We start from the raw sequence: 57,671 nt of genomic DNA on the forward strand, positions 1-57,671 counted from the left end.
CATATACCCTCCAAGAGCTTCAGGTCCCATAATCGCTCCAACAATAATTGGCGTGATAATAGTAATTGCTCCCGGTAACATCATTTCGCGTAAAGCAGCTTGTGTTGAAATGTCAACACATTTTCCGTATTCCGGCTTTCCGGTTCCTTCCATAATTCCCGGAATTTCACGGAACTGACGACGTACTTCGTTAACCATGTCCATCGCAGCTTTTCCTACGGATTGCATAGCTAAAGCCGAGAAGATTACCGGAATCATTCCTCCGATAAATAAAGCAGCTAGCACATCGGCTTTGAAAATATTAATTCCGTCGATTCCTGTAAAGGTCACATACGCCGCAAATAATGCAAGTGCCGTTAACGCTGCCGAAGCAATCGCAAACCCTTTCCCTACTGCTGCCGTTGTATTTCCAACCGAATCCAAAACATCGGTACGCTGACGAACTTCTTTTGGCAATTCACTCATTTCGGCTACACCTCCTGCGTTATCGGCAATCGGCCCAAAAGCATCGATCGCTAATTGCATTGCTGTAGTTGCCATCATTGCTGAAGCAGCAATCGCCACTCCGTAGAAACCAGCTAATTCATAAGATCCCCAAATCGCTACCGCAAAAAGGATAACCGATGAAAAAGTAGATTTCATACCTGTTGCCAAACCTGCAATAATGTTAGTTGCAGCACCCGTAGAGGAGTTCTGAACGATATTTAAAACCGGTTTCTTTCCTAAAGCGGTATAATATTCCGTGAAAGCGGAAATCAACCAGCCTACAGCCAAACCTACTAAAGTTGCGTAGAAAATATGGCGGCTTGGAATTGCTTTAACTCCTTCTCCGAAGAATTTCATGTGAATAGTTTCCGGTAACATGAAATCAATTAAAAACCAACACACTACTACCGTTAATCCTAAAGCAATGTAGTTTCCTAAATTTAAGGCACTTTGCACTTGAGCTTCTTTGGCCTCATTATTATTGATTTTTACAAAGAAAGTTCCGATGATTGATGATAAAATTCCTGTTCCCGCAATTACCAGCGGCAGCAAAATTGGCCCCATTCCATTGAACGCGTCGGTAAATTGTGCTCCAGCCGCTTCAGTCATATCTTTGATGATATAGTTTCCTAATACCATCGAAGCCAAAACTGTCGCTACGTACGAACCAAACAAATCGGCTCCCATACCGGCAACATCTCCAACGTTGTCCCCTACGTTATCGGCAATGGTTGCAGGGTTACGCGGATCGTCTTCCGGAATTCCTGCTTCAACTTTTCCAACTAAGTCGGCACCAACATCGGCTGCTTTGGTATAAATACCACCACCTACACGGGCAAATAATGCAATGGATTCAGCCCCTAAGGAGAAACCTGCCAAACATTCCAAAGCAACTGTCATTTCTTCGTAGAAATTTCCTGCTCCGGTAACAAACATATTGGTAAATAATATAAAGAAGATACTTAGTCCTAAAACCGCTAGCCCGGCTACACCAAGCCCCATAACCGTTCCGCCTGAAAAGGAAACTTTCAAAGCTTGCGGCAAACTGGTTTTGGCCGCTTGAGTAGTACGCACGTTCGCCTTAGTAGCGATGCGCATCCCAATGTTTCCGGCCAAAGCTGAAAAGAAAGCTCCGCAAACAAAAGCCACTACAATAATCCAATGGGAAGTTTCCACAAATCTGGAAACGGTAAACAATGCAACTGAGGCAATCACTACAAAGATTCCTAAAATTCGGTACTCCGCTTTTAGGAACGCCATGGCCCCTTCCTGAATACTTTTAGAAATACCCTGCATTTTCTCGTCACCTGCGTCCTGGCTCTTCACCCAAGCGGCTTTGATACCCATGAACACAAGACCTAATATGGCCAATACTATCGGCACATAAACAATCATTTTTTCCATAAATTTGGTTTGGTATTTAGTTAATTTTAGTAAATATAACGAAACCCAAACAAATAAAAAAGCAACATTCTTTACAGAACATTGCTTTTTTTATAAAATTTTAGGAAAATCTATTATTTAATGCTAAATAAGCCTTCCGGTTTGTTCTCAATTGCATTGAAACGATCCACACACTCTTTTAGAATTCGCTTTGCATCGTTTACATCTCCCCATCCTTCAACATCAACTTTCTTGTTCTCCAAATCTTTGTACACTTGGAAGAAGTGCTCAATCTCTTTGATTAAGTGCGGGTTCATGTCTGACAAATCATCTAATTTATTCCAGATAGGATCCGAAACCGGTACGCAGATAATTTTCTCATCCGGTCCTTTATCATCTGCCATGTGGAATACTCCGATTGGTTTTACTTCAATCACACATCCAGGGAACGTCGGTTTGGTAACCAACACCAATACGTCTAACGGATCACCATCCAAAGCCAAAGTTTCTGGAATGAAACCATAATCTGCAGGGTACATCATTGAAGAGAATAACATTCTGTCAAAACGCATTCTTTTTAAATCGAAATCGTATTCGTATTTGTTTCTGCTTCCGCGTGGAATCTCAACTAATACATCAAAAGTGGTTACTTTATCAGCTGTCATTTTATTGTTTATTTTAATTTTGAGGCTGCAAAAGTAGGACAAAACAAGCTGATTTACAAGAAATATCAATGCTAAAAAATCAGATTTAGCAATATATTGACTTTAGATTAATACGGATTTTTCCTTCCGCGTTTCTGTAGGTAATAATGCCATAAGAAAAACGTTGCCACCGATCGATGCGGTTTCCATTTTTCAGCATAATCCGCCATCTTTTCTTTGTCATGGATATCGAAAAGTTCTTTGATGGTATTTACCACTGCAATATCTCCCAACGGAATAATATCGGGAGACTGTAAACAAAACATCAGATAAACATCTATAGTCCAATGACCGATTCCTTTAATTTTGATCAGTTCTTCCCGAACGGTTTGCGCATCTTTTTTTGCAAGACTTTCAATGTCCAAGTGTTTTTCTACAATTGCATGAGAAAGCGCCTTTAAATAAACGGTCTTCTGCCTACTAACACCACAGGCACGAAATTCTTCCGCAGAAAATTCTAAAACAGATTCCGGAGTAAAATTCGGGATGGAGTTTTTCAGTTTTAAAAAAGTTGCCTTAGCAGAATCAATCGAAACCTGCTGCTCCAAAATAAGCAAACATAAAGTTTCAAAACCAACCGAACGAGTAACAATAGGTGGCCGTCCATACATTTTGTGAATGAATTGGAATTTTTCCTCTTTCTGCAAAAGCAAATCGATGCCCTGTTCCATTAGAAATAGAATCCGAAAGAGCCTTTAACACCAAATTTGTTGGCATCGGGCAAATTCAGATAACTTCCTCTCCAACAGAAATCCAGACGGAAACACTTGAAGATGTTCCCGATTCCCGCATGGTATTCCCAATATCCATTGGTAGGCGCACGATAGGTTAAACCGGAAGCATTAATCGCTTTATTTTCATCGGAAACCGAACCGTAAACCCCTTTTACGCCAATAATTTCACGCCAATTCAACTTTCTTAACAGCGGAACTCTTGAGAACAAACGCCCGTTAAAATGATGTTCCAAATGCAGGGAAGTATATTGATCGGACACAAATTCGTAGTAATTCATTAAGTTGTAGGTGTTCTCAATTTGAAAATAGGATTGATTTCCAGGAATTACACCCATTAATCCTAAAGGCACTTTTCCGAAGATTTTACCGGTTTCAAAGGTTGGAAACAACCTTCCAAAACCTCCAATCAAGATGGGATGACGGTAATAGAACTGCACTTTCTGATAATTAAAATCGCTATCCAAAACCCCTTTCATCCCGTGACTGTAGTTAATGAAAACCCTTGGAAAATTATAGTCCACCAATTGGCGTTCCACTCCATGCCCGATTGTTTTACGCTTCGGCGTATAATCGACCATGAAATTAACCTCGGATTGTTTTACCTGACTCTGCACTACTCCGTTTTGATCATAATAATTAAGACTGAAACGATCCCAAGCCGATTTTAACGTTCGATAAGTTAGCCCGGTTTGAAAGGTCAAGTTTTTGATCGGCTCCATCTGAAGGGAAAGCATCGATAAATTAATCGAGGAAAGTTTGTCGTTATTCCCACTGGAAAACAACGTACTGGAGGCGAAACTTCTTCCCAGAACATCGTTGGTGGAAGTTAAACTTACCCCTAATTGCTCAATATCCCTGCGGTTTCCACCCGAAAGGATCAAGCGGTTTTTCTTGTTCAACAACACTTTTCCTGACAAACCATATTTGAATTGTGTATCACGGAAACCATACGCCGTATATCCTTCCAGTCTCCAAGTATCATTCGGTCCAAAATAGGTTCTTCCTCCGGCGCGCAAACGCACGCCTTCTACATTATTAAATCCGTAGGACGAGAAAATCGGTCCGTAATCCATTTTTAATTTCGGAATCTCAATGTAACCGCTGGCCAAAATGGTCGCGATATTGTATATCCGTTTAAACTTCGGAATTGTATTCAGGGTATCCAACAACCCGTAAATGCTCTTCTCGTTTTTATTCAGGTTTTCGAAGCGGTTTTCGTTCCAGAATTCATCGGATTTATTATACACGTCACTATCATAAGCATCCACTTCCTGTTTATAAAACTTATCGTCTTTAGGAATATTGAACTGATGGTTTTTATATAATGTGGTTCTTTTTCCATAAACCCCTTTTGATTTTTCTTTTTTGGAAAAACTGAAATCGGACATCATGTGATCGCGCTTGAGCAAAAACACCGAATCGTTCAAAACCTCAAATTCCTGCTCAATATAAATTTCCTTCACCCAGTTGATATTGGCACTTTTACTGGCTTCCAAGTTGATTTTCTTGATAGCAAACGTGGAATCATTTACCCAGAAATCCCCTTTAAAAGTAAGTTCGTTTTTTCTTCTCGGATAATAAATAATGTTGAAACACCATTTGTTATCAATAAAGGCACTGTCGGCCAAAACATAGTTATACACATTGATTCCGGTGCGGGAAAGCGGGCTCACAAAATCCTTGTCAAAAAACTTAAGGTAGTTGTTGTAAATATCGTAGTCGGCATACAAATCTTTGATAAAAGTACTTACTCCATCACCTTGACCTAAGCCTGAATTTTTACTGGCCTTAGTAATTTCTTTCTTTTTCCCTTTGGCGTTATCACCGTAAACTTCGCTTATGTTTTCATTGATAAAAATCGGAAGGAATGCTTTTCCGGTAACGCGCGAGGTATCGATTCGGTCCCAAATAAATTCCATACCCTTAAAAATCTTGTTGGCCTTAAACGCGCTGTCGATGGAGTTCAAATCAAACTCGATTTTTTCGTATTTGTCGTATTGGTACTGATCGAACATATTGAGTCCGTTCTTGCGTTTTCGCTCCCAGATTTTACGAAGAATATCGATGGCCGGATTATTCTTTTTGGAAGTTTTTCCGGCGTACACTTTCACTTCCTGCAATTGATTATCGGGCTTAATAGTGATTTTAAGATCCATCATAACCGATTGTGTTATTGCCACTTCCACAGCTTTATATCCTACAAAAGAAGCTACCAAAGTTTTATACGTCTTGTCGGACTGCAGGTAAAAATGACCATTCTCGTCGGAAACTATTCCTTCGGTTGAACCTTTAAAATACACATTGGCGTAACCCATCGGCTGGTTACTCTCATCATAAATGGTTCCACCCACTTTAGTTTGTGCCAAAGCCGTAAAAACAGAAAACAAAATCGTTATAAACAGGAATAATTTCTTCATAAGGACAAAAAAAAACTTCATCAACTTTAACGCTGATGAAGTTCAAATATAAATGTTTTTTTCAGATTATTTGTACATCACTTTTTTTACTGCCTTAACAACATCGTTTGCATTAGGCAACCACTCTTTTAGTAAGGTTGGCGAATATGGAGCCGGTGTGTCTGCAGTAGTAATTCTTTGTACAGGCGCATCCAAATAATCGAAAGCTTTTTCCTGAACCATATAAGTAATTTCAGAAGCCACTGAAGCGAAAGGCCAAGCTTCTTCCAACACGACTAATCTATTAGTTTTTTTAACGGATGTTAAAATTGTATCATAATCCATAGGACGAACAGTTCTTAAGTCGATAATTTCACAAGAAATACCTTCTTTTGCCAATTCATCAGCAGCGATATAAGCTTCTTTAATGATTTTTCCGAAAGACACAATCGTCACATCTTTTCCTTCTCTTTTGATATCGGCAACACCTAAAGGAATTGTATATTCTCCATCAGGCACTTCTCCTTTATCACCATACATTTGCTCTGATTCCATGAAGATTACCGGATCGTTGTCACGGATAGCCGATTTCAACAACCCTTTTGCATCGTACGGATTTGAAGGAACAACCACTTTTAATCCCGGAGTATTGGCAAACCAGTTCTCGAACGCCTGAGAGTGCGTGGCTGCTAACTGTCCTGCAGAAGCCGTGGGCCCACGGAACACCATTGGCATAGGGAATTGTCCGGCAGACATCTGACGCATTTTAGCTGCGTTGTTGATGATTTGATCAATACCTACAAGCGAGAAATTGAAGGTCATAAATTCTACAATTGGACGGCAACCGTTCATTGCTGAACCTACTGCAATCCCTGCAAAACCTAGCTCTGCAATTGGCGTGTCGATTACTCGTTTTGGACCGAATTCATCTAACATTCCTTTTGAGGCTTTGTAAGCACCATTATATTCCGCAACTTCTTCACCCATTAAATATACTGATTCATCGCGACGCATTTCTTCGCTCATTGCCTCACAAACCGCTTCTCTAAATTGTATCGTTCTCATGTATTTTTCTTTATCCAAAAATTATTGAAAGGCAAAAATAAAAATTTTAAATCAGTTATGGCACATATATTATAGTATAACACAAATTATTTGGTATTTATGATTAATTACAAGAGGTTTTTCCTCTAACTCTTTTCAGAAAACAACCAAGATCTTGCACAAAATTTACGCAAACCTTATTTTTAACCCCTTGTTTTGCCGAACATTAAAGAAAAACCTTCGTTTATTGATAAAATCGTATTTATTATGCACGCATAGTAAATTATTGAAATTAATTCCTTAAATTCGTAGCCCGAAAAGATAATCAACATTATAATTTTATAACAATGAAAATATTAGTTTGCATCAGCCACGTGCCTGATACTACTTCAAAAATTAATTTCATTAACGGTGATACTGAGTTTGACACAAACGGTGTACAATATGTAATCAACCCTAATGACGAATTTGGTTTAACAAGAGCTATCTGGTTCAAAGAACAACAAGGGGCTAACGTTACTGTTGTAAACGTTGGTGGTGCTGATGCAGAAGCTACTTTAAGAAAAGCTTTGGCAATCGGTGCTGACGAAGCTATCCGTGTAAACGCTAACCCTACTGACGGTTTCTTCGTTGCAAAACAATTAGCCGAAGTAGTAAAACAAGGCGCTTACGATTTAGTAATCGCAGGTAAAGAATCTTTAGATTATAACGGAGGAATGGTTCCGGGAATGTTAGCTGCCTTAACAGGGGCTGATTTCGTGAACTCTTGTATCGGTTTAGATGTGAACGGTACAGCTGCAAAGGTAGTTAGGGAAATCGATGGTGGTAAAGAAACCATTTCAGCAAACTTACCATTAGTTATTGGAGGTCAAAAAGGTATCGTTGAAGAGAAAGACTTACGCATCCCTAACATGAGAGGAATCATGACTGCGAGAACAAAAGTTTTAACCGTTCTAGAACCAGTTGCAGCAGACAACAACACCAAAGCAGTAAAATTCGAGAAACCAGCGGCTAAATCTGCAGTAAAATTGGTTAGCCCGGACAACCTTGACGAATTGATCAACTTATTACATAACGAAGCTAAGGTAATCTAATTTTAAATTTTGAATTCTAAATGATGAATTATTCGAAAATCATTTAAAATTTAAAATTCAACATTCAAAATAATAGAAATTATGTCAATTTTAATATACGCGGAATCCGCAGAAGGAAAATTTAAAAAAGTAGCTTTCGAGTTGGCTTCTTATGCTAAAAAAGTTGCTGAAAAAATGGGAACAACCGTAACTGCAGTTACAGTAAACGCTGGTGATGTTTCTGGATTATCAAAATACGGAGTAGACAAAGTATTAAAAGTAACCAACGATAAATTAGGTGCTTTCAATGCTAAAGCCTATGCAGACGTAATCAAACAAGCTGCTCAGAAAGAAGGAACAAAAGTAGTTATCTTATCTTCTACTACAGATTCTTTGTACTTAGCTCCACTTGTAGCTGTAGGACTAAATGCTGGTTATGCTTCCAACGTGATCGCTTTACCGGAAAGCACCTCTCCATTTACTGTAAAAAGAAACGCTTTCTCTAATAAAGCTTTCAACATTACAGAAATCACTACTGATGTAAAAGTTTTAGGAATTGGTAAAAACTCATTCGGTTTAATCGAAGCTGACTCTTCATTAGCAGAAGAAGATTTTACGCCATCTTTAAACGATGCTGATTTCTCTGTAAAAGTAGAATCAGTAGAAAAAGTAACCGGAAAAGTTACCATTGCTGATGCAGAAATCGTAGTTTCTGGAGGTCGTGGTATGAAAGGACCGGAGAACTGGGGAATGATTGAAGAATTGGCCGCCGTACTTGGTGCTGCAACTGCCGCTTCAAAACCAGTTTCCGATTTAGGCTGGAGACCTCACAGTGAGCACGTAGGACAAACTGGAAAACCTGTAGCTGCCAACCTATACATTGCAGTAGGTATTTCCGGAGCGATCCAACACATTGCGGGAATCAACTCCTCTAAAGTGAAATTAGTAATCAATTCCGATCCGGAAGCTCCTTTCTTTAAAGTTGCCGATTACGGAGTTGTAGGAGATGCTTTTCAAGTACTTCCTGTCCTAATTGAAAAATTAAAAGCTTTCAAAGCGGCACAACATTAATATTTTTACTTAATTTGTGCCTATAAAAAGGCTGTCTGAATTGGAGATAGTTCGTATCTTTGTTTAGACAGCCTTTGTTTATTAATACAACTATGAGCTTAGTAAAACTTACTATAAAAGGAATCTCTTACAGCCAAACACAAAACGGAGCTTACGCCTTGATTTTAAATGAAGTGGATGGTGAACGAAAACTCCCAATCGTTATTGGCGCTTTCGAAGCCCAGTCCATTGCCATTGCTTTGGAAAAGGAAATTCGGCCGCCAAGACCTTTAACCCACGATTTATTTAAAAATTTCGCCGATAGGTTTGACATCGTTGTAAAGCAAGTTATCATTCACAAACTTGTAGACGGTGTTTTCTTCTCAAGCATCATTTGCGAAAGAGATCGTATCGAGGAAATTATTGACGCAAGAACTTCGGATGCGATTGCTTTGGCTTTACGTTTCAACGCTCCTATTTTTACTTATAAAAACATTTTGGACAAAGCCGGAATTTACTTAAAAGTGAATCCGGAAGAAGGAAAAAACACAGAAGAAAGCGACGATCCGCTTACCAGCCCTGAAACTTTTGGTTTGGTTGGCGAAGAAAAAGTAACCGGCGAGTCTTACACTCAATATACATTAGCTGAATTGTACGAACTTTTGGAAACAGCAGTTCAGAATGAAGACTACGAAAAGGCGGCCAAAATCCGCGACGAAATCTCAAAAAGAGAAAGCTAAAAAACTTAATATTTCAAGAGCCGTTTCCAAAAAGAAACGGTTTTTTTATGTCAATAACTTGGCTAAAAACAAATTCCGCACCCTCATTTTGTCTTGATAAATTTTATAACTTGCACTTTCTTATCTTAGCATACAAACCAGTCGTATCATGAAACAATATTTAGATTTAGTAAAGCACGTTTTAGAAAATGGCAACCAAAAAGGCGACCGCACCGGAACCGGAACCAAAAGCATTTTCGGCTACCAGATGCGTTTTGATTTAAACGAAGGGTTTCCAATGGTAACCACCAAAAAACTGCATTTAAAATCTATAATTTACGAATTGCTTTGGTTTTTGAAAGGCGACACCAACATCGCTTATTTAAAAGAAAACGGCGTTAAGATATGGGACGAATGGGCCGATGAAAATGGTGATTTAGGCCCTGTATACGGTTACCAATGGAGGAATTGGAACGGCGAAGAAATTGACCAGATCAAAGAACTCATCGAAACCCTGAAAAAAAACCCAAACAGCAGAAGAATGCTGGTTTCCGCTTGGAATCCATCAGTTTTGCCGGACGATAAAAAATCCTTTTCGGAAAACGTAGCCAACGGAAAAGCCGCTTTACCTCCTTGCCATGCTTTCTTTCAATTTTATGTAGCCAACGGAAAATTATCCTGCCAATTGTACCAAAGAAGTGCGGACATCTTTTTAGGCGTTCCTTTCAACATTGCTTCGTATGCTTTATTTACGTTGATGATTGCTCAGGTTTGTGATTTGCAACCGGGAGAGTTTATCCATACTTTTGGGGATGCCCACATCTACAACAATCACATCGAACAGCTGGAATTACAATTATCACGCGACCCGAAGCCACTCCCAAAAATGATTCTGAATTCCGAAATAAAAAATATTTTCGATTTCAAATTTGAAGATTTCACTTTGGTGGATTATGATCCGCATCCGCACATTAAAGGTCAGGTTGCAGTGTAAGTTAAAAGAAATTTCTTTATCTTTAATTCCGTAATACTTTATTTATGGAAATCAATCAGCACGAACTCTATGAGTATGCACGACTTCGTTTGAAACAAAAAAAACGATTGTACTTTCATTTTGTATTGTTTTTTGTAGGGAGTATCTTTATGATTATTGCCAACAAACTACTCAATGTGAAACCTGAAACCAACTGGTATTTATGGGGAATTACGATTTGGGGGTTTATTTTTGTATTGCATTTTATCCGGGTGTTTATTACCGACAGCTTCATGAACAAGAAATGGGAACGCGCACAAATCGACAAACTCATTTTAAAACAGGAGCGCAAACTGGAACAAATTGAAAAAGACTTCAATCAAAAAAACAACATTACTTCATAAATGATTACACTAATTGCTGCCGCAGCAGAAAATAATGCTTTAGGAAAAGACAACGACTTGATTTGGCATTTGCCCGACGACTTCAAACGCTTCAAACAACTAACGACCGGACATTACATTATTATGGGAAGGAAAACTTTTGAAAGCTTCCCAAAGCCACTTCCCAACCGCACTCATGTAATTATTTCGCGACAAAAAAACTATACCGCCACTGAAGGCTGTATCCTTGTAAATTCACTTGAAAAAGCAATAGAAGTCTGTCCTAAAAACGAAGATGTGTTCATCATCGGAGGCGGAGAAATTTACAGGCAATCAATGGAAATTGCAGAAATGATTGAGTTAACAAGGGTTCACACCTCACCCGAAGCCGATGTGTTTTTTCCTGAAATTGATACTGAAAAATGGAATTTGGTTTTTGAAGAATACCATCCGAAAGACGAAAAACACGCTTTTGACTTTACTTTTTTAACTTACAAAAAGGCCTAAATGAAAAACATCCCGATAAAAAATTACCGGGATGTTTCAACTAACAAACTAAAAATGTATCAAACTTACTATCGAATTATTCAAGGGAAAGTACCTGAAAACATAAAATAAAAATCACAACCATGAGCAACAGTCCTGAAATGAACAGTACCACGTTTGCGAATTTCTGAGAATACATCTCAAAAAAGCCCTTAATACCAAATACCACAAAAGTACTAAAGACAAAAAAAACTAAAATTTCCAAAAACAAATTTAACCCAAAGAACGTTTGCGGCACCCCTGAACCAACAGCCACCATTAATGAACTGTTGTTGACACTTTCCACAAGAACCAATGAGATTACCAGTGCCAGTAATACCCATTTAAGTTCCGATAACAAATGTTTTGACAACATATTCAGCATGTTTGTAACCAGATTGTAAAATTGCAACGAATCACAACACTAAACAATCGCCAAAATCTTGTATTTTTTCCTCACTAAATTTAGTGATACAAATAGTTTTTTCTTTTTCAGTATGTGTTAGAACTTACATCATTGTGAAATAAATTTACAATTATTTCGCAAGATGGATATGATAAAGAATGTATTATCTTTGTACAAATTAATTTTATCGATGAACGACAACATTACACCCTATAAAGCCTCAAAACTGGGTAAAAAAGAACAGGTTACACAAATGTTCGACAACATATCCGGCAATTACGACAACCTGAACAGGGTCATTTCTTTTGGCATAGATGTAAAATGGCGTAAAAATGTTTTGAAGCTCATCGAAAGCAAAAACCCAAAAAACATACTGGATATTGCAACCGGAACCGGTGATTTGGCGATCCTAATGGCTAACACAAATGCTGAAAAAATTATCGGTCTTGATATTTCTGCCGGAATGCTTGAAATCGGAAAACAAAAAGTAGCCCAAAAACATCTGGAAAGCAAAATTGAAATGGTATTGGGAGATTCTGAAAAAATCCCTTTTGAAGACAACTATTTCGATGCGATTACCGTAGCCTTTGGCGTGCGCAACTTTGAAGACCTGGAATTAGGGCTTTCCGAAATTTTGCGTGTTTTAAAACCCAACGGTCGTTTTGTAATTCTGGAAACTTCCGTTCCTACAAAATTTCCGTTTAAACAAGGGTATAATTTATACACTAAAAACATCCTTCCTTTAATTGGCAGGCTGTTTTCCAAAGATAAAGTTGCCTATTCGTATCTTTCTGAATCGGCCTCCCATTTTCCTTATGGAGAAGCGTTAAACAATATTTTGCGAAAAGTTGGGTTTATAGATGTAAAAGACCTGCCTCAAACTTTTGGAGTAGCAACAATTTATTCGGCTTCAAAAAAATAATATGAAGAAAGTATTTGTTTTAGCATTAATGCTTATTACCGTTAACAGCTTCGCGCAGAAAGGCCTTAGCATGTTTGCCAAAGACCCAATCATCAATTTGGAAAATTTTGACAAACAGCGCGTACACTGGGGGTATTTCCTAGGATTCAACTCCTACGATTTTAAATTCGACTACCATAATGTAGATAAAGACATAGAGGTACAAACCACAACAGGTTTTAACGTTGGACTGATTGGAAACTTACGTTTAATGGAATACTTGGATTTACGCTTCGAACCGGGTTTATATTACGCACAACGCAATCTTACCTACCCTAACATAACCGATGAATTCGATCGATTAAGAGAAGTGAAATCAACTTATATCCATTTGCCATTATTGCTGAAGTTCTCCTCTAAACGCATTGGCAACGTTCGTCCTTATTTAGTAGGAGGTTATTCCTATTCAATGAACTTGGGAAGTAACGCCAACGCAAAAGACGACAACTACAACGAACGCTTTCGAATGAAAAAAATGACTGCTAATTACGAAGCCGGCTTTGGAATTGACCTGTATTTTGAATACTTCAAATTCTCACCCTCCATTCGCGGGGTTTTCGGAATTGGCGACGAATTAATCCGTGACAACAACCCGAATAGCCCTTGGACCGGAAATGTAGCTTCAATGAAAACCAGAGCGATTCTCATCAACTTTGCCTTCCATTAAGAAGTTCTTCGGAATTCACTCAGAATTATAGCCGTAGCCGTAGCTACATTTAAACTTTCGGTTTGCTGTAAATTACCAAAACGGGGTATTGCAATTCTGTTTGTGGATAATTTTTCAATTTCAGAAGAAATACCGTTTGCCTCATTACCCATAACGATTAAGGCATTTTCTGGAAGTTCCGATTTATAGATGTTTTCACCATCCATAAAAGTTCCGTAAACCGGTAATTTGGTCTTTTCAAGAAATTTATTCAAATCCGTATAAACCACATTTACCCTAGTAAGGGAACCCATAGTCGCCTGTACTACTTTGGGATTAAAAACATCGACAGTTTCCAAAGAACAAACCACATGGTTAATTCCGAACCAATCGCACAAACGCAAAATAGTTCCCAAATTCCCCGGATCACGTATATCGTCTAAAGCAACAACAATCCCTTTTTGCTCAACAGGCAGTACTTCAGGAGTTTTAAATAATGCCAAACAATTGTTTGCCGTGGTAAGTGCGCTTATTTTTTTCAAATCGGAATCGGAAACCAGAGTTCGCTTTTCTTTAGGAACTTCTTCAAAAATAGTTTCGGTCACATACAAATGAAAAAGCTCAAAATTGGAGTGCAAAAGCTCTTGGATCACCTTAATTCCTTCGGCCAAAAACAGCCCGTGCAATTTTCGGTACTTTTTTTGCTGTAAACTCGTTATTAATTTTGTCTGGTTTTTACTAAGCATTTTCTAAAAAAACGTATTTTTGACCTACTTTTAGTATTCAATTTGAAAAATAATTCATCAAAAATAGCACTATTATTTCTATTAGGTGCAATTTTATACTCCTGTTCGCTTGTAAAAAAGGTTCCGGAAGGGAAGCATCTGCTAAAAAAAGCAGACATCATGGTCAATGATAAAAAGAACGACGAGGAAATTCTCGTGAATCAGTTGTATCAAAAACCCAACAGTACTCTTTTATTAGGATTCCCGCTTCGCCTGCACCTTTATAATATGGCGCGCAGAAACCCGGACTCCTCTTATCATGTTTGGCTCGATCGCAAACCCAACCGCCACAAGAATTTAGCAGGTTTTCTCTCTGAAAAACAAGTACAGCGTTTAGGAAAATCGTTTTTTGTTTCCGGCTTCAGTAATTTTCTAAAAAAAACTGGAGAAGCTCCGGTAATCATTGACGAGAATAAAAACAAAAAAACAAAAAACCGCTTTTTAGCTTATTACTTTAACAAAGGATTTTTCCATACTAAAGTAACGCACAAAATAGATACTTTACCCAACAAACGAGGTAAAGTCACTTATTTTATCAATACCGGAAAACCTTTTATTGTAGACAGTATTTCAGCATCCATAGAAACTCCTGCACTGGATTCCTTATACCAAAGCAACAAAAACCTCTCACTTATAAAGTCAGGCAAACAATACGATTCCAAAGATTTTATAGACGAGAGAAAAAGAATTTCAACCTATTTCAGAAACAATGGTGCTTATCGTTTTCAGGAAACCAACATTTCTTATGACATCGATACTTTGAGCCGTAATTACAAAGCAAATGTTGATGTAATCATTAGCAATCAAACAGTTAAAAACGGTGATTCATTAACTACGGTTCCTTTCAAACTATACAAAATCAGTGAAGTAAACATCTTTACCGACAACACTTCAAGCAGAAACAAACAGAAAATCGCCGACAGCACGACTTACAATAATTTTAATTTATACAGTTCCGATAAATTAAATTACCGTCCAAAAGCGCTTACCGATGCCGTTTTTATTACTAAAGGAAGTAAATTTAGTGATTCCAGAAGATTACTGACTTCAAAAGCAATCACTAACCTAAAGGTATTCAACTACCCTTCAATCGAATATGTTGAAGATAAGCGCGACAGCACCGGAACTTCTTTAATTACAAACATCTACCTGACCCAGCGTAAGAAATTTTTATTTAATGTTTCAGCCGATTTCATGCATTCCAACATACAGGATTTTGGTATCGCAGGAAGCATGTCGTTATCCATTCGTAATGTTTTCAGAGGAGCGGAAATCTTAGAGGTTTCCACCCGTGGAAATATTGGGTCTTCCTCAGAATTGGCCAATCCGAGTAATGTTTTCTTTAACATTTCCGAATACGGTGCCGATTTAAAACTTACTTTCCCCCGAATTTTCTTCCCACTGAAAACCGAACGTTTGATTCCTAAAATCATGTTCCCGAACACCATTGCGAGTTTCGGTATTTCCCGCCAGCAAAATATCGGTCTGGATAAAGAGAATTTTACCGGAATGCTGAGTTATAACTGGTTCCCAAAGAAAAGCAATTCGGCACGATTTGACCTTTTCAACGTACAGTATGTTCGAAACCTAAACCCAAACAATTATTTTGGCGTTTATCATTCCTCTTACAACAACCTTAACGATTTAGCCCTGATTTACAACACCAATCCTGCTTATCTGGATGCTTTAGGAAATTTAACCATTGCAGAAGGTGGTGCCAATTATTTCATCAATGATGTTCTAAGCGGCAATACGGTTTTAACCCCGGAAACCAATGAATACAAAACCATCCGAAGCATTGAAGAGCGCAGAAAACGTTTAACAGAAAACAACCTTATTTTTGCCTCGAGCTATACCTTTACCAAATCAACAAAAACAGATTTACTAGACAATACGTTCTCTATTTTCAAGACTAAAATAGAATCAGCCGGCAATGTTTTGTCTTTGCTTTCCAAAATCAATAACGAATCGTTAAACCAAAACGGAAAGAAGACTTTTCTGGACGTAGAGTATTCCCAATATGTAAAAACCGAATTTGATTTCATTAAACACTGGGATTTAGGAAAACGCACGGTAATGGCCATGCGCGGATTTTTCGGAATCGCGATTCCTTATGGCAATTCAGACAATATTCCTTTCTCACGAAGTTATTTCGGAGGAGGCTCCAACGACAACCGGGCGTGGCAATCGTACGGCTTAGGACCGGGAAGCAGCGGCGGAATCAACGACTTTAACGAGGCCAACATGAAAATTGCCTTCAGCACCGAATACCGTTTCAACATTACCGGAAAATGGAACGGAGGTATTTTTGCAGACGTTGGGAATATCTGGAACGTATTTGATAACGTAACGGACGAGCGTTTTACTTTCAATGGATTTCAATCCCTTAAAGATCTGGCTTTAGGAACGGGAGCTGGTATTCGTTATGACTTTACGTTCTTTGTGGGCCGTTTGGATTTCGGCTTCAAGACCTATAATCCGGCTAATGAAGAAAACCGCAGATGGCTTAAAGACATGCGCTTTGACAAGTCGGTTATAAATATTGGAATTAATTATCCGTTCTAAATTCAGAAATTATTATTTTTGTCAACTATAAAAAATTCAACACAATGGCTCATAATATTAAACCCGGAGTTGCTACCGGAGATCAGGTTCAGGAAATTTTCAGATATGCTAAGGAAAAAGGCTTTGCATTACCCGCTGTAAACGTTACAGGATCTAGCACTATTAATGGTGTTTTAGAAACTGCAGCCAAATTAAAAGCACCGGTAATCATCCAATTTTCTAACGGAGGTGCTTCCTTCAACGCTGGAAAAGGGCTTTCCAACGACGGTCAAAAATCAGCAATATTAGGAGCAGTAGCTGGAGCCAAACACATACACACTTTAGCGGAAGCTTATGGAGCTACAGTTATCCTTCATACTGACCATTGTGCAAAAAACCTTTTACCTTGGATTGACGGATTGTTAGACGCGAGCGAAGAGCATTTCAAACAAACCGGAAAACCTTTGTACAGCTCACACATGATTGACCTTTCGGAAGAACCGATCCAGGAAAACATCGAAATCTCTAAAAAATATTTAGAGCGCATGAGCAAAATGGGTATGACTTTAGAAATCGAGCTTGGAATTACCGGTGGTGAAGAAGACGGAGTAGACAATTCTGATGTAGACAGCTCTAAATTATACACTCAACCCGAAGAAGTGGCTTATGCCTACGAAGAACTGATGAAAGTAAGCCCGCGTTTTACAGTGGCCGCAGCTTTTGGAAATGTTCACGGAGTGTACAAACCAGGAAATGTAAAATTAACTCCGAAAATCCTGAAAAATTCTCAAGAATATGTTCAGCAGAAATTCGGAACTGAAAACAATCCGGTAGACTTTGTATTCCACGGAGGTTCTGGTTCAACTTTAGAAGAAATTCGTGAAGCGATATCCTATGGTGTCATTAAAATGAACATCGACACAGATTTACAATTCGCCTTTACCGAAGGTGTTCGTGATTATGTAACCGATAAAATCGAGTACTTAAAAACACAAATCGGTAATCCGGAAGGGGATGATGTTCCGAACAAGAAACATTATGATCCAAGAAAATGGGTTCGTGAAGGCGAACTGACTTTCAACAAACGCTTAGAACAGGCTTTTGCCGATTTAAATAACGTTAACACACTTTAAAATTATGAGTTATGAATTATGAATTATACGCTCAGGTCTGTAACTCATAACTTATAACTTTAACTCATAACTGAAACATTATGGCTTGGTTTAAAAGAACAGAAAAAGGAATTCAAACCGCAACGGAAGACAAAAAAGACGTTCCTAAAGGGCTATGGTACAAATCGCCAACAGGGAAAATTGTAGATGCAGAGGAATTGGCAAGAAACCTTTGGGTAAGCCCTGAAGATGGTTTTCACGTTCGTATCGGAAGTAAAGAATATTTTGAGATTTTATTCGACAACAATGAGTTTAAAGAATTGGACGCTAACATTACCTCCAAAGATTCCTTAAAATTTGTAGATACCAAAAAATACAGCGACCGTTTAAAAGAAGCGATGGATAAAACCAAACTCAAGGATGCAGTTCGTACCGGAGTTGGAAAATCCAAAGGAAGAGATTTAGTGGTTTGTTGTATGGATTTTGCTTTCATCGGCGGATCAATGGGTGCGGTTGTTGGTGAGAAAATTGCCCGCGGTATTGACCATTCCATCAAAAACAACATTCCTTTTGTAATGATTTCCAAATCGGGAGGAGCTCGTATGATGGAAGCCGCGATGTCACTAATGCAGTTAGCAAAAACTTCGGCAAAACTGGCACAATTAGCCGAAGCTAAAATCCCTTACATTTCTTTATGTACGGATCCAACAACTGGAGGAACAACTGCTTCTTATGCGATGTTAGGAGATATTAACATTGGTGAACCGGGAGCATTGATCGGATTTGCCGGACCACGTGTAGTAAAAGACACAACCGGAAAAGATCTACCGGAAGGGTTCCAAACTTCAGAATTTTTATTAGATCACGGTTTCTTGGATTTCATTACCCCGAGAAAAGAACTGAAAGACAAAATCAATTTGTATTTGGATTTGATTCTGAATCAGGATATTCGATAAATAAAAATCCCGCTTACTAGAGCGGGATTTTTTTATACAATCAAGTCAGTAAAAACCCGTAGATAATTTCGTTTATAAAACTCTTTGAAAAAAATCACATTCCACTACGGATCGCCTCAACCGGATCTAATTTTGAAGCAGATATAGCAGGCACAATTCCAGAAATTAACCCGATGAAGGCTGCCAGTGAGGTTCCGATAACAATGTTCCAGAAACCAAGCACAAACTCAAAATCAAGGGCTTTGGACAATCCGATGGCAATTAGCCAAACCAGTAACATTCCAACAATCCCTCCAATTACAGAAAGAATAATAGCTTCAAACAAAAATTGAAAAAGGATAAAACGATTTTTGGCTCCTAACGCTTTTTGGATTCCGATCAAGTTTGTTCGTTCTTTTACCGATACGAACATAATGTTAGCAATTCCAAAACCACCTACTAAAAGTGAAAACCCGCTGATGATCCAGCCTACCATATTCATTTGACCCACGATACTGTCGATCATTTCGGTAAATCCGGACAGAACGTTGATAAAGAAATTATCAGGCTCGCTGGTTTTTAATCCTCTGAAATTACGCAACTTATAGGTTAATTCGCCTTTAAACTCGTCGATATCGGTTCCTTTTTCTGGTTTTAATTCGATTACCGGTGTTAAGGCGTCGTTATTATCTCCAAAAATCCTTCTGAAATTATTACTTGGGATATATGCTCGGGTATCATTACTTCCGAAAATCGACTCCCCTTGTTTTTTCATTATTCCCACCACATTGTAGCGTTGTCCGTACAAACGCACATCTTTCCCGATTGGATTCATGTCTCCGAAAAGCGTATTGGCCACTTCACTTCCCAAAACAATTACCCCTAATCCAGCATTGGATTCTGCTTCGGAGAAAAAACGACCTTCCCCTACTTTCACATCATCAATAACTTCAATCTCATTAGTGGACGGAACTATCTCAATGGCACTCGCAGTCTGTTTTTCAAATTTGATGTTTTCCCTTTTGGTGAAATACGCAAATGAACTTTTGTCCAGATTGGTCATCGAACGGCGCAAATGCAAGTATTCTTCATAGGTAACGTTGGGAAACTGACCTACTTTCCAATCGGGAATATCAGTAGGACCAAAAGAGTATTTGAAAAGATAAATCGTGTTTTTGTCCAGTCCGCTCAAATCGCTTTTAATTTTTCGGTCCATGGAATCTACCGCGGTCAATACTGCAATAATGGAAAAAATCCCGATGGTTACCCCCAACAACGACAACAAAGTACGCAACTTATTATTACGTAAAGCATTAAGTGCAAAACTCAAACTTTCTTTTAGAAGTCGAACATACAATAAAGTGGTATTTTGTTGGCTCATTTGAATTCTCTTTAATGTTAGCGGATAAGCTTTGAACAATAAGTGTGAAAAATACTCAAAAAGTTACAGAAATTCAAGACAAATATTCCCTTAGCCCCGATTGCACTGTTAGCTCTGCAACGCAGTGGAAGACTATAAGAAAAAGCGGGAATAGGGTATCCAAAAATGCCTAAGCCATTTGCTCCAAAAAAACTCTAAAAACTATGTTATAATGATTTGATTGTTAAGCCTACAATAACTACTTTTGCACCTCAAAAAAACAACAACACAATGAACACTGCAAAAACCATTCAATCGGCCCTGATTTCGGTCTTCGACAAAGACGGATTAGAGCCCATCGTAAAAAAATTACACCAGCACAACGTAACGATTTATTCTACCGGAGGAACTGAAGAATTCATCAAAAGTTTCGGAATTCCTGTTGTGGCTGTGGAAGACGTAACTTCCTATCCTTCAATACTTGGCGGACGCGTAAAAACCCTTCACCCAAAAATTTTTGGTGGAATCTTAAACCGTCAGGACCATGCAGGCGATGTGGCGCAAATGGAAGAATTCCAAATCCCGCAGATTGACTTAGTGATTGTAGATTTATATCCTTTTGAAAAAACAGTAGCATCCGGAGCGAGTGAGGCTGATATTATTGAGAAAATTGATATCGGTGGAATTTCTTTGATCCGTGCTGCTGCTAAAAATTTTAAAGACACAGTTATCGTTCCATCGGTGAATGAGTATGCTCTTTTCCTTGAGATGATTACTAATGGAAACGGAGCTACTACTTTGGAAGAGCGAAAACTTTTGGCGACCAAAGCATTTCATGTTTCTTCACACTATGACGGAGCAATTTTCAATTATTTCAATACCGACGAAACCGTTTACAAAGCTAGTATTGCAGATGGGCAAGTGTTACGTTACGGAGAAAACCCGCACCAAAAAGGGTTTTTCTTTGGGGATTTCGACAAAATGTTTACCAAATTACACGGTAAAGAATTATCATACAATAACTTATTAGACGTTGATGCAGCTGTAAACCTAATCAATGAGTTTAAAGGCGCTAACCCAACGTTTGCGATTTTAAAACACAATAATGCTTGTGGATTTGCAACGAGAAACACGGTTAAAGAAGCATATTTGGATGCTTTGGCCGGAGACCCGACTTCAGCTTTCGGAGGCGTTTTGATCTCGAATGCTAAAATTGACGAGACTGCTGCGGAAGAAATCAACAAGTTATTCTGTGAGGTAGTAATCGCTCCTGCGTACGATGAAAAAGCCATTGCAATTTTAGAAGAAAAGAAAAACCGCATCCTCCTGATTCAGAATGAGGTGGAATTACCTACAAAACAAGTACGTACTTGTCTTAACGGATTGTTAATTCAGGAAAAAGACAATATTACAGACAATAAAGAGCATTTAAAAGTCGTTACCACTACAGCTCCGACAGCTCAGGAAGTGGAAGACTTATTGTTTGCCTCGAAAATCTGTAAACACACCAAATCCAACACGATTGTTTTTGCGAAAAACGGACAGCTTTGTGCTTCAGGAACAGGACAAACCTCTCGTGTAGATGCATTGCGCCAAGCGGTAGAAAAAGCAAAATCGTTCGGATTTGATTTAAACGGAGCCGTAATGGCGAGTGACGCTTTCTTCCCTTTCCCGGATTGTGTGGAGTTAGCAAAACAAGCAGGAATCACAGCGGTTATTCAACCCGGAGGTTCCATTAAAGACGAATTGAGTATCAACTATTGCAACGAAAATAAAGTTTCGATGGTATTTACGGGAATTCGTCATTTTAAACATTAATTTTATTACTTTTGTAAGCTAATTATTTATAAACGAATTAACCCCTTTGTAAGGTATGGGATTTTTTGATTTCATGACTGAGGACATCGCGATTGACCTTGGTACCGCAAATACACTAATCATTCACAATGATAAAGTAGTTATTGACAGCCCTTCCATAGTTGCCCGTGACCGCATAACAGGAAAAATTATTGCTGTTGGTAAAGAAGCAAACATGATGCAAGGTAAAACCCATGAGAACATCAAGACTATCCGTCCTTTGAAAGATGGGGTTATTGCTGATTTCGACGCTTCGGAAAAAATGATCAGCATGTTCATCAAAAGTATTCCTGCTTTAAAGAAAAAAATGTTCACGCCGGCACTTCGCATGGTAGTATGTATCCCATCCGGTATTACTGAGGTAGAGATGCGTGCGGTAAAAGAATCGTGTGAGCGTGTAAACGGTAAAGAAGTATATCTTATCCACGAACCGATGGCTGCGGCTATCGGTATCGGGGTAGACATCATGCAGCCGAAAGGAAACATGATTGTCGATATCGGTGGAGGAACCACTGAAATTGCGGTAATCGCCTTAGGTGGAATCGTTTGTGACAAATCGGTTAAAATTGCCGGAGACGTTTTCACTAACGACATCATCTATTACATGAGAACCCAGCACAATCTTTTTGTTGGGGAAACCACTGCTGAGAAAATCAAAATCGCCATTGGTGCGGCTACCGAAGATTTGGACACCCCGCCAGACGAAATGGAAGTACAAGGACGTGACTTGTTAACCGGGAAACCAAAACAGGTAAACGTTTCCTACCGTGAGATTGCCAAAGCGCTTGACAAATCGATTCAGCGTATTGAGGACGCCGTTATGGAAACCTTATCGCAAACCCCACCGGAATTAGCTGCCGATATTTACAACACCGGTATCTATCTTGCCGGAGGAGGTTCGATGCTAAGAGGATTGGACAAACGAATTTCACAAAAAACCGACCTACCGGTATATATTGCTGAAGACCCCCTAAGAGCAGTAGTACGAGGTACCGGAATGGCATTGAAGAACCTACAAAAATTCAGAAGTATTCTTATCAAATAATCAATAATACATGCAGCAAATAATTAATTTTATATTTAAAAACAGCACCCGATTGCTGTTTTTGCTGCTTTTGATCACCTCGTTAACGCTAACCATCCAGTCGCATTCCTACCACAGAAGTCAGTTTGTGAGTTCCGCCAATGATTTGACCGGTGGGGTTTACCAGCGCATCAACAACGTAAAGGAATATTTTCACTTACGCGCTCAAAACGATAATCTTGCTAAAGAGAATGCCTACCTGAAACAACTGCTTTACAATAAGCCGGATACCGTTATCGCTTCTACCGAATTGATCCCAAGAGGTTATGAAGACATCAAGGTGATTCAGTCTAAGGTTATCAATAATTCATTCAACGTACACGAAAACTACTTAACCATCAACAGTGGAGCCAAAGACGGCATCAAACCCGACATGGGCGTTGTGAACAGTCTTGGAATTGTTGGAATCATTGAAAAAACTTCGAAAAATTTTGCCACCATTCAGAGTATCCTGAATGTAAAGTCACAGATTAACGCGAAAATCAAAAAATCCAACCACTTTGGTTCATTAATCTGGAATGGAAAAAATGTAGGCTATGCACAATTAATTGATGTTCCTCGACTGGCAACCGTTCGAAAAGGCGACACCATTGTTACCGGAGGGCGTTCAGTGATCTTCCCAGAAAACATCCCCATTGGAAAAATCGACCGTATCTTTATTGACAAAGCTACCAACTACTATACCATCAACGTTCGTTTGTTTAACGACATGACCAATATTGGACATGTTTATGTAATTGAAAACGTAAAACGAAAAGAAGTTCAAAAATTAGAAGAAGAAACCAAAACGGATGAATAGCACACTAATTCTCAATTGTTTCCGATTTGTGGCGCTACTGGCCTTACAGGTTGTTATTTTTAACAATATCAACTTTTTGGGCTATGTGAATCCGTTGCCTTATATTTTGTTCATCATTTTGTATCCGGTGAATGGAAATCGTGCCGGTTTACTGGCAGCCAGTTTTCTTTTAGGGCTGATTATGGACATGTTCTGTAATTCAGGAGGTGTTCACGCAACAGCTTGTGTGGTATTAGCCTTTATGCGACCTTCGATTTTCCGATTCTCGTTCGGTATCAGTTACGAATACCAAACCGTGAAAATTGCCGAAAAACTTTCTCCGGAACGCTTTTCTTTCATCCTGATCTCCATTGTGATCCATCATTTTGTGTTGTATCTGTTAGAAATCTTCCGATTTAATTTCTTTTGGGAAATATTATTACGAACTTTACTCTCAGCGTTATTCACCTTGATTCTTTGCGTGATAACGATTTATCTGATTAAGCCCAGCAAACGATGAGAAAGACATTTTTACCCGGTTTGATTGTTGTTTCAGCACTACTGATAATAGCAAGGCTTTTCTATTTGCAGATATTAGACGATTCCTACGTTAAAAAATCTGACAACAACGCCATCAAAATTGTTTACGATTATCCGGAACGCGGGTACATTTACGACCGAAACGGCGAACTACTGGTTGCCAATCAGCCATCGTACGACATCATGGTGATCCCAAAAGAGATTAAAAATCTGGATACTCTAGAGTTTTGCAACATCCTTAATATTACCAAAGAAGAGTTCATCAAAAAAATTGACAAAGCCATTGTGTACAGCCCGAGACTACCGTCCGTTTTTCTTCCGCAACTTAACAAAATAGAGTACGCCGCTTTTCAGGAGAAAATCAGAAAATATAATGGTTTTTACATACAAAAACGTTCCCTGAGGGATTATCAGGTGGAAGTCGGTGCTAACATCTTCGGATACATCACTCAGGTTAACGATGCGATTATCAAGAAAAATCCGTACTACAAAAGTGGGGATTTAATTGGAATGCAAGGCGTTGAACAAACCTACGAGGAAGTACTTCGCGGAATAAAAGGTGTTAAATACCGCCAACGTGATCGCTTCAACAAAGACATCGGTTCCTACAAAGAAGGAAAATACGATACTACAGCCGTTCAGGGAAGCGACATTACTTTAACCATTGATGCAGAACTTCAAAAATACGGAGAAGCCTTAATGAAAAATAAGCGCGGAGGTATTGTTGCCATTGAACCCAAAACAGGGGAAATCCTTGCTTTGGTAACGGCACCCTCCTACGATCCGGCCTTGTTAGTTGGACGTGAGCGCTCGAAAAACTATACGGCTCTATATAACGACTCCATTGCTATGCCGTTATTTGACCGTGGTTTATTGGCCGAATACCCTCCCGGTTCACCGTTCAAAATACTAACCGCATTAATTGCTTTACAGGAAGGCGTAATTGACGAACAAACGCAATTTGTCTGCAACCATGGGTTTTCTTATGGCCGTGGTTCATTCATGAAATGTCACTGTGGAGGCGGTGTGCGTAATTTAAACGTAGGGATTTACAAATCCTGTAATGCCTATTTCGGAAATGTTTACAAAAAAACCATCGAAAAATACAACAAACCCCGCTTTGGTGTTAATGCCTGGAGTGACCATTTGTTTAGCTTTGGGTTAGGTCATTTTATGGGTTATGATTTACCTCCAGGCCGTAAAGGACACATTCCAACGTCTAAATATTACGATCGTTGGTATCCGAATGGCGGCTGGAGAAGTACCACAATTATTTCAAATTCCATTGGTCAGGGAGAGGTTTTGATGACGCCGATACAACTGGCTAACATGATGGCAACTATTGCCAATCAAGGGTATTACTATACGCCTCACATCATCAAAAAAATCAAAAATCATAAGATCGATAAAAAGTTCACTACCAAACACATCACGACAATCGACAAACAATATTATACTCCTATTATTAACGGTTTGTTTGATGTATATAATTTTGGTACCGCTTACAGCTCACGCGTTGAAGGCATTGAAATCTGTGGTAAAACCGGTACGGCTGAAAACTTTACAAAAATTGATGGAAGACGTGTTCAGTTGCAGGATCACTCTGTTTTTGTTGCCTTTGCGCCCCGACATGATCCAAAAATCGCTATCGCAGTTTTGGTAGAAAACGGGCATTACGGCGCAACATGGGCTGCCCCTATTACAAGTTTAATGATTGAAAAATACATTAAAAAAGACACTATTACCCGTAAAGATTTAGAAAAAAGAATGCTTGAAGGCAGCCTGAAGTTTGAATACGACAAAGTGACCAATGGCTTTTACACCATGTCTAAAGCAGAAAAAGAAAAGCTTGCCAAAGAGAAGGAAGAAAAGGAAAAACTAGAAAAAGAAAAAGGAACTAAAGCAGGCGAAGCAAAAAAACCAGAAGAAACAAAAATTCCCGCAAAAAAAGGACAAGCTGAAAAGCCTAAGAAAGCATGAAAAATCAAAGCGTAGCAAGCAATATCGATTGGGCGACCGTATTTATTTATGTCGTTCTGGTTATTTTGGGATGGATGAATATTTATTCCGCTTCGTTGCCAATTGAGGAAACCTCTTTTTTTGATTTGACCCAGATTTATGGAAAACAAATGCTTTTCATCATTTTAGCTATTCCACTTATTTTGACGATACTCTCTGTGGATGCAAAAATCTTTGAGAAGTACGCCATTATCTACTATATCATTGGAATCATACTCCTACTAGGACTGTTTGCTTTTGGAAGAACCATTAAAGGCCAGACCAATTGGTATCAATTTGGAGGTTTTGGTTTTCAGCCCTCGGAGTTTGTAAAAACAGCCACCGCCTTATTGCTGGCCAAATTCATTAGTGACACCCAAATCAATCTTAAAAAATTCAAACATCAACTTTTTGCCTTAGCCATATTCGGGTTTCCGATTTTGTTGATTCTTATGCAGCCCGATGCCGGTAGTGCAATGATTTTCCTCTCGTTAGTCTTTGTATTATACCGAGAAGGATTACCAAGCTGGTACTTATGGACCGGATTCATTGGAATTGCTTTATTTATTCTGGCCCTTTTAGTTAAGCCAATCATATTGGTTGGTTTTGCAGCCTTGATAATGATCATTCATTTTATTTTTAATACCCGCATCTCCAGAAACCCAATCATTTACGGAATCATCTTCATCCTGATAACGGGCATGGTTTTTTCGGTTGATTATGTATATGAAAACGTATTGGAACCCCACCAAAAAGACCGTATCAATGTACTAATCGGAGAGGATGTTAACATGCAAAAAGAAGGCTACAACCTGAATCAATCCATGATTGCCATTGGATCAGGAAGTTGGCTTGGAAAAGGTTACCTTGAAGGAACCCAAACCAAGGGAGGCTTCGTTCCGGAACAACATACCGACTACATTTTTACCACCGTTGGGGAAGAATGGGGCTTTGTGGGTACATCGGTAGTAATTACCCTTTTTGTCCTGCTTTTTTTGAGAATCATTCAATTGGCAGAAAATCAAAAGACTAAATTCAGCAGGGTTTACGGCTATTGTGTGGCTACCTACTTGTTCATCCACTTCTTTGTAAACATTTCCATGCTGATAAAAATGTTCCCAACTATTGGAGTTCCCTTGCCTTTCTTTTCCTATGGAGGATCGAGTTTATGGGCATTTACCATTATGCTGTTCATCTTCATAAAAATGGACGCCAATAAAGTAAATGAATGGTAGTGATTAAAAACTCCAGCTTTTGTAATCATTAGATTTTTCCATTTTATTTTCCTGTCCATCAGCAAGCTTAGGGAAAAAATCGATTCCGGTCATTTTTTCGATAGTATCAACATCCACCACAAAATCATAAAGTGGTTTTTCGGAAGCTTCATGAGGCACCAGAAAGCCAATCATGCGCTTGCCATCTTGGGTCATGAGTACTTTATAAAAATAGTTGGGAACAGCAACATGTTCTTTACCAATGGTTTTCAGATTCTCACTTAACACACCACCGGTAACCACATAAAGGCCGTCGTATTTTTTTGACCAATAGCGTACTTTCTGTTCCAAACGGTTCCAAACGCCGTCATTGAATTCATGCAGTTGAGGGGAAATATTCGAAGTAAAAAAAGTTTCCTGATAATATTGATACGACTTTTTGCGATCGCCCGCCGGACACAAATGCCCTTTATCGTAACCGGAGTTTTTGTAATTTCTCCAATCGGCCGAGTGTGTTTTTACTTTAGGGTCTTCGATAAAAAAAGGACGTTGAAAATCACGATTGGAAAAATCTTCTCCCGAAAGAGTATAAGCCACCCATTCAGATTGTTCCTTTTCTTCCGAATAGGAAAAAGTGTATCCTTCCCTCTTAATCACAACACCGGTTGTGGAAGTCGGATAAAAATCAAAATTACCGCCAACAACCCAAGTAGCATCGTTTTGTTCCGTTGTTGAAATGGGCTGTGTTTTTGAATTAAAAGGCTCCTGTTCCAATTTTTCATTTTGTCTGCAGGAAACGCAGAAAAACAACGATGTGATTACACCAGCAAAGACAACCTTAACTTTATTTTTTTGCTTCATACGTTTGTGGCTCGTTATTTGTTAGTTTTGTAAAGATATTAAATCAAAAAAGATGTTGAATTAAATTCACTTACTATGAGAGGAAAAATAATGGTTGCCCTAACTGTTTTAAGTCTTCAGTTTGGTTATGCACAGGAAACGGTTAAAGAAGAAGCTGTTCAAAAAGACCCAGCAACTGCAACAATCAAAACACCGGAACAACTGGAAGCCGAGAAAAAAGCCGAAGCTGAAAAAATAGAAAAGGAGCGTCTTGCGAATTTAAAAGAAGCTGAAAACGCCAGAAAAGAAGCAGAAAAAGCACAATTAAAAGCAGAGAAAGAGCGCAAGCAAATGGAGAAGGATCTAAAAAAAGCTGAAAAAGAAAGAGCAAAATTAGAAAAAGCCCAAAAAAATGTAGATAAAGCCAAAAACCGACTCGAAGACATCCGTAAAGATTTGAAAAGCGAGCAGGAACGTTTTGATAAGCAAATGAGAAAAGGAAAACTGAACGCCGAAAAAGAGCTGAAAGCCAGAGAAAAACTTTTAAAACTAAGCAATAAAGAAAAAGAACTTGAATTGGATTTAGAAAAAGCAAAAGCTAAACGGGACAAGTTATTACGACCATAAAACAAAAAAGCCATTCAAATTGAATGGCTTTTTTGTTTATCTCTTTAAGATTTTATTTAACCTCAGCGATTTTATGTTTTTTATCTTTTAGGTTAATAGTTCCTTTAACCACAGTATTTGATTTCATATCGGAAAGAATGTTTAACGCTTCTTCTACATAAACATCTTTAGCAAGGCTTTCGTGCCATCTTTCACGTTTTTGCGCTAAAATTGTATCGTTTTTGAAGGTTTCCTGCTCATAAGGCAGCGAGGTAAATTTCAAATCGTTCTTATAGTCTACAATTGCTTTGAACTTTTTAGCATTGGTTTCCACAGCTGTTTCGTCTGCTTTGAATTTCTTATAGTTCAAGCTGAATACCGACAAATCTTTACGCTCATTAATCCATTTAGCATTTTCATCGATCAGTTTAAATTGCTCGCTTTTAGCCATACGCTCTTTACTTTTGGCAATCACGTCGGCAAAACTTGCTGTTTTACTTACTTTATAAGAAGCCTCATCAATTTTGTCCCAAGGCATTGCGTTTTCAACATCGCGTTCACCCATTTCAATGTACGAATAACGATCCGGCATCACAATATCGCTCAACACGCCTTCTCTTTGGGTAGATCCACCGTTAATTCTATAGAATTTTTGGGTAGTGGTTTTCAAGGCTCCTAAATCTCCGAAAGAACTGCTTCTTACAAATTGATTCAAATCGATTAAATTCTGAACGGTTCCTTTTCCATAAGTATGTTTACTTCCTATAACGATACCGCGTTTGTAATCCTGAATTGCTGCTGCAAAAATTTCAGAAGCCGAAGCCGAGAAATTGTTCACCATCACCACTAAAGGACCGTCCCACTGTACTCTTGAATCTTTATCGTAAAGTACATCTTTTTTTCTTCCGGCAGATTTTACCTGAACCACTGGGCCGTCTTCGATGAACAATCCTACCATGTCTACAACAGTTTGAAGCGAACCTCCCCCATTGTCGCGTAAATCCATCACGATACCTTCCACACCTTGCGCTTTTAAACGCTCGATTTCTTTGGCAACGTCTTTATAAGCATCGCGTTTGTCTTTGTTTTCAAAGTCGATATAGAATTTTGGCAGATAAATGATTCCGAACGTTTTGTCGCCTTCTTTAACCACACTTGATTTAGCATAGGTTTCTTCAAGCTCCACCACTTCACGGATAATAGAAATCACTTTAATGGTTCCGTCAACTTTTTTAACGGTTAAACGCACTTCGGTTCCTTTTTTTCCTTTGATTTTCTTTACAACGTCGTCAAGGCGCATTCCCACTACATCAACCGGTTCTTCTTTTCCTTGGGCTACTTTTAAAATCAAGTCGCCTTGTTCCAACTCTTTTCCTCTCCAAGCAGGGCCACCAGGGATCAATTCAGAAATTTCGGTAATATCATTTTTCTTTTGTAAACGCGCTCCGATTCCTTCCAAAGTTCCACTCATGCTGATGTCAAATTTGTCTTTTTCTTCAGGAGCAAAATAGAAAGTATGCGGATCATAACGCTCTACAATCGAATTGATATAGATGGAAAACCAATCGTTTCGGTCCAATTCTCCAACAAAATCAAAATATTCGTTTAAAGATTTTAAAGTGGTTTCACGAGAATCTTTCTCTACCTCGGCAAAGGTTTTCTCTTTATATGCGGCATCTTTTTTCTTTTTGTCCTCCTCTAACTTCATTTTATCGGTAATGGAAGACAATACCGACAACTTCAACTGTTTTTCCCAACGGGTATGCAGTTCAGCTTTGTTTTTTGAAAAAGGCAACTTATCATAATCGGTATTAATGCTTTCCTCCTTATTAAAATCGAAAGGTTTATCCAGAACTTCTTTATAGATTTTTCTGGATTCTGCCATACGCTCTAACAAACGGCTATAAGTTAAATCGAAGAACGTCAGGTCTTTATTTTTAACCATGTCGTCAATCTGAGTTTCATATTTTTTGAACTCATCAATATCCGACTGCACAAAGAAACGACGCGAAGGATCAATAGCATTGAGATACTCTTTGTACACGCTTTTTGAAAACGCATCATCCATCGTGATGGGATCGTAATGTCCTTTTTCCAACACAAAGGTTAAAAGTTCCAACAAAAGGCGGTCTTTTTCCGGATCTTCTTTTTTGTGAGGCACAAAACTCCAAAGTATTGCCGATAAAACGGTTATCAGCAACACAACCTTATAATTTCTCTTCATAAATTGCCAAAAAGTATTCATTACTATTTTTCACTAAATTACATAAAAAAGGCAGCGTCTTTCTTAATGTTCCAATAATTTTTTGTTAAAGATTTCTTTATTCTATTAAATCTTAAATGGCAAAAATTGTACCAACATCAAAGTAGAAAATGCTTACTTTAGCGAAAGTAAAAAAATAACTCAAACCATGAAGCAAAAACCTTTGATTTTAGTAACCAACGACGACAGCATTGTTGCTCCAGGAATCCGTGCTTTAATCGAAGTAATGAAAGAAATCGGTGAGGTAATCGTGGTGGCGCCCGACAGTCCGCAATCAGCTATGGGACACGCCATTACCATTAACAACACCCTGCATCTGGAGAAAGTAACCATCGACAAAGAACTGCAAAACGAATACAGCTGCTCGGGCACCCCGGTTGATTGTGTAAAAATTGCAGTGCACGAAATACTGAAACGCAAACCCGATTTGTGTGTTTCAGGAATTAATCACGGCTCGAATTCCTCAATTAATGTAATTTATTCCGGGACGATGTCTGCAGCAGTGGAAGCTGGCATTGAAGGCATTCCGGCTATTGGTTTCTCGCTTTTGGATTTCAGCTGGAATGCCGATTTTCAACATGTGAAGCCTTACGTTAAAAAAATTGCTTTGGAAGTTTTAGAAAAAGGGCTTCCGGAAGGCGTGGTCCTGAATGTAAATCTTCCAAAAAAAGAAATTAAAGGAATTAAAGTTTGCCGTCAGGCCAAAGCGGTTTGGGAAGAACGTTTCGACAAGCGCACCAACCCTCAAGGAAAAGAATACTACTGGCTTACCGGAGAATTTGTTAATTTAGACAAAGGCGAAGACACCGACGAATGGGCACTTAAACACAATTACATTTCTATTGTACCGGTTCAATTTGACCTGACAGCACATCATGCTATGCAACAGTTGAATTCATGGGACTTGTAAAATTTAATTCAAAAGAAAAATGGATAAAAAAGATTTGTTTATCGGTCTTATCATAGGATTTATTGCGGCAGCGCTTGGTTGCGGCTTATTTTTATATTTTTTTACTGAAGTCAGATCTTTGGAAGACTTACAAACCATTCGTGCTCAAGGCTACATGGGAAAACTTATCACCCTTGGGGCTATTTTCAATTTAATCGCTTTTTTCTATTTGCTGAAAATCAATAAGGAATTAATGGCGCGTGGTGTGATTTTGGCAACAATTCTTTTGGCTGTTCTAACCGTAATTTTATAGAAATGAAATATTACATCATTGCAGGAGAAGCTTCCGGTGATTTACACGGTTCCAACCTGATGAAAAACCTATTACAGCAAGATCCAAAAGCGGAAATTCGTTTTTGGGGTGGTGATTTAATGCAGCAAGCCGGAGGAACTTTAGTAAAACACTACCGCGATTTAGCCTTTATGGGATTTGCCGAAGTGGCCATGAACCTGAAAACCATTTTAGGCAATATCAAATTCTGCAAAGCGGATATTTTGAATTTTCAGCCCGATGTAATCATTTATATCGATTACCCTGGTTTCAATATGCGTATAGCTGAGTGGGCAAAAAAAATAGGGATAAAAAACCACTATTACATTTCTCCTCAAATTTGGGCTTGGAAGGAAAACCGAATCAAGGCAATTAAGCGTGATGTAGATAAAATGTTTGTCATTCTTCCGTTTGAAAAAGACTTTTACGAAAAAAAACATCAATTTCCGGTTGAATTTGTAGGACATCCGCTTATTGATGCGATCCACAACCGTCCAAAAACCAATCTGGAACAATTCAAAAAAGAAAACGGATTGGATGAGCGACCAATCATAGCCTTATTACCCGGAAGTCGTAAACAGGAAATCGCAAAAATGCTTTCCGAAATGCTTTCCGTAATCACGGATTTTCCGGAGTATCAATTTGTTATTGCCGGCGCGCCAAGCCAGGAATTTTCTTTTTACCAGCAGTTTCTAACAACCGATCAGGTACACTTCATCTCTAATAAAACGTATGATTTACTAAGTGTTGCGCACGCTGCTTTGGTTACTTCGGGTACAGCAACTTTGGAAACCGCTTTGTTTAAAGTGCCGGAAGTTGTGTTGTATAAAGGAAATTGGATCTCCTATCAGATTGCCAAACGTGTGATCACTTTAAAGTACATCTCATTGGTAAATTTAATTATGGACCGCGAAGTGGTAACAGAACTTATTCAAAATGAGTGCAATACCAAACGCATTCGAAAAGAATTATTCAAACTCTTGCAGCCTGACTCCAGAGCTGCTCTGCTTAAAAATTATGATTTGCTTGAGGAAAAATTAGGCGGTGATGGGGCAAGCGAAAAAACAGCCCGACTTATCATTTCCAGTTTTAAAAATTAAATTTGTAAGATTTTTCTTTTATTTTAATTTTTTATGATCTACTTTCGTAGGCATGAAAGTATTGAAATTTCCCATTATTCCTATAAGCCTATTTTTTGCAGCAGGCATTGCCTATGACTTCCACCTAAAACCTTCTCTGGAATTTTCATGGAGCTTTTCGACAATTCTTTTAATAATAACAGCCGCCACATTTTTCTTTGCTAAAAAAAAATTCATACAGAACAATTATTACGGATATTCTGTTCTGGCAACTGCTTTTGTTTTTGGGGCACTCACTCATTCGCTACACCAGGACAACAAATACCCAAACCATTATTCACAGCTGGAAAACGAAAAAAAACAGCTAATCATCGGCACTATTTCAGAACGCCTAAAACCAAATGCGTACTCGGAAAAATACTATTTGAAAATTTCCTCAATAAATGGAAAGCCAACCTTTGGAAAAATCCTTCTTAATGTATCCCAAAAAGCCACTGAGAAAACCTTAAAAAGCGGGTACAAACTTATCCTGTCGGAAGAATTACAACCCGTTGCAAATTCACTCAATCCCTTTCAATTCGATTATTCGACATATTTGAAACACCAAAACGTTTACCATCAAGTTTACGTAAAATCTTCAGATTTTAAGATTATCACAAGGGTTAAAAACTTTGATTACTACATAGAGTACTATCGAGAAAAACTACTGAACAGTTTTAAGCAACATCATTTTTCAGAAACCAACTTCAACATTATAAAAGCCTTGCTTTTGGGTCAACGTCAGGACATGGACAGCGAAACAACACAAAAATATACCGATGCCGGTGTAATACACATTCTTGCTATTTCCGGATTACATATTGCTTTACTTTATGGAATGCTGGTTTCTTTGCTAAAACCCCTCGAACGATTACGAAAGGGAAAAATGGTCCAATTTTTCATAGCCATACTTTTTCTTTGGGGCTTTGCATTAATTTCCGGTTTGTCAGCCTCTGTAGTACGCTCTGTGGTCATGTTTACCTTTATTAGCTGGGGAATGTTCCTAAATCAATCCTCGAACATCTACAATTCTATGGCAACTTCAATGTTGGCAATTCTCTTATTCAAACCTTCCTTTTTATTTGATGTCGGTTTTCAGTTGAGTTATGCCGCCGTTTTTTCAATTGTGTGGTTGCAACCCTTATTTCGAATTCCTGCGTTATGGGAACATAAAATACTGCGGTATGTTTATGATACAATTGTTGTTTCGTTGATTGCGCAAATTGGTGTGCTGCCAATAAGCTTGTATTATTTCCATCAATTCCCAACCTTGTTTTTATTAGCAAATTTAGTAGTGATTCCGTTATCGAGTTTCATTTTGGTTTATGCAATTTTAATTCTAATAATGAATTTTATTTGGGCTAAAGCAGCTCTGGCTCTGGGAGGATTGCTTTCCTTATCCATTGAATTCATGAACGATTACATTTCCTGGATTGCTTCGTTTGAAACCTGCACTTTAAAAAATATTCCGTTCACATTTTTGCTATTGGTTTCCTCCTATATTGCTTTGATTTCAATTGTATTTTGGTTCTGCAAAAAAAGCGCGAACAGACTTATCATAAGTTTAACCAGCATTTTACTCTTTCAAACAATACTGCTCTATACTTTTTGGAAAACTGATCAAGGAAAAGAGTTTATAGTTTTTAACAACAGAAAACAAAGTCTTATCACTCACAAAAACAACAATCAAATTTTGGTTTACAGCAACGATACTCTGGCCTTAAAAAACAGAAACTTGACAGTGTACAACCAAGGGAACTTCAACAAGAAAATCGAAATCAAACCCCTTCAAAACACTTTGGTTTATAATGAGAAACGCATACTGGTAATTGATTCGGCAGGAATTTATAACATTGGAAAAAAACCTCAAATTGTTATCCTTACCCAATCAGCCAAAATAAATCTGGAAAGACTTATAAAAGAAACTGCACCCGATCAGATTATTGCTGATGGCAGTAATTACAAATCTTATGTAAAACGGTGGAAGTTAACCTGTGAAAAAGAAAAAATCCCTTTCCATGCCACGGCTGAAAAGGGATTCTATACTATTGAGTAAGAAAATTACAATTTCATATTCTTCAATTCTGTTATAAGTTCCGGTGCGGTTCTATAACCAACAAGTGGTGGTTTTACTTCGCCTTTCGTATCCAAAACATACATCGAAGGATAGCCTTGAACTTGTAAAAACATTGTGAAATCATGGACTGCATTCCTACCTTTACGATCAGGATTGTACCCAGGATTGGTGTATTTTTTCCCTTTATGATTCACTTCTGAATTCCCTTCACCGTTAAATTTTACCGGATAATAATTCTCGGTTATGAATTTCACAAACTCTGGATCGTGAAAGGTATTTTTGTCTAGCATTTTGCAAGGTCCACACCAATCGGTGTAAACGTCCATAAAAATTGGTTTGGCTTTTTTTGGCTTTTTTGCCTGAAGCTGTAGTGCTTCATCCAAAGTCATCCATTTAATTTCAGCTTTCTCTTGAGCCTGAACAGTAATTCCTCCAACAATCAGGAAGAATGCAATTAATATTTTTTTCATGTATTATCCTTTTTTAGTATTAGCTAAAATTTGGTTAGCGCCGTTTAACCATGCTTCTGGTCCACCCGCTACATAACCTGTGCTTCCCAATTGCGAAAGATTTACTTTCCCATCTGCCTTTTTCTCAGCAGTCACAAACCAAATGGTTGGATACCCCTGAACTTTAAGTGCATTTTGCAAACCGTAATTTTGTTGTTGCAATACCGGATCAAGCTGTTTTCTCCTTGGAAAATCAAGCTCTACCAGCACCACTTTTTCTTTCGCCCATTTAACGAATTCAGGTTTATAGAAAACTTCTTTTTGTAAACGAATGCACCAACCACACCAGTCGCTCCCGGTAAAGAAAAGCATGATTGGTTTTTTCTCTTTTGCTGAAATTTCCATAGCCTTGTCCATACTGGTTAACCAAGTCAGTTCCCCTTCCTGAGCCGAAGCAAAGAAAGAACTGAACGTCAGCATGATAATGAATAGTAATTTCTTCATACTATTTGCTTTTAATTAAGTACTAAATAACAAAAATAATGCCGAATATTATTTAACGTCCTGCATTAATTTTTTAACCAGAGGTGAAATCGCAATCAAAACCACTCCGGCAATAAGCGCATAAATAGCCAATTGCTCGTAACCATCGGCATACACGTTCAATTTCTCAAGGTTAGAGGCATTAGAGGACGCCTCAGCAATATTGGCTCCTAAAAGACCTGCAAAGTACTGTCCGTAAGCACTTGCCAAGAACCACATTCCCATAATCACGGCCTGCGTTCTTTGGGGCGATAATTTAGTCATGGCGCTCATCCCAATAGGGGATAAACACAATTCTCCAAAAGTGATGATGAACCATCCGAAGGTAAATAAATCCAGAGAAGTTTTACCCGTTGCATCGGCGAAGAATTTGGTATAGTAGAATATCCAAAAACCCGCAGCCAAAAACAAGAAGCCTAATCCGAATTTTACCACTGTATTTGGTTCAATTTTTTTCTTAGCCATCCATAACCAAGCCATTCCTACTAAAGCAGCAAAAGCAATTACAAACAAGGAATTGGCAGAATTATTCACTCCATTTGGATCAAGTTTAACGCCCAAAACGGTATTGTGCAAATTATTAGCTGCGAACAAACTCAACGAACCTCCGCTCTGCTCAAAAAAGGCCCAAAAGAAAATGGAAAACACGATGAACACCAAAGCAGCCAACAGTTTTAGATTTTCTTCTTTGGAAAAATTTTTCATCTCATAAAAAAGATACAAAACCGAAGCCGGGCCAATTACCATCATAAAATAATCGGTATAAACCGTATTGGCAACCATCAGAATAATCACTGGCACAATAGCCAAGGAACCGATATACGTTGCTATTTCGAAAGCTTTACGTTTTGAATTTTCTAAATGTGCCAAAGGTGACAGACCAATTTCCCCCAAGCTTTTCTGGGTTTGGGTAAAAGTTAACAAGCTGACAATCATTACTACAGATGCAAATCCGAAGGCGAAATTCCAACGCAAATGCTCCGGTACAATCGATGTCCAAAGATTTCCGTTAGCCACTGCAATACAGATATATCCTCCAATTAAGGCTCCTAGATTAACACCCGCATAAAACAATGAAAATCCGGCATCCCGACGTACGTCTCCATCTTTGTAAAGCTGACCGACCATCGAAGAAATATTCGGCTTAAAAAAACCGGTCCCGACAATGGTAAATGAAATCCCTATAAAAAAGAAATTTTTTGGATCAATGGACAAAATAATACTCCCCACAATCATCAAGAGACCGCCCCAGAAAAGCGAACGGCGTAATCCTAAAATCTTATCGGCAAACAAACCTCCGATAAACGTAAAAGCATACACCCATGCCTGAGTTGCTCCGTATTGCAAATTGGCTGTGGTTTCGTTCATTGTTAACTGACTTACCATAAAAACGGTAAGCATCCCACGCATTCCGTAGAAACTAAAACGTTCCCACATTTCGCTGAAAAACAAATACCAAAGTTGTTTCGGGTATTTTCCTTTAAAATTCTGAATTTCTTCTATACTTGTACCCATCTTAATTAATTCCTTTCTCTTTCATTACTTTATTCAACTGCTTCAACAAGGCAAACATTAATAGCGTTGCGAACATTAACAAACCGAAATTTACCCAGAAGAAATCTTCTTTATTGTCGTAAGTATCCCACATACTGGCTAAGACACCGCTTAATTTATTTCCGATTGACGTGGCCAAAAACCAACCACCCATCATAAGTGAAGTAATGCTTGCCGGACTTAATTTTGAAACTACTGACAATCCCATCGGGCTCAAGAACAATTCCCCAATGGTGATTACACCATAATTGGCTACCAACCACCAAACGCTTACTTTTTCCGTTCCGTTGCTTCCCGCTTTTACTGCTGCCACCATCACCAAAACTGATAATGCCGAGATCAATAATCCAAAAGCAATTTTAGTTGGCGTGGAAGGTTCTTTTTTTCTTCCTCTTAAAAAGGTAAAGAACGCAACAACTAAAGGCGTTAAAATAATCACCCAGGCCGGATTAATCGATTGACTTAAATTGGTTGCCCAAAGCGAAACTTTTGCTCCTTCTTGAGGAAGTTTTTCCTTCGGAACGTTTCTAAAATATAAAGGATAGTTGACTTCTTTCTTTACCACTCCATTTTCTTTTTGCAGACGGAATTCATCATCGTACAATTCTATAGAATCTTTTTTGAATTCGACTTCTTTGGACAATTTCAACCCGCTGAACACCGCCTGTGACGTTCCGGTCATTTCTCGATCGGTATAACGATCTGCCCAGGTAGTTAACGCCGAACCATTCAATTTGAAAACCGCCCAGAATAAAATTACTACAGCAAAGATGGCCAACAAAGCACCGATAGGACGCTTGTCTTCTGTTTTTGCTTTAAAATATAAACTTCCATAGAAAAAGATTACCGGAATACAGGCAAAAATAAAGGCATCCGTACTGTCCGATCCAAAAATATAACTGTCCGGATTCGCATCAGAAGCTACTCCTTTTAACATCCAGCCAATAACTCCAAAAATCACCGATGGAATCAAAATAAAAGCTATAATTTTCCAGAAAGGCATATCCCCAGGCTGGGTTCCTTTCTTTTCATCATGACCTGTATAATGCTTAGTTCCCAGAACAAAGACTACTACTCCGATAAGCATCCCAACTCCGGCGGCGGCAAAGGCCCATGACCATCCATAAGCATTATACAAAACCGCCCCAAAGAAGTTACAAATGGTAGCCCCAACGTTAATTCCCATATAGAAGATATTGTAGCCTTCGTCTTTTTTCTCCTTGAACTTATCTTCGTTGTAAAAGTTCCCTAACAAGGTGGAAATGTTCGGTTTAAAGAAACCATTACCTACAATTACCAAGGTCATAGCAACATACAACATGGTAATGCTGTGAATCCCCATCAAAAAATAACCCGAAGACATTAAAAGCCCTCCGATGATGATTGATTTTCGATACCCTAAGTAACGATCCGCTATTAATCCTCCTAGAAAAGGTGTCAAGAAAACCAAAGCAATATAAGTTCCGTATAAATCGGAGGCTTCTTTTTCGGTCATAGCAAAACCGGCTTCTACATCTTTTAAGTAAAGTGTAAAAATTCCAATCATTAAGTAGTACCCGAAACGTTCCCACATTTCAGACAAGAATAAAAAGGGCAAAGCCTTTGGATGCTTATTCCACATTTTGTTGTGTATTTAAATTAAAAAAAGCCCGCAGTTTGCTGCGGGCCTGAAAGATATAAAATATTTTTGGAATGGGCTTATTTTACGCCGTGCATCATTCGTTTTAACACCGGAGTCAATAAGAACAAAATCACTGAAGCAATACCACAAAGTACTACGAAAACCATGAAGAATTCATATAAGTTGTGAATTTCGAAACCTGCAAAAACAGGATTCTCCGCACTGATTTGGTTGTCCGATAACATTTTCAATTGTTCAGCTGTTGGAACCACTTTCTTATCCAAAACGTCCTGAAGGTTGATTCCTAATTCTTCTGCTTTTTTGAATTTATCCCCTGTTGCAGGTAAGATTGATCCAAGCGTTCCTGATAAAGCATATCCCGCAGCGTTAGAGATGAAGAATACTCCATACGCCAAAGAAGCAAAACGTTTTGGCGATAATTTCCCTACCAAAGACAATCCGATTGGCGATAAACAAAGTTCCCCAAAAGTTTGAATTAAGTACAATAAGATTAACCAGTAAATAGACAACAATCCGCTGCTACCTAAATCTTTTACGTTGTGCGCAATGATGAAATAACTCACCGCAATCAACAACAATCCTACTGATTGTTTAACTGTCGATATTGGCTCAGCGCCTTTAGCTCTTAATCGGTCCCAAAGCATACTGAACGGTACCGCAAAAATAACCACGAACAATCCGTTAAAAATCTGAACCATTGACGGTGGCATGTTCCATCCGAAGAAGTTTCTATCTGTCTGGTTATCTGCAATAAACGTTAACGAAGAACCTGCCTGCTCAAAAGCCGCCCAGAAGAAAATGATAAAGAACGACATGATGTAGATTACCCAAATTCGTTGCGTTTCAACTTTCGTTAAGGTTTTATCCGATAAAATTAAACCTGCCAAAGTAATACCACTGGCATAAATAATTGGATATATGATCGTTTTAACCACATTGTCCCCTTCGGTCATGTAGTTGAAGATAAAGAACAATCCAAGGAAAGCAAGTGCTGCCAATCCTAAAGACATAGCAGAAAAATGCGCTTTTGTAGCTTCACCCTCTTCAAAATCTGAAGCATCGTGTCCTGAAGGTAATCCTCCAATTGGACGTCCTTCCGGAGTTACTACATATTTATTTTTAAGGAAAAAGAATACCGCAGTACCAATCATCATCGCTAAAGCAGCTGCCAAGAATCCCCATTTGAAGGCATGGATATCACGTACGCCCCCAGCATCTTTAACGTCTCCAACAATTGGACAAATGAACTGTCCTAAGAACGCTCCAATGTTGATTCCCATGTAGAAAATCGTGAACGCTGTATCCAATTTGCTTTTTTCTTCTTTCGGATACAAACTTCCTACCATCGAAGAAATATTCGGTTTAAAGAAACCATTACCAAAAATGATTACCCCTAAAGCTAAGTACATTAATGATTTTGCCAATTCCAAATTTGAAGGAAAGACAGAAGCACTGGTAAACAACAACAACTGTCCGATGGCCATTAAGGAACCTCCCAACATAATACAGTTGCGGTTTCCTAAGAAACGGTCGGAGATAAAACCTCCAAGCATCGGGGTTAAATAACATAATCCAAGGAATCCTCCATAAATTAGAGAAGCCTCTTCCTCTTTCATCATTAGTGAGTTAACCAGGAATAAGGTTAACAATGCGCGCATTCCGTAGAAGTTGAAACGCTCCCACATTTCGGTCCCGAATAAAACCCAAAGTCCCTTTGGATGTGCTTGTTTAGCTGTAGTTTCGCTCATTTTTTAGTTTTTGGTTTTGAAATTTATTGTGTTAATTATAGTTTCTCCTTAATAAAATTGGTCATTTTGGTGTACAACTGCAAACGCGTTTTTCCACCGAAAATCCCGTGGTTTTTGTCTGGATAAATTGCCCAGTCAAATTGTTTGTTTGCCTGAACCAAAGCCTCGATCATTTTCATAGTGTTCTGAACGTGAACGTTATCGTCTGCCGTTCCGTGAACTAAAAGGAAATTCCCTTTCAATTTGCTCACGTGGTTGATTGGCGAATTGTTATCATATCCCGAAGCATTTTCCTGAGGCGTTTGCATATAACGTTCCGTGTAAATGCTGTCGTAATACCTCCAGCTTGTAACCGGTGCAACTGCAATAGCCGTTTTAAACACATCGGCACCCTGGAAAATACAGTTCGAGGCCATAAAACCTCCGAACGACCAGCCAAAGATACCAATTCTGGATTTATCTACATACGAATACGTTCCGAATACTTTAGCAGCATCGATTTGGTCTTCCACTTCATATTTTCCCAATTCTTTTTGAGTACATTTTTTGAACTCAGCTCCTTTAAAACCGGTACCGCGACCATCCACACAAGCTACTATATACCCTTGCTGTGCCAACATCATAAACCAGTAATCGTCTGAACCGTTCCAATTGTTGTCCACCTGTTGTGAACCCGGCCCGGAATACTGATACATAAACACCGGATATTTTTTGTTCGGATCAAAATCTTTCGGCTTAATCATCCAAGCATTCAATTTATGTCCTTTTTCTGTCGTTAATTCGAAGAACTCTTTTGAAGGCAAATCGTATTTTGCCAATTTGGACTCTAATGCTTCATTAGAAACGATCGTTTTTACAAGTTTACCGGATTTTGTTTCGTACAAACTATGTTTTGGTGCATTTTTAGCACTGGCAAACGAATTGATAAAATACTGGAAATTTGGGCTAAACGTTGCTCCGTTTGTACCGGTTTGTGTTGTTAAACGCTTTTTTCCACTTCCATTAAGCTTAATACTGTACACATCACGGTTGATCGATCCGTTCTCAGTAGACTGAAAATAAATCGTTCCTAATTTCTCGTCAAATCCATAATACGAAGTCACTTCCCATTTTCCTTTGGTAATCTGATTTTTAAGTTTTCCGTTTTTGTCGTAGTGATAAATGTGGTTGAATCCGTCTTTTTCAGAAGTCCAGATAAAACTGTTGTCTTTCAAAAAGGTAAGATTATCCGTTACATCAACATAAGCCTTGTCTTTTTCATTCAAAACCACTTTGGTTACCCCTGAATTTCCATCTACAAACAACAAATCAAGATTGTCCTGATGACGGTTCAAAATTTGAGCACTCAAAGTATTCGCCTCGTTAGTCCACTCGATTCTTGCAATATAAAAATCGGTATATTTATCTAAGTTGATCTTCTTAGTTCCAGATGTTTTTACATCGTAAACATGCAAAGAAACCTCAGAATTTTTCTCTCCTGCCTTAGGGTATTTAAACACATTTTGCGTTGGATACAAACCTTCGTTGTACATATCCATGGAAAATTCCGGTACGTTAGTTTCATCAAAGCGGATGAACGCAATTTTATCCGATGAAGCATTCCAGTCAAAAGCACGAACAAAGGAGAATTCTTCTTCGTATACCCAATCCGTAATTCCGTTGATTACAGCATTTTTCTTCCCGTCTGTAGTAATTTGAGTATGTTTTTTGGAACCCAAATCGTATACATATAAATTGTTCTGATATGCGTAGGCTACTTTGGTTCCGTCTGGCGAAAAGGTCGGTTCCTGAACCTTGTAATCTGCAAGTTTAACCAACGTTTTAGCAGTGGTATCGTAAATAAAATAATCTGCCACAAACGAGTGACGGAAAATCTGATCGGAATTGTTAGCGATTAAGATTTTTTTCTCGTCTTTACTAAACGTATAACTATCGATTCCCTGTAATTCTTTGTGATTTTTGGTATCGATTAAAGTAGCAACTTTTTCAAGGGTTGCGAAATCATACAAATCAATTTGGGAAGATCTTGAAGCGCGGTCGGAATTCAAAACCGAGTACTGATTGGTATTTTTCATAGCCTCCAAAGCGGTCATTCCTTGCGTACGGAACGCTCCTCCCCAGATTTCTTCAAGTGTAAGTTTTTGTTGCGCTACTGTTGAAACAGAGGTTAACACCAGTAAAAACAAGCATTTTAGAGTATTATTCATAAAATTGATGGTAAAAAAACTTCCAATTTTAGTGAAAAAATATCAATTGACCTTCATTTAATTTGTTAAAAGCACAAAAACACATTTGTTTATCAAATTCATATTGTCGATTTTTTAAAACTGTTTATCGATAAAAAAACAAAATAGATTCACAAAAAAACCTATTTATCAGTTAAATTTGTTAAATTTATTATATTCTTGTCATTTCTAAATCGAAAGAAGCGACCCTTCGAGTATGCCAAAAAAAATAGCTTTTTTAACTTTTTTTCTGCTTTGCTTCCAAAACAGTATTGGACAGGTTTTTGATTATGAAATCCTTAACCAAAACAACGGGCTTCCTTCTTCAACTGTCTTGGCCGTCACTCAAGACAGCCGGAATTTAATCTGGATTGGAACCGATGGCGCAGGCTTGGTCTGTTACGATGGTAAAAACTTCAAAATTCTAAACAAATCGGAAAATGCTGAAGGCTTTTTTGTAACCGACATTACCGAAGATTCCAATAAAAACATTGTTGTTTCAACCAAATACAGCGGATTACTGGTATACAACGGTCAAAAATTTATCAAGGAAATCCATCGGGACAACAACCTTATAAAAGGCACCTACGTTCAAAAACTCCTGAATTCCGACCAAGGGGTTTATTGCTTTACCGATCAAGAAATCTTCCTTTTAAAAAAAGATTACAGTATCGCTTTGACAGCCCGTTTTGGAAAAGAAATAACTTCAATCAATTCCGTTTTTCACGACAGTTTTGGCAACTTTTTTATAGGTACCCAAAGCGGCGTTCTAAAAATCACCAACGGAAAATTATCCGATTTTGAAAAAAACAATCTTAAAGGTTACACCTGCATAATCAAATCCGAACCCGATGAGGCATTAATAGGAACCTACAAAGGAGAACTTTTTCGTTTGAAATGCAAAAGCGCTTCCACTTTTGAAATGAAACTGGAGGAGCATATCCTGCTTGAAAATGGCCAACCTTTTTTTATCAAAAGAATGCTTAAAGGAAGAAGCGGTTTTATCTGGATGGCCGGGGACAAAAAACAAGGGTTAGCCATGCACATGAAAAACTACACCAGTTTTATCAATGAAAGTAATGGCTTTACAGGAGAAAACACATTCTGTCTGTTTCAGGACAAAAGCGGGCAGTTGTACATCGGAACCTACGGCACAGGTCTTTTCCGTACCAGTTCGCAAAAATTCTATAATTACAATAACATTCCTGAGTTAAAAACACCGTATATTTTTTCACTCCTTACCACTGAAAAAGGACTTTATGCCGGAATCCTGAACAATGGAATTTACTACTTTGAAGGGGATCAGTACCGGGAACTTGGCCTCAAAAAGAAATACCCGAACGGTTATGGAGCGCTGTGCTTTATCAAAAACAACAAAAATGAGATTTTAGCCGGAACCAACAACGGAATTTATAAAATCACAGAGCACGACCTCCTGCCGGTGAAAGCCAATTCGCAATTTCCAGAGCAAACGAAAATCAACATTATCAAACAAGACCAACAAAACAGGTATTTTGCCGGCGCTTTAAATGGCTTGTTCATTTTGGATGACAACCAGAACCTGATTACCTGGATTAAAAACTTTGTGAACAAAGTTCCTTCCAATGTTTCAAGCCTGGAACAGATAAATGAAAACCAATGGTATATTGGAACCAATACCGGAATCTACCTGCTAACTGAAAAAAAACAAAACGAATTTACCTTATCTTATCCCATCATCTTAAAAACAATAAACACCTCCTGCAAAGATAGTTATGGTAATTTTTGGTTTGCCGGTTCCAATGCCTTGTATTGTGTAAAGGGCAATTCAATAAAAAAATACACCCAGGATACCGGGCTTACCTCCACGTTAATTTTCACCCTATCAGCCGATAAAAACGCAAACATCTATTTGGGTACCAACTTAGGAATTGACAAACTAACAGTAGATCGTGAGGGTAAAATCATCAACATTTACAATTATAATTCGCAAAACGGATTTCAAGGACTCGAAACCAATTCTAGGGCGCAAACCACTGATGAAAACGGCAACCTGTTTTTTGGAACTGCAAACGGCTTATTTAAATACTTAACCAATTACAAGTCCAAAACCAAAGATGTTCCGATTTTAAAAATAACCAATTTGGATGTTTTCAATCAGTCCAGAAACTGGAACAAGGAACAGAGTTTAAGCCAAAACTGGTTTAATGTCCCCGCACAAGGCTATACTTTCAAGACAGATGAAAACCAGCTGACCTTCAGTTTTGGGGTAATCAATTTCAAGAACGATTCGGAGGTTTACTATTCCTATCATTTGAAAGGTGCCGACGAAAACTGGAGCACACCCTCAAAAAACAATAAAGTCACCTATTCCAATCTCAAGTACGGAAAGTACACCTTTCAAGTACGAATCGTGGACAAACTCGGAAACATCAAAAGTCCAATCACTAATTATTCATTCAATATTGAGGCTCCGTTTTATTACAAATGGTGGTTTTTGCTTCCCATTTTTGGTTTGATTGGTTTGTTTCTTAAACTTATTTTTGACCGAACTGCCACTTACAACAAAGATTTTATTAAAAACGTTTCCGATTCTGATGAAGGAATTCGTGAAATCAGGACCTTCTTTTTCTTCTTAGCAATTATTTTTCCTTTAACAGAGGTTATCAATCTGTATTTTATCCCAAGGGGAAAAGCAGAACTCTTAGTCAATATTGCTCTTGGAATCATCTTTATCTCTTTATACACCTTATCGAAAAAAACTAAGGTTATCAATAAGTATTTAAGAAGCTTTTTTATTGGGATGTTGCTTATTTATTCAGTATATGTGATTTTTAAAATCGCTTCATATCCCTTTGAATTAATTACCTATACCGAATTTTTACTGATTGTTTTCTTCTCTTATAGTGCTTTTGCCAAACAAAGTCAGTACGTCATTTTTGTAATTGCCCTTTTTACCGTTCTAATCATTTTGTTATTAAACATTCCTTCTGAAACCAAACAACTTATTACTTTAATCAATACTTCTTTTATTGTTTTGATTATCAACTACGCCAGAAGGATTTCCATTTTAAACAACAACGACAAAATCATCTTTTCCAACAGCATCATCAACAATTCCAATTCACTGACCATAGCTACTGATCGATTTGGAAACCTGAATTTCTGCGGAAAATCCATAGAACGAATCTTGGGCTATACTCCCGAGGAAGTGATGGGAAGCAACTTCTGGAAGCTTACCCAAGACATAGACTTCAAAGAAATAGACTATAATACCGTTTATGTACCGGATTCCGTATACACCCGAAAACTTAAGTGCAAAAACGGGGAATACAAGTTCATTCAATGGACCGACCAGAAATACAACGACAATCTTTTTGTGGCCAACGGGCAGGATATCACAGGTAAGATATTGGTAGAAGAGCAGTACCGCAATCTGGTTCAGTTTGCTTCCGACATTATTTTTGAGGTAGACCGATTTGGTTATTTTACTTTTGTAAATCAGTTTGCCGAAAAATCGCTTGGTTACCCAATTGATTATATTTTAGGCCGTCATTTCTCTAGCCTTATCAAACCGGAACACGCTAAAACAATAGAAGAATATTACATTAGACAACGGGAAAACAACGGTGATTTCGAAAGTATAGAGTTTCCGATCATAAAAAGCAATGGAGAGGAAATGTGGGTATCGCAAAAAGTGACTGTCAAAAAAGACGAGCACGGCAAGACAAACGGGTATTCGGCCATTGTTAGAGACATTACGAAACTCAAACAACTTGAAATAGAAGAAACGAACCGTTTACAGAAAAGTTACCGCATGAATAAAACGTTAAACGAGTTATCTACGCTTAACTTTTTAACCTACCGCAGTCAAAACAAACTTATTGGTCATATCTTAAAAGAAGCGGCCAAAGCCTTAGAAATAAATCGATCCAGTTTATGGAACAAAACCGCTGAGGGTTTGGAATTGTTTTGTCTTTATGTGAAGGATGAAGAACAGTTTACCGATGGAGTCAAACTCAAAAAAGAAGATTTTCCTATTTACTTCACTGCCATTGAAAGTCTGCCTTTTATTGTAGCCTCGGACGCACAAAACCATCCTCAAACGGTTGAATTTAAAGATGTTTACTTTAAAAATTATGAAATAAAATCGTTGTTAGATTTTCCAATCTATGTTTCCGGAGAATTAAAAGGAGTAACCTGTTATGAAAATACGCACGAGATACGCAACTGGACTTCGGACGAAATTAATTTTGCCCGAACCATTTCCGACATTATTGCTCTAGCCATAGAAACCCTGAAACGTAAAAAAGCTGAAGAGCTGATTATTTACAAAAGTGAGATTTTAACCTCCATTGCAGAAACTACCGACAAGCTCTTAAAAAGTTCCAACCTTAAGGAAATATTCGACGAATCTTTACGTCAAATTGGGGAAGCTACAAAAGTAGACCGAATGTATTATTTTGACAACGACCCACTCACCAATTTAATGAGCCAACGCTTTGAATGGACCAGTCGGGAATCTTTAAAGGAAATTGATAATCCGCAACTCCAAAACATCCCCCATGACATTTATCCGGAATTCATGCAGGTGATTACCAAAAATCAGCCTTATCGTGCTAAAGTCAAAGAACTGGAAGAGAGCGCTTTCAAATCGATATTACAGGAGCAAAACATTCTTTCCATTCTAATTCTACCGATATTCATCAAAGGCAACTTCAATGGTTTTATTGGTTTTGATGACTGTACCGAAGAAAGGGATTGGTCTTATGACGAGATTACCATCCTTCAAACCTTTACCAACAATATTGCGGCAACTATCGAGCGCATCAACAACGAAAAAACAATCAAGGAAAACGAAGAAAAATTCCAATTGTTGGCCAACAACATCCCGGCTACCGTTTATTTGGTTAAATACAATAAAGAGCGAACCAAAATATTCTTAAATGATGAAATTGAAGCCTTAACCGGTTACTCCAAATCCGATTTCTTTAACGGCAAGATTTCCTTATTTGATCTCTACCATCCCGATGAAAAAGAATTTGTAAAACGCGAGATCGAAAAGGCTATACACAATAAAAGACCGTTTCATATCTCTTGTCGCATCATTCAAAAAAACGGCAACATCGTTTGGATTGAAGAATACGGTGAGGCCATCATGGTGGAAAATGAAATTTCATACATCGAAGGTGTAGTTTTGGACACCACCGAACGAAAAAAAGTTGAAGAGGCCATTAAAGCCAAAGAAGTCGCTGAAGCTGCCAACAATGCTAAAACTCAGTTCCTGGCCAATATGAGTCACGAAATTCGAACCCCGCTTAACGGAATTATTGGCTTCAGTAATTTGCTTTTAAAAACCCAGCTTTCCAATGTACAGGAACAGTACATGATTACGGTGAACCAATCGGCTGATGCGTTACTGGAAATTGTAAACGACATTCTGGACCTTTCCAAAATTGAGGCCGGAAAACTCGAACTGGACATCACCAAAGCCAATTTGCACGATATTGTAAACCAGGTAACCGACATGGTTAAGTATTCGGCTCATGAAAAACGATTGGATTTAATCATCGACATCAAAGAAGACATTCCCTGCCTTATTTGGGTAGACGAAATTCGTCTGAAGCAAATTCTGATAAACCTTTTAGGCAACGCAATCAAATTCACTCAGGAAGGAGAAATCGAGCTCGAGGTACAGTACGAAAAGATATCCGAAGAAAAATCAAAAATGAAATTTCTGGTAAAAGACACCGGGATTGGGATTAAACCCGAAAACAAAGAGAAAATCTTCGAAGCTTTTTCACAGGAAGACAATTCAACAACCCGAAAATACGGCGGAACCGGACTTGGAATCCCAATTACTGACAGTTTACTCCGTTTAATGAAAAGCAAACTCAAGGTAGAAGACAACCCTAACGGGGGAAGTATTTTCTTTTTTGAACTGGAATTAAGATCCGAACATTGCGGATCGCTCAAAATCATCGACAACAATCAATTAAAAAATGCTCTTATTCTGGAGTACAATGAACATTCACTCAGCATTTTAAAAAGGATGTTCGAGCATTACGGCATCAATTCTTATGTGAACCAAAATTATCAAAACGCTTATAAGTACAACCCTGATGTAGACTTTTTTGTAGCCGATTACGAGCACATTGGAAAAGAAGGACTGGAAGAACTGCTCAAGTTCGAAAAACCGATCATCTTGATGCAGAATTCCAACAGCAACAACATCGATTTCACTGATAAAAAACTAATTAAGCCTATTGTCAAACCCATTAAAATCCATTTTTTACAATCGATTCTTAATGAAATTAACAATCCAGATCTGGCTATAGCAGTTTCAAAAAGCACCCTTTCAATTCCCACAGAAAAATATACCGAACCCATCAGTATACTTATAGTCGAAGACAATAAAATCAATATGCTCCTAACCAAAACATTAGTTAGTAAAATACTCCCACAAGTACAAATTTTTGAAGCCATAAACGGGGAAGAGGCCATTGAAGTATACAAAACTCAAAAACCAGACCTGGTACTGATGGATATTCAAATGCCGATACTCAACGGATACGAAGCTTCCAAAAGAATTCTGCTCTTAGATAGCCGAGCCATTATTATTGCCTTAACGGCAGGAATCATTGAAGGCGAAGAAGAAATGTGTTTCAATCTCGGAATGAAAGATTATATGGCGAAACCCATCGACAAAGACGTATTGGAAAGCAAGCTCGTTAAATGGGCAAAAACGCTAAAAAAATAAATTTTCAATTGCGAAAGCGTATCTTTGCCCCAGAAATAAATCAAAACCAATGACCAAAGCAGTAAGCGGATTTTCGAAATTATCGAAAGAGGAAAAAATACACTGGATTACCACCAATCACTTCTCCAACCCTGAACAAGCAGCTCAGGAAATCAAAAAATACTGGAATTCCGACTCCGACTTGCAAAAACTCCACGATGAGTTCATTGAAAATACCATTTCCAATTTCTATTTGCCTTTAGGGGTAGCGCCCAATTTCCTGATTAACGGAAAAAATTACACCATCCCAATGGCAATAGAAGAAAGTTCGGTGGTGGCTGCCGCAAGTAAGGCCGCCAAGTTCTGGTCTAACAGAGGTGGGTTCAAAGCAACGGTGATCAGTTCAGAGAAAATTGGTCAGGTTCATTTCATTTATAAAGGCGATACTAAAAAACTCAAAACGTTTTTTACTACTATAAAACCAAAATTCTTTACTGATACTGAAAGCATTACTAAAAACATGCAAAAAAGGGGAGGCGGAATTTTGGAGATCGAATTAAAAGACAAAACTGCTGAATTGGAAGATTACTTCCAATTGCATGTTACCTTTGAAACTAAAGACAGTATGGGCGCGAATTTCATTAATTCCTGCCTGGAACAATTTGCCAAAACCTTAAAAGAAGAGGCAAAAACTTTTGAATTGTTTTCCGAAGAAGAACAAAACATTCAGGTAGTTATGAGCATTTTGTCCAACTATGTTCCTAATTGTATTGTTCGTGCCGAGGTTTCCTGTCCGGTCACCGATTTAAAAGAAGACAAACACATCTCACAGGAAGAATTTGCAGAGAAGTTCATTCGTGCAGTAAAGATTGCAGAAATAGAACCTTATCGGGCCGTTACCCACAATAAAGGGATTATGAACGGTATCGATGCAGTGGTTTTGGCAACCGGTAACGACTTCAGAGCAGTTGAAGCAGGTGTTCATGCCTATGCGGCCAGAAACGGAAAATACAGCAGCCTTTCCCACGCCAAAGTTCAAGACGGTATTTTTACCTTCTGGATGGAAATCCCATTGGCTTTAGGAACTGTTGGCGGACTAACCGGTTTACACCCTCTGGTTAAGATGTCTCTACAAATGCTAGGAAATCCTTCAGCACATGAATTGATGCAAATTGTGGCAGTAGCTGGCCTGGCGCAAAATTTTGCGGCTTTGCGCTCTCTTACCACAACAGGGATTCAGCAAGGTCATATGAAAATGCACCTGATGAACATTCTAAACCAGTTTAATGCAAGTGAACAAGAACGCAAGGAAGTGGTAAAACATTTCGAAAAACATACCGTGTCCCATTCGGCAGTGGTAGATTATCTACAGACCATCAGAAAATAAAATTAATAAGAGCTTTTCCCGCTATCCGCTGTATCTTTTCCCGGTGACTTCGAGCGCTTTTTTGGTGACTGAGGTTTCTTGAAGTCCCGAAAAAAGGATGCCGCTGCTATCGGGGCTAAATTCAGAGATTTGAAAACGACCTTTTACAGCAACGGGAAATTATTACTTACAGGAGAATATGTCGTCTTGGACGGTGCCTTGTCTTTGGCCCTGCCAACCCAATTTGGACAATACCTGCACATCAGCCCCGGAGAAAACAAACAAATCCATTGGAAAAGTTTCGATTCCGATAAGACCCTTTGGTTTGAAGATGTACTTTTATTCAACGAGATCATTACCAAAAAAGATTTTGGAATAGAGCTGGGTATTAAAAACACTTTAGTTGAAATTCTTCATCAGGCATTTCTCCAAAACCCCGATTTTATAAATAACTCTGAAGGATATTTTATAACAACTGAACTAACCTTTCCAAGACTATGGGGGTTAGGAACTTCCTCAACCCTTATCAATAACATTGCACAATGGTTAAATATTGACGCTTTTGAATTATTGCACAAAAGCTTTGGCGGGAGCGGCTACGATATTGCCTGTGCTCAAAACGACACTCCGATTACCTATCAATTAACAAATCAAACACCTCAAGTCACTTCGGTAAACTTCAGACCGGATTTTGCTTCTCATTTGTATTTTGTTTACTTAAATCAAAAACAAAGCAGTAAAACCGCTATCAGCAATTACTACAACAAACAACCCCGAATTGAAAAAACCGTAACAGATATCTCCAGCATCACCAATTCAGTCCTTAAAACAGAAACACTTTCTGAATTTACTCATTTGTTGGAAAAACATGAAGCATTACTTAGCAAAATTTTAGAGACTGCAACAGTAAAAGAATCGCTTTTTGAAGATTTTTCCGGAACGCTAAAAAGTTTAGGCGCATGGGGAGGTGATTTTGTCTTGGCTGTCTCGGAAAAAGATCCAACAAACTACTTCAAAGAGAAGGGTTACACAACAATTCTGCCCTATGTTGAAATGATAAAATAAAAAAAACGCTCCAAAAAGGAGCGTTTTTTTATTCTTTATTCATTCGATTATTGAAAATCTACTCGGTTATCTTCGATCTTAGCTGCTGCTTTAAGCGCTCCGATTACTTTACCATATACTGAACCTTGCTCTTGTGCTTTCACACGAGTTACATAAGGTGTATAGTTAGGCAATGCAGGTGCTTTAGCAACACTCTTAGTACGTACCATGAAAACTCCGGTTTCACCATTGATTAATTTAGAAGTTTTTCCAGCTCCTAAACCGAATGCTTTACCAACTACTTTTGGCTCATTTCCGATATTCGGAACCAATGGATTTTGTAAAGAAACTCCTGGAGCCGTTAACACAGTCGCGCCGGTATTTTTAGAAACCTCTTCTAAAGTAGCCCCTTTCATTTTAGCCGCAATTTTTTCTGCTTTTTTCTCGTTCTTCAAAATTGGCTCTACTATTTGTTTAGCTTGAGTCATAGACATCAAACCAGTTTCATTTTTCGATTTTACGCGAGCAATGATGTGTCCTTGCAAATTGTCGAATTTCTTAACATCACCTTCTTTGGTTTCTTTATTGAAAGCCCAAAGTACTACTCCTCTTTGAGAACCAACATTTGGAAGATACTCATCTAAACCTGAAACTGTTGCTGGATTAACAGTCAGCTTCATTTCTTTAGCAACTTTTTCGAAGTCTTTATCGTTTGCATCGGCTTCAAATTTAGTAGCCGTTGCATAAATTTTATCTGCAGTAACTTCAGATGGCTCAATCTTACGGGCTACAGTTGCTAAACGAACTGCATCGTATTTAGCATCAACTTTAATAACGTGGAAACCGAATTCTGTTTCAACTACCCCAATTTTTCCGACCGGATTACCAAAAAGGAAATCATTGAACGGTTTAACCATTTGGTTTGGAACAACATTATCGTAAGCTCCTCCGTTTTGTTTTGAACCACTATCATCTGTGTTGGTCATAGCCAACATAGGGAACATTCCTGGGTTTGCCTGAGCCTGAGCTAACAATTCATTTGCTTTAGCCTGTGCTTCTTCTTTAGTTCTTTTTACTGCTACTGGAGCTTTACTTCCCGTATAAGAAATTAAGATGTGGCTTACTTTAGCTGATGCACCTGCTTTTCTTCCCATCATTTTTGACAAACAGTAGTACCCGTTGTGAATGTATGGACCGAAAACATCGCCTTGAGCTAGGTTAAACAATTGCTCTTGACTCTCTAAAGGCAAATCTTTTTTAGCAATATATGTAGAATCGTACTTAATATCTGAATTTGAATTCACAAACTCTTCCGTGTTAGAAGCTGCTTTGAAGCCTGGCAAAGTATCATTCTGAGCAGTTTTGTCATTGTATACCACTCTTCCTGACAACAAACCATTGATCGTTGTTTTCATTTCAGCCTCGTCTGCAGCAGACGGTTTGTTTTCAATAAATACAAACTCGATATCACGTGTGTTTTCAGACTTGTATTTCTTAGGATGTTTTTTCATGTAATCCATGATTTCAGAATCAGAAACTTTAACTTCTTCATCTTTAATTGCGTTGTATCCTAAAGTTACATATTCGAAATCAACTTTGTTGTTTTCTTTTTCGTAAGCAGTTTTAGCTTCCCCTTTTGTAGTATACACTCCCGATTTAATTAGCGTATAGTACATTTGCTCGGTAGCCATTTCACCAACCTGTTTCTCATAATCCAACCATGCATTCCACTGCTCTGGCTGGGAGTTCTTGATTGTCGCTAAATATTCATTGAATTTATTTACGTCGAAAACTCCTGCGCTGTTAAGAAACTGAGGATTTTGAGCAAAACTTGGGTTCTGTTTCATAACGTTTACCAACTGGTCTTTCCCAATTTTCAACCCTAATTTTTCGAACTCAGCGCCCATTAAAATTCGCTTCACTTCTTGTTCCCAAACCGAATTGGAAGCCTGAGTACTGCTAGTACCTTGTCCTCCTTTTTCCATGTTGGAAACTTTTTGCAGAAATTCCTGTGCTGAAATATCTTCTCCATTAACGCTACCAATATTTCTTGAAGTCTTGTTGAATCCACCATTTTGGATTACATCGCCTACTACGAATGCTAACAAGCAAAATCCAATAACTCCAATAAGTAATATGGAACGTTGTCTAATTTTTGATAAAACTGCCATTTTGTTAGTTAAATTTTTTATTCAGAGGGCGAAAATACAATTATCTATCAAATAATAAAATAGTACACAAAGTTTTTTAAGCCCGGTTTTTAATTATTTATGTTATTTATGCATTTTGTCTGCGAAATGTTTTCGGAAAAAAAACATAAAAATAGCCACACCTGCGAAAAGAAAACTTAAAATACAGTTTTGCCCTTCCTGGTATTTCACTATCCCATCATACAAAAAAAGTACGGCCATAACCGCATAAATCACATAAACGTATTTGAATACTTTCATTATAAAATCAATTTAATTTGGTTACCTGTCCCGAACTGTTCTGCATATTAAAAACCTTAAAATCCTTACTGAAATCTACTCCAGGACCTTCAAGATAACCACCAGCGGCATCGGTATATTTAAAATGCTTTTCGGTAAAAAACCACTCATTCTTCTGATCGTAGTACAATTGCTCGGTCTGTAAAAGCTTCCCGTCACTTGATGTAATTCTCACATTGCCCTGCAAATCAATGATATTTGTTTTAGCATAGCTGATGGCATAATTGGCATCTACATAACTTTTCTGGTTCTGATCATCGTAAAGGGTAACATGAACCCCTTTAGGAAATTCGGTAAACGGATACTTAAGCGTCCCATAATCCAACATTTTCGGACTCTCTAATATCGCTTTAACTTTTCCCGAATCGGTGTACTTCAAATTTAAAGTATCTGCTTCTCCGGTGGGGGTAAAACTAACCGAATTAATTTTCTGAACTTCTTTGAAATTGCTTTCACAAGAAAACAATAGAGTCGCAACAACTGCCGCGACTACTAAACTCAGACCATATTTAATCGTGTTAAACAACATAAAAATTAATCATATTTCGGCTTAACAAACCAACGATCACCAATAGACAATCCGAAACTTACGTTAAAATAATTCTCTTCCACCAAACCGTTGCTTCGGGTTCCTCGTTTTCCGTATTCTAATCCTAAATTAATTTTCGAGATCACGTTTCCAACTGGAAATCCAAATCCTAAAGTAACCGCATTGTCAATGATACTTCTGCTGTTAATTACCAATCCTGTATTTTCGTAACGGTAACCCACTCGGTAGGTAATGCGATCAAAGTAACTTGTAAAGGAGTTGTATTTTGGAATATAATATCCTCCTAATGAGAAACGCTCTCCTTTTCTGTGTGAAAAAGTAAAGTTCCCGCCGGTATTTACAACTGTAAAATCATTTTTACCCTGTACTACATATTCAGCAGCGGTAAACCATTTCTTCATATCCCCAAATCCCGAACCAAAAGTTAGTTTAGACGGCAGTGTTAATTCGGTATCTGCCAAAGTAACTTTTGTATTACTATCTGCTTCAATAATTTCTGCCCCTGACGAAGAATAGGTTACTACCGCAACATTTCTGGTGTTTTCAGAAGTAATTTTTGTTTTTGGCGAGAACATTACATTGGCAGCAAAAGAATATTTACCACTTATTTTTTTCTGGTAATATGCCCCCAGGTTTGTTGAAAAACCACTGTATTTGGAGGTATTTTTGGTTCTGGAAGACTTAAGTATATCCTTCATAGTTACAACGGCCTGTGTTTTAGTACTACCAAAATTGTACTGAAAATCTGCACCTACACTTAATTCAGGTAAAATTCTATACGAAACTCCTGCAAAAACTCGGTTTACAGCTCCTTCACCGATAAAACTTTTATGCTGATCCGGATCTGTAGAGGTGTCAAGTGATTGGATTTTATACCCTACATTAGAATAAGGCATCAAACCAAAAGCCGCACCAAACTTCCCCATAGGAATCCCTACAGCAAGATAATCAAGCGTGGTACGCTGGGTTTTTTCATTTTGAGTATTGGTCTTAAAATTCGTTCTGCTGTTAGTCCCTCCAATGGAAAAAGAAGTAAACTTTAAAAAAGCATAGGAAGCCGGATTCTGCAAGTTAACATTAGTCGTATCAACAACAGTACTAATTCCTCCCATTGATCTGTTTTCTACTGTTCCTCGGAATTTCACCTCTCCAAGTCCGAAGTTTGAATAAGGTGAGGCCGTTCCTTCCTGTGCAAAAATTGAAGTTGAAAAAAGTATACTAATTCCTAAGATTATCTTTTTAATCATTGTCGCTTATATAATTATGTAAGTGGTTTAAACTTTCTAAAAGAAAATTTGAATTGGCAAATATGGTGCTTTTTATGTTTTTAGCCAAAAATTCCGCATCACCTCCTGTTAAAATTACTGTTAAATGTTGATATTCTTGGCGATACCGTTCAATAAACCCTTCAATTTCGTTTACAATTCCGTTTACAACACCGGAATGAATAGATTCTTTGGTGGAATTTCCAATAAAGCCTTCGGGTTGCTCCAAAGTAAGCAACGGCAATTTGGCGGTATAATTGTGCA

General features: G+C 38.2%; 46 protein-coding genes (2 of these 46 cut by a window edge). 25 read left to right on the top strand and 21 right to left on the bottom strand.

All coding sequences use genetic code 11. From position 1 onward, the window contains the following. From LZZ90_RS00280 to LZZ90_RS00300, 5 genes are all read right to left on the bottom strand, one after another. Positions 1 to 1,890, bottom strand: the 5' portion of a protein-coding gene (locus LZZ90_RS00280; protein ID WP_237788683.1) for a sodium-translocating pyrophosphatase. It extends 687 nt beyond the left edge of the window; only the first 1,890 of its 2,577 coding nucleotides appear in the window; the start codon lies at positions 1,888 to 1,890; its stop codon lies off the left edge, out of view. Between the two features lie 113 nt (positions 1,891 to 2,003). After that, entirely contained in the window at positions 2,004 to 2,534 is a 531-nt protein-coding gene (locus tag LZZ90_RS00285) for an inorganic diphosphatase (RefSeq protein ID WP_237788684.1), read from the bottom strand. A 107-nt stretch (positions 2,535 to 2,641) separates the two neighbouring features. Further along, positions 2,642 to 3,244, bottom strand: coding sequence for a DNA-3-methyladenine glycosylase (locus LZZ90_RS00290; RefSeq protein ID WP_237788685.1), 603 nt, complete (start codon positions 3,242 to 3,244; stop codon positions 2,642 to 2,644). Next, the gene (locus tag LZZ90_RS00295; protein WP_237788686.1) at positions 3,244 to 5,724 is read right to left on the bottom strand and encodes a DUF5686 and carboxypeptidase-like regulatory domain-containing protein; all 2,481 of its coding nucleotides are present in this window, start codon (positions 5,722 to 5,724) and stop codon (positions 3,244 to 3,246) included. Before LZZ90_RS00295 ends, LZZ90_RS00290 begins: the two co-directional genes overlap by 1 nt. A gap of 66 nt (positions 5,725 to 5,790) precedes the next feature. Continuing rightward, positions 5,791 to 6,768, bottom strand: a complete 978-nt coding sequence (locus LZZ90_RS00300; RefSeq protein WP_237788687.1) for a pyruvate dehydrogenase complex E1 component subunit beta — start codon at positions 6,766 to 6,768, stop codon at positions 5,791 to 5,793. A 326-nt stretch (positions 6,769 to 7,094) separates the two neighbouring features. On the opposite strand from LZZ90_RS00300, the gene LZZ90_RS00305 reads away from it, so the two are divergent. The 6 genes from LZZ90_RS00305 to LZZ90_RS00330 all read left to right on the top strand — a co-directional run bounded on the left by LZZ90_RS00305 (position 7,095) and on the right by LZZ90_RS00330 (position 11,452). Further along, complete coding sequence (locus LZZ90_RS00305; protein WP_237788688.1) at positions 7,095 to 7,841, top strand: electron transfer flavoprotein subunit beta/FixA family protein; 747 nt, start codon at positions 7,095 to 7,097, stop codon at positions 7,839 to 7,841. Positions 7,842 to 7,922: 81 nt separating this feature from the next. Then, entirely contained in the window at positions 7,923 to 8,891 is a 969-nt protein-coding gene (locus LZZ90_RS00310) for an electron transfer flavoprotein subunit alpha/FixB family protein (protein ID WP_237788689.1), read from the top strand. 92 nt (positions 8,892 to 8,983) lie between these two features. Further along, on the top strand, positions 8,984 to 9,610 hold the full coding sequence (locus LZZ90_RS00315) for a bifunctional nuclease family protein (protein WP_237788690.1): 627 nt from the start codon (positions 8,984 to 8,986) through the stop codon (positions 9,608 to 9,610). A 148-nt stretch (positions 9,611 to 9,758) separates the two neighbouring features. Continuing rightward, positions 9,759 to 10,583 carry a thymidylate synthase gene (locus LZZ90_RS00320; RefSeq protein ID WP_237788691.1) on the top strand — a complete coding sequence of 275 codons (825 nt, stop codon included), beginning with the start codon at positions 9,759 to 9,761 and terminating at the stop codon, positions 10,581 to 10,583. Between the two features lie 44 nt (positions 10,584 to 10,627). Further along, positions 10,628 to 10,966 carry a 2TM domain-containing protein gene (locus LZZ90_RS00325; RefSeq protein WP_237788692.1) on the top strand — a complete coding sequence of 113 codons (339 nt, stop codon included), beginning with the start codon at positions 10,628 to 10,630 and terminating at the stop codon, positions 10,964 to 10,966. Then, complete coding sequence (locus tag LZZ90_RS00330; protein WP_237788693.1) at positions 10,967 to 11,452, top strand: dihydrofolate reductase; 486 nt, start codon at positions 10,967 to 10,969, stop codon at positions 11,450 to 11,452. It begins immediately after the preceding gene. A gap of 76 nt (positions 11,453 to 11,528) precedes the next feature. On the opposite strand, the gene LZZ90_RS00335 is transcribed toward LZZ90_RS00330, so the two are convergent. Next, positions 11,529 to 11,846, bottom strand: coding sequence for a hypothetical protein (locus tag LZZ90_RS00335; RefSeq protein WP_237788694.1), 318 nt, complete (start codon positions 11,844 to 11,846; stop codon positions 11,529 to 11,531). Positions 11,847 to 12,066: 220 nt separating this feature from the next. On the opposite strand from LZZ90_RS00335, the gene ubiE reads away from it, so the two are divergent. Then, positions 12,067 to 12,798, top strand: coding sequence for a bifunctional demethylmenaquinone methyltransferase/2-methoxy-6-polyprenyl-1,4-benzoquinol methylase UbiE (ubiE, locus tag LZZ90_RS00340; protein WP_237788695.1), 732 nt, complete (start codon positions 12,067 to 12,069; stop codon positions 12,796 to 12,798). Position 12,799: 1 nt separating this feature from the next. Further along, a complete protein-coding gene (locus tag LZZ90_RS00345) occupies positions 12,800 to 13,504 on the top strand; it encodes a porin family protein (protein WP_237788696.1) in 705 nt (234 codons plus the stop codon). Here LZZ90_RS00345 and LZZ90_RS00350 read toward each other — a convergent pair. Beyond that, complete coding sequence (locus LZZ90_RS00350; RefSeq protein WP_237788697.1) at positions 13,501 to 14,229, bottom strand: RNA methyltransferase; 729 nt, start codon at positions 14,227 to 14,229, stop codon at positions 13,501 to 13,503. The genes LZZ90_RS00345 and LZZ90_RS00350 overlap by 4 nt on opposite strands. A 42-nt stretch (positions 14,230 to 14,271) precedes the next feature. On the opposite strand from LZZ90_RS00350, the gene LZZ90_RS00355 reads away from it, so the two are divergent. The 3 genes from LZZ90_RS00355 to accD all read left to right on the top strand — a co-directional run bounded on the left by LZZ90_RS00355 (position 14,272) and on the right by accD (position 18,880). Beyond that, entirely contained in the window at positions 14,272 to 16,833 is a 2,562-nt protein-coding gene (locus LZZ90_RS00355; RefSeq protein WP_237788698.1) for a BamA/TamA family outer membrane protein, read from the top strand. A 44-nt stretch (positions 16,834 to 16,877) separates the two neighbouring features. Beyond that, on the top strand, positions 16,878 to 17,945 hold the full coding sequence (gene fbaA, locus LZZ90_RS00360) for a class II fructose-bisphosphate aldolase (RefSeq protein WP_237788699.1): 1,068 nt from the start codon (positions 16,878 to 16,880) through the stop codon (positions 17,943 to 17,945). Between the two features lie 80 nt (positions 17,946 to 18,025). After that, positions 18,026 to 18,880 carry an acetyl-CoA carboxylase, carboxyltransferase subunit beta gene (accD, locus tag LZZ90_RS00365; RefSeq protein WP_237788700.1) on the top strand — a complete coding sequence of 285 codons (855 nt, stop codon included), beginning with the start codon at positions 18,026 to 18,028 and terminating at the stop codon, positions 18,878 to 18,880. Positions 18,881 to 18,974: 94 nt separating this feature from the next. Here the strand turns inward: accD and LZZ90_RS00370 are convergent, their stop codons facing one another. Continuing rightward, the gene (locus LZZ90_RS00370; protein WP_237788701.1) at positions 18,975 to 20,240 is read right to left on the bottom strand and encodes an ABC transporter permease; all 1,266 of its coding nucleotides are present in this window, start codon (positions 20,238 to 20,240) and stop codon (positions 18,975 to 18,977) included. A 270-nt stretch (positions 20,241 to 20,510) separates the two neighbouring features. On the opposite strand from LZZ90_RS00370, the gene purH reads away from it, so the two are divergent. The 6 genes from purH to rodA are packed head-to-tail and all read left to right on the top strand — an operon-like array spanning position 20,511 to position 27,711. Further along, positions 20,511 to 22,037 (top strand): bifunctional phosphoribosylaminoimidazolecarboxamide formyltransferase/IMP cyclohydrolase, encoded by a 1,527-nt coding sequence (gene purH / locus LZZ90_RS00375; protein WP_237788702.1) that lies wholly within the window; start codon positions 20,511 to 20,513, stop codon positions 22,035 to 22,037. A 55-nt stretch (positions 22,038 to 22,092) separates the two neighbouring features. Beyond that, positions 22,093 to 23,121, top strand: a complete 1,029-nt coding sequence (locus LZZ90_RS00380; protein WP_023569285.1) for a rod shape-determining protein — start codon at positions 22,093 to 22,095, stop codon at positions 23,119 to 23,121. Positions 23,122 to 23,131: 10 nt separating this feature from the next. Beyond that, positions 23,132 to 23,959, top strand: a complete 828-nt coding sequence (gene mreC, locus LZZ90_RS00385; RefSeq protein WP_237788703.1) for a rod shape-determining protein MreC — start codon at positions 23,132 to 23,134, stop codon at positions 23,957 to 23,959. Beyond that, positions 23,952 to 24,458 (top strand): rod shape-determining protein MreD, encoded by a 507-nt coding sequence (locus LZZ90_RS00390; protein WP_237788704.1) that lies wholly within the window; start codon positions 23,952 to 23,954, stop codon positions 24,456 to 24,458. The genes mreC and LZZ90_RS00390 overlap by 8 nt, the downstream gene beginning before the upstream one ends. Beyond that, complete coding sequence (mrdA, locus tag LZZ90_RS00395; RefSeq protein ID WP_237788705.1) at positions 24,455 to 26,458, top strand: penicillin-binding protein 2; 2,004 nt, start codon at positions 24,455 to 24,457, stop codon at positions 26,456 to 26,458. Before LZZ90_RS00390 ends, mrdA begins: the two co-directional genes overlap by 4 nt. Further along, on the top strand, positions 26,455 to 27,711 hold the full coding sequence (gene rodA / locus LZZ90_RS00400) for a rod shape-determining protein RodA (RefSeq protein ID WP_237788706.1): 1,257 nt from the start codon (positions 26,455 to 26,457) through the stop codon (positions 27,709 to 27,711). Before mrdA ends, rodA begins: the two co-directional genes overlap by 4 nt. Positions 27,712 to 27,714: 3 nt before the next feature. On the opposite strand, the gene LZZ90_RS00405 is transcribed toward rodA, so the two are convergent. After that, the gene (locus tag LZZ90_RS00405; RefSeq protein WP_237788707.1) at positions 27,715 to 28,551 is read right to left on the bottom strand and encodes a DNA/RNA non-specific endonuclease; all 837 of its coding nucleotides are present in this window, start codon (positions 28,549 to 28,551) and stop codon (positions 27,715 to 27,717) included. A gap of 75 nt (positions 28,552 to 28,626) precedes the next feature. Here LZZ90_RS00405 and LZZ90_RS00410 point away from each other — a divergent pair, with 75 nt between their 5' ends. Next, positions 28,627 to 29,157, top strand: a complete 531-nt coding sequence (locus tag LZZ90_RS00410; protein WP_237788708.1) for a hypothetical protein — start codon at positions 28,627 to 28,629, stop codon at positions 29,155 to 29,157. A 52-nt stretch (positions 29,158 to 29,209) separates the two neighbouring features. On the opposite strand, the gene LZZ90_RS00415 is transcribed toward LZZ90_RS00410, so the two are convergent. Next, positions 29,210 to 31,381 (bottom strand): carboxy terminal-processing peptidase, encoded by a 2,172-nt coding sequence (locus LZZ90_RS00415; RefSeq protein ID WP_237788709.1) that lies wholly within the window; start codon positions 31,379 to 31,381, stop codon positions 29,210 to 29,212. A gap of 166 nt (positions 31,382 to 31,547) precedes the next feature. Here LZZ90_RS00415 and surE point away from each other — a divergent pair, with 166 nt between their 5' ends. The 4 genes from surE to LZZ90_RS00435 are packed head-to-tail and all read left to right on the top strand — an operon-like array spanning position 31,548 to position 35,793. Then, positions 31,548 to 32,309, top strand: a complete 762-nt coding sequence (gene surE, locus LZZ90_RS00420; RefSeq protein ID WP_237788710.1) for a 5'/3'-nucleotidase SurE — start codon at positions 31,548 to 31,550, stop codon at positions 32,307 to 32,309. Positions 32,310 to 32,328: 19 nt separating this feature from the next. Further along, positions 32,329 to 32,601, top strand: a complete 273-nt coding sequence (locus LZZ90_RS00425) for a hypothetical protein (protein ID WP_237788711.1) — start codon at positions 32,329 to 32,331, stop codon at positions 32,599 to 32,601. A 2-nt stretch (positions 32,602 to 32,603) separates the two neighbouring features. After that, positions 32,604 to 33,719, top strand: a complete 1,116-nt coding sequence (lpxB, locus tag LZZ90_RS00430) for a lipid-A-disaccharide synthase (RefSeq protein ID WP_237788712.1) — start codon at positions 32,604 to 32,606, stop codon at positions 33,717 to 33,719. A gap of 52 nt (positions 33,720 to 33,771) precedes the next feature. Further along, complete coding sequence (locus LZZ90_RS00435; RefSeq protein ID WP_237788713.1) at positions 33,772 to 35,793, top strand: ComEC/Rec2 family competence protein; 2,022 nt, start codon at positions 33,772 to 33,774, stop codon at positions 35,791 to 35,793. Between the two features lie 5 nt (positions 35,794 to 35,798). On the opposite strand, the gene LZZ90_RS00440 is transcribed toward LZZ90_RS00435, so the two are convergent. The 6 genes from LZZ90_RS00440 to LZZ90_RS00465 all read right to left on the bottom strand — a co-directional run bounded on the left by LZZ90_RS00440 (position 35,799) and on the right by LZZ90_RS00465 (position 43,957). After that, positions 35,799 to 36,284 carry a thioredoxin fold domain-containing protein gene (locus LZZ90_RS00440; protein WP_237788714.1) on the bottom strand — a complete coding sequence of 162 codons (486 nt, stop codon included), beginning with the start codon at positions 36,282 to 36,284 and terminating at the stop codon, positions 35,799 to 35,801. Between the two features lie 3 nt (positions 36,285 to 36,287). After that, positions 36,288 to 36,767, bottom strand: coding sequence for a thioredoxin family protein (locus tag LZZ90_RS00445; protein ID WP_237788715.1), 480 nt, complete (start codon positions 36,765 to 36,767; stop codon positions 36,288 to 36,290). Positions 36,768 to 36,815: 48 nt separating this feature from the next. Continuing rightward, on the bottom strand, positions 36,816 to 38,321 hold the full coding sequence (locus tag LZZ90_RS00450; protein WP_237788716.1) for a peptide MFS transporter: 1,506 nt from the start codon (positions 38,319 to 38,321) through the stop codon (positions 36,816 to 36,818). Position 38,322: 1 nt separating this feature from the next. Next, positions 38,323 to 39,981, bottom strand: a complete 1,659-nt coding sequence (locus LZZ90_RS00455) for a peptide MFS transporter (RefSeq protein WP_237788717.1) — start codon at positions 39,979 to 39,981, stop codon at positions 38,323 to 38,325. A 77-nt stretch (positions 39,982 to 40,058) separates the two neighbouring features. Then, entirely contained in the window at positions 40,059 to 41,750 is a 1,692-nt protein-coding gene (locus LZZ90_RS00460) for a peptide MFS transporter (RefSeq protein WP_237788718.1), read from the bottom strand. Positions 41,751 to 41,785: 35 nt separating this feature from the next. Next, positions 41,786 to 43,957: a S9 family peptidase gene (locus LZZ90_RS00465; RefSeq protein ID WP_237788719.1), complete on the bottom strand. Its 2,172-nt coding sequence runs from the start codon at positions 43,955 to 43,957 to the stop codon at positions 41,786 to 41,788. A 235-nt stretch (positions 43,958 to 44,192) separates the two neighbouring features. Between LZZ90_RS00465 and LZZ90_RS00470 the strand changes: the two genes are divergently transcribed. From LZZ90_RS00470 to LZZ90_RS00480, 3 genes are all read left to right on the top strand, one after another. Next, positions 44,193 to 50,714, top strand: a complete 6,522-nt coding sequence (locus LZZ90_RS00470; protein ID WP_237788720.1) for a PAS domain S-box protein — start codon at positions 44,193 to 44,195, stop codon at positions 50,712 to 50,714. Positions 50,715 to 50,763: 49 nt separating this feature from the next. Continuing rightward, positions 50,764 to 52,080, top strand: a complete 1,317-nt coding sequence (locus LZZ90_RS00475) for a hydroxymethylglutaryl-CoA reductase, degradative (RefSeq protein ID WP_237788721.1) — start codon at positions 50,764 to 50,766, stop codon at positions 52,078 to 52,080. A gap of 78 nt (positions 52,081 to 52,158) precedes the next feature. Next, positions 52,159 to 53,124, top strand: coding sequence for a GYDIA family GHMP kinase (locus LZZ90_RS00480; RefSeq protein ID WP_370640585.1), 966 nt, complete (start codon positions 52,159 to 52,161; stop codon positions 53,122 to 53,124). Positions 53,125 to 53,171: 47 nt separating this feature from the next. Here the strand turns inward: LZZ90_RS00480 and LZZ90_RS00485 are convergent, their stop codons facing one another. The 5 genes from LZZ90_RS00485 to LZZ90_RS00505 form a co-directional block, all read right to left on the bottom strand. Continuing rightward, positions 53,172 to 55,274 (bottom strand): SurA N-terminal domain-containing protein, encoded by a 2,103-nt coding sequence (locus LZZ90_RS00485; protein ID WP_237788722.1) that lies wholly within the window; start codon positions 55,272 to 55,274, stop codon positions 53,172 to 53,174. 102 nt (positions 55,275 to 55,376) lie between these two features. After that, positions 55,377 to 55,553 (bottom strand): hypothetical protein, encoded by a 177-nt coding sequence (locus tag LZZ90_RS00490; protein WP_237788723.1) that lies wholly within the window; start codon positions 55,551 to 55,553, stop codon positions 55,377 to 55,379. Positions 55,554 to 55,560: 7 nt separating this feature from the next. Beyond that, positions 55,561 to 56,121, bottom strand: a complete 561-nt coding sequence (lptC, locus tag LZZ90_RS00495) for an LPS export ABC transporter periplasmic protein LptC (protein ID WP_237788724.1) — start codon at positions 56,119 to 56,121, stop codon at positions 55,561 to 55,563. Positions 56,122 to 56,126: 5 nt separating this feature from the next. Next, positions 56,127 to 57,389: an outer membrane protein transport protein gene (locus tag LZZ90_RS00500; RefSeq protein WP_237788725.1), complete on the bottom strand. Its 1,263-nt coding sequence runs from the start codon at positions 57,387 to 57,389 to the stop codon at positions 56,127 to 56,129. Then, on the bottom strand, positions 57,382 to 57,671 hold the final stretch of the coding sequence (locus LZZ90_RS00505; protein WP_237788726.1) for a type III pantothenate kinase. The gene runs 445 nt beyond the window's last position; the window shows 290 of its 735 coding nt (coding positions 446-735); the start codon falls outside the window, past its right edge; the stop codon is at positions 57,382 to 57,384. Before LZZ90_RS00505 ends, LZZ90_RS00500 begins: the two co-directional genes overlap by 8 nt.

This window comes from Flavobacterium sp. SM15, assembly GCF_022012335.1.
GTDB lineage: Bacteria > Bacteroidota > Bacteroidia > Flavobacteriales > Flavobacteriaceae > Flavobacterium.

Coding starts and splice junctions, on each gene's coding strand:
- surE (WP_237788710.1), top strand. CDS start 31,548: ATGAAGCAAAAACCTTTGATTTTAGTAACCAACGACGACAGCATTGTT.
- LZZ90_RS00460 (WP_237788718.1), bottom strand. CDS start 41,750: ATGAGCGAAACTACAGCTAAACAAGCACATCCAAAGGGACTTTGGGTT.
- LZZ90_RS00290 (WP_237788685.1), bottom strand. CDS start 3,244: ATGGAACAGGGCATCGATTTGCTTTTGCAGAAAGAGGAAAAATTCCAA.
- LZZ90_RS00300 (WP_237788687.1), bottom strand. CDS start 6,768: ATGAGAACGATACAATTTAGAGAAGCGGTTTGTGAGGCAATGAGCGAA.
- LZZ90_RS00445 (WP_237788715.1), bottom strand. CDS start 36,767: ATGAAGAAATTACTATTCATTATCATGCTGACGTTCAGTTCTTTCTTT.
- LZZ90_RS00335 (WP_237788694.1), bottom strand. CDS start 11,846: ATGTTGTCAAAACATTTGTTATCGGAACTTAAATGGGTATTACTGGCA.
- LZZ90_RS00410 (WP_237788708.1), top strand. CDS start 28,627: ATGAGAGGAAAAATAATGGTTGCCCTAACTGTTTTAAGTCTTCAGTTT.
- purH (WP_237788702.1), top strand. CDS start 20,511: ATGAACACTGCAAAAACCATTCAATCGGCCCTGATTTCGGTCTTCGAC.
- accD (WP_237788700.1), top strand. CDS start 18,026: ATGGCTTGGTTTAAAAGAACAGAAAAAGGAATTCAAACCGCAACGGAA.
- rodA (WP_237788706.1), top strand. CDS start 26,455: ATGAAAAATCAAAGCGTAGCAAGCAATATCGATTGGGCGACCGTATTT.
- LZZ90_RS00320 (WP_237788691.1), top strand. CDS start 9,759: ATGAAACAATATTTAGATTTAGTAAAGCACGTTTTAGAAAATGGCAAC.
- LZZ90_RS00435 (WP_237788713.1), top strand. CDS start 33,772: ATGAAAGTATTGAAATTTCCCATTATTCCTATAAGCCTATTTTTTGCA.
- mrdA (WP_237788705.1), top strand. CDS start 24,455: ATGAGAAAGACATTTTTACCCGGTTTGATTGTTGTTTCAGCACTACTG.
- LZZ90_RS00345 (WP_237788696.1), top strand. CDS start 12,800: ATGAAGAAAGTATTTGTTTTAGCATTAATGCTTATTACCGTTAACAGC.
- LZZ90_RS00305 (WP_237788688.1), top strand. CDS start 7,095: ATGAAAATATTAGTTTGCATCAGCCACGTGCCTGATACTACTTCAAAA.
- lptC (WP_237788724.1), bottom strand. CDS start 56,121: ATGTTGTTTAACACGATTAAATATGGTCTGAGTTTAGTAGTCGCGGCA.
- LZZ90_RS00440 (WP_237788714.1), bottom strand. CDS start 36,284: ATGAAAAAAATATTAATTGCATTCTTCCTGATTGTTGGAGGAATTACT.
- LZZ90_RS00490 (WP_237788723.1), bottom strand. CDS start 55,553: ATGAAAGTATTCAAATACGTTTATGTGATTTATGCGGTTATGGCCGTA.
- LZZ90_RS00465 (WP_237788719.1), bottom strand. CDS start 43,957: ATGAATAATACTCTAAAATGCTTGTTTTTACTGGTGTTAACCTCTGTT.
- LZZ90_RS00500 (WP_237788725.1), bottom strand. CDS start 57,389: ATGATTAAAAAGATAATCTTAGGAATTAGTATACTTTTTTCAACTTCA.
- LZZ90_RS00390 (WP_237788704.1), top strand. CDS start 23,952: ATGAATAGCACACTAATTCTCAATTGTTTCCGATTTGTGGCGCTACTG.
- LZZ90_RS00315 (WP_237788690.1), top strand. CDS start 8,984: ATGAGCTTAGTAAAACTTACTATAAAAGGAATCTCTTACAGCCAAACA.
- LZZ90_RS00285 (WP_237788684.1), bottom strand. CDS start 2,534: ATGACAGCTGATAAAGTAACCACTTTTGATGTATTAGTTGAGATTCCA.
- LZZ90_RS00455 (WP_237788717.1), bottom strand. CDS start 39,981: ATGTGGAATAAGCATCCAAAGGCTTTGCCCTTTTTATTCTTGTCTGAA.
- lpxB (WP_237788712.1), top strand. CDS start 32,604: ATGAAATATTACATCATTGCAGGAGAAGCTTCCGGTGATTTACACGGT.
- LZZ90_RS00470 (WP_237788720.1), top strand. CDS start 44,193: ATGCCAAAAAAAATAGCTTTTTTAACTTTTTTTCTGCTTTGCTTCCAA.
- ubiE (WP_237788695.1), top strand. CDS start 12,067: ATGAACGACAACATTACACCCTATAAAGCCTCAAAACTGGGTAAAAAA.
- LZZ90_RS00380 (WP_023569285.1), top strand. CDS start 22,093: ATGGGATTTTTTGATTTCATGACTGAGGACATCGCGATTGACCTTGGT.
- LZZ90_RS00485 (WP_237788722.1), bottom strand. CDS start 55,274: ATGGCAGTTTTATCAAAAATTAGACAACGTTCCATATTACTTATTGGA.
- LZZ90_RS00425 (WP_237788711.1), top strand. CDS start 32,329: ATGGATAAAAAAGATTTGTTTATCGGTCTTATCATAGGATTTATTGCG.
- LZZ90_RS00450 (WP_237788716.1), bottom strand. CDS start 38,321: ATGGGTACAAGTATAGAAGAAATTCAGAATTTTAAAGGAAAATACCCG.
- LZZ90_RS00405 (WP_237788707.1), bottom strand. CDS start 28,551: ATGAAGCAAAAAAATAAAGTTAAGGTTGTCTTTGCTGGTGTAATCACA.
- LZZ90_RS00295 (WP_237788686.1), bottom strand. CDS start 5,724: ATGAAGAAATTATTCCTGTTTATAACGATTTTGTTTTCTGTTTTTACG.
- LZZ90_RS00325 (WP_237788692.1), top strand. CDS start 10,628: ATGGAAATCAATCAGCACGAACTCTATGAGTATGCACGACTTCGTTTG.
- fbaA (WP_237788699.1), top strand. CDS start 16,878: ATGGCTCATAATATTAAACCCGGAGTTGCTACCGGAGATCAGGTTCAG.
- LZZ90_RS00415 (WP_237788709.1), bottom strand. CDS start 31,381: ATGAATACTTTTTGGCAATTTATGAAGAGAAATTATAAGGTTGTGTTG.
- LZZ90_RS00475 (WP_237788721.1), top strand. CDS start 50,764: ATGACCAAAGCAGTAAGCGGATTTTCGAAATTATCGAAAGAGGAAAAA.
- LZZ90_RS00330 (WP_237788693.1), top strand. CDS start 10,967: ATGATTACACTAATTGCTGCCGCAGCAGAAAATAATGCTTTAGGAAAA.
- LZZ90_RS00350 (WP_237788697.1), bottom strand. CDS start 14,229: ATGCTTAGTAAAAACCAGACAAAATTAATAACGAGTTTACAGCAAAAA.
- mreC (WP_237788703.1), top strand. CDS start 23,132: ATGCAGCAAATAATTAATTTTATATTTAAAAACAGCACCCGATTGCTG.
- LZZ90_RS00370 (WP_237788701.1), bottom strand. CDS start 20,240: ATGAGCCAACAAAATACCACTTTATTGTATGTTCGACTTCTAAAAGAA.
- LZZ90_RS00310 (WP_237788689.1), top strand. CDS start 7,923: ATGTCAATTTTAATATACGCGGAATCCGCAGAAGGAAAATTTAAAAAA.